Genomic DNA, 55745 nt, shown 5'->3' on the forward strand with positions numbered 1-55745 from the left:
CAGACACAAAGGCTTGTTGAAAGTATGACAGAAGAGGGTAAGGAAATTAATATACAAGAACTGCTTGATCAATTAAATCATCAAAATCAATTGAAGGTTTTAATAATAGATGAGAATGGGAAAGTCGTTTATAAAACAAAGGGAGCACCGGAAGAACAGATTAATCTTCATGAGACGATGCGTAATGTAATGGATTTTAAAATGGATCAAGTACGCTATGTAGAAGCACAAAATTTAATTCGAGATAGAGCTGAACAAAAGCGTAAGGAGTTTACCACCTTTTATCCAGTTACTGTTAATACGAAAAATATGTATGTCATTGCAAGTGGTATACCACAAGGAAATGTAAAGTATGTAGTGAACGGTAGTAGTCCACTCCCATCTTTACTAGGTTTTATTACTTTTCTACTTTCTTTCTTTTATATAACGAAAAGAAAGATGAATCAGATTGAAGCAATGGCAGAAGGAGTAAGAGAGTTTTCGAAAGGGAACTTACAATATAAAATCAAACAGGCAGGTCAAGATGAAATAGGTGTATTAACTTCAAATATTAATCAAATGGCAGAAAAGCTTTTGGCTAATATAGAAAAAGAAAAACAAATAGAGAAACAAAAAAGTGAATTGATTACAAATGTATCACATGATTTAAGAACACCACTTACTTCTATTATGGGGTATTTACGCTTACTAGGTGATGCGAAATATGAAAATAAAGAACAGCATGATGAGTATATAAAAATTGCTTTTTCAAAATCAGAGCAGTTGAAGATGTTAGTAGAGGATTTGTTTGAGTATACAAAACTAACAGATGAAAATATGGTGTTAGATTCGCAAGAAGTGTGTATGAATGAACTACTTGATCAGTTAATAGAAGAGCTAGTACCACAAGCAGAGGAACATAAGCTTTCATTTATGAAAAAATTTGAGGAAGATCGTATATATGCCGTTGTGGATTCTGAAAAAATGGTGCGTGTGTTTGAAAACCTCTTAATCAATGCAGTTAAATACAGTATAGATAAAGCAGAAATTCAAGTTTCGCTTCAAAGAAAAGAACAGTATATCAAAATTTCTATAGCGAATTGTAGTGAAAAATTTACAAAAACAGAATTGGAGAATTTGTTTGAGCGTTTTTATAAAAAAGATCAATCTAGAAGTAGAGCTGTAGAAGGTTCAGGCTTGGGGCTTGCAATTGCAAAAAGTATTGTTGAATTGCACAAAGGAGAAATTCGAGCGGAATATGAAAATGGGGTTATTCAATTTATTATCTTATTGCCAATTTAATTAGAAGGGTATTAGAAATATCGGTTACCTTCTAACTAGAGAAGAACGAGCGATAGTGTTGCTATTGATTTAGAGAGAGTCTTATTCCATCATTCAGGTGGATATTGATTAATAAAACAGAGAAGTGGAGAATCGAAAGTTATATGAAAAAATTAAGTGCGTTTATCGTATTGATTATAGTTGGAGTTACATTACTTGTAGTGAAAGGTGGACCGATTGTAGATCAACTCAATCCGTTTATTAAAGAAGGTATTTATTATGCTGTTGTCGACAGTGATGGGGAATATGAAACGAAAAGTAATGGTTTTGGTAGATGGAACTATAAATTTAAAGGGTATGATGAATCTGGTAAAGAACAAAAAATTATGATGACTTCTTCAAAACATTTACGAATAGGAGCATATTTAAAGATTGAATCAAAAGGGACTTATGGTATGAAATGGGAAGAAATACAAGGTGACGAAATACCCGCTAAGGCAAAAGAAAAAGTAACAATAAAACATAAGTAGTTATAGAAATTATAAGTTGCATTCAATGGATAAAGTAACGAGTAAGCTTCGAATATAGTGGCAGTATATGATAATTTCTAAATTTTTTATAAAGAAGATAAAGATTATCTGAACTTTAGCTAAACTGCATTTCTTCTGTATACAACTACTAGTATTCTATATTGTGTAGATAAAAAATGGTAAGGAGTAACAGGATAATTATGCAGGCTTCTAAGAGGAAAATATTGTTATTTCTTTCAATTATTCTTTTTGTTTTATTGATGATGTATGTATGTACGAATAATAGGCATGTACAAAATATTATTCACAATATAGAAGACATTTATAAAGTGTATAAAGAGAATCAATTATTGAAAGAAAAAATTGAGAACCAAGAACCGTTAAAGAGTAAAGTGCAAATATTAAGTGAGGAGAAAGAAAACCTTACTAAGCTTATCAACAAGACGAGAGAATTAAAGGAACAAGGAAAATATAATTTAATTCAAGCTACAGTAGTAAGGCGTGTAGCAGAAGATTGGTATGGAAAAATCACTCTTAATAGAGGGGTACAACATGGTGTAAAGGTTGATATGGTTGTTATTACAGTGGATGGTTTTATTGGAAGGGTAGAGAGTGTAGATCAATTTACATCTATTGTGAAATTAATTACGAAAGATGAACGAACAAATCGTTTAGCAATTACTTTCCAAAGCAATTCATCCATTTTAGGATTTGTTACAGGGTATGATAAGGAAAAACAAGCCCTTCGAATTGAAAATATTCCATTAGATCAAGCGAAAGAAATAAAAATAGGTGATAGTGTTATTACTTCTGAATTGAGCCAGAAAATACTACCTGGTTTTGAAGTAGCGGAGGTAATAGAACAAGAGCCGGATAAATATGGTCTTACACATATTATTTATGCAAAACCAAAGGCGAATTTATATGATTTAGAAGATGTCATTTTAGTAGAACCTAAAGGTTAGCAAAGTATAGATGAACATCATTTCTTTTTTTAGATAGAGTAAGATTAAGAGGGAAAATACAGTCTTTATTTCTTACTCAAAAATAGAATATAGAAATCAAAAGTCCCAAGCTATTAGCTTTGGGGCTTTTTCATATTCTTAAAGAAATGTTAAGAATATCCGCTGCTATTTATTAAGAAATGCTATCTATACTTAGAAATGGGTTAAGAAATACTCGGAAAATATGTAAGAAAAATAAAAATAGGAAAAAGAAGTACAGGAGGATATATATGACAAAATCAGTTGTAGAGGTAAAGAATGTACAAAAGGTATACGGTAAAAAAGGTGAGAGCCAATCGCATGCACTAAAGAATGTATCGTTCTCGATTCAAGAGGGTGAATTCGTTGGGATTATGGGACCATCTGGTTCAGGAAAAACAACATTATTGAATGTAATTTCTACATTAGATAAAGCGACAGGTGGAATTGTTGAAATTGCTGGAACAGATATTATGAAAATGAAGCAAGGGGAATTATCTGATTTTCGCTCAGAGAAACTAGGGTTTATCTTTCAAGATTTTAACTTACTTGAAAATTTATCAATCTATGAAAACATTGCATTACCGCTTTCTCTGCAAGGTGTGCATTCGAAAAGAATTGGATTAAAGGTGAAAAAGGTAGCAGAGATGTTAGGAATTTCAGAGATTCTTCAAAAATATCCGTCCGAAGTATCTGGTGGACAAAAACAACGTTCGGCGGCGGCCCGTGCACTTGTACATGAGCCAGCAATAATTTTAGGAGATGAGCCAACAGGAGCGCTTGATTCTAAAAATGCGAAAAGTTTATTAGAGGCGATGACCAACTTAAATGAAGAACAGGATGTTTCAATTATGATGGTTACACATGATCCGTTAAGCGCAAGTTATTGCCGACGTATTTTATTCATCCAAGATGGAGAGTTGTATAAAGAAATTTATCGTAGAGGTACTCGTGAAGAGTTGTATAAAGAAATTTTAGATGTGCTTGCAGATTTAGGCACACAAAAAGCATAAGAAAGAAGGTTCAGCATGTTATTCAAACTTTCCATGTCGGGACTAAAAAGTAAACGAAAAGACTATATGGTCTTATTAGTTGGGCTTATTATGTCTATTTCAATTTTTTATATGTTTCAAACGTTAGCGTTAAATAAAACGTTTATTGAAGGGAATTCTATGGATGGGATTTTTTCCGTCTTTCAAACGGGCTCATTTTTATTAGGTTTTATTACATTATTTTACATTTTATACGCCAATTCATTTTTATTATCACTTCGGCAAAAAGAATTTGGTATGTATATGGTATTAGGGGCAAAAAAGCATAAAATTACATTGCTCATGTTTATTGAAACAATTGTATTAGGAATAGTATCTCTTATAGTAGGTGTGATAGTCGGTATAATCTTGGCACAAGGTGTTGGACATTTACTGATGAAGGAGCTGGAATTTACTGGAGGTGGTTATCATGCATTTTATGTACCATCAATCCTTGTTACTTTCATCTTTTTCATTTCCTTATTTATGTTATCAGCAATTATGAATGGTATGAAACTAGTGCGTAATTCTCTATTACAACTTGTTCACTCCGATAGTCAAACAGAGCGTACGCCTACTAAAGGAAAACTAACAAGCATAGTAGCACTTTTATCGATTATTTTATTAGCAGTTGGCTATGTTTCGATGATTTGTATGAAGGAGCTAAAGGAATCAGGATTTATCATTGCAACAATTACAGTAACATTAGGAACTTATATGCTATTTGCATCATTCCTTCCCATTATTATTAACAAATTAAAAGCGAATAAAAATCGTAGTGAAAAAGGAATCAATGCGTTTACGTTTGCACAGTTAAGTTTTTCTATTAATAGTTTAACGAAAGTATTAGCGACAGTTGCTATGTTAGTGGCTCTCGGTGCGGGTGCAATCTCCAGTGGTATGGCGTTAAAAAATAATGTCACAAATATGGTGGAGAGTGTAGAATACTATGATGTCGAAATTAAAAATCCCACAGCAGAAGAAAAGAAAATATTAGATAGTATTACATTTAAAGAAAAGAATGAATATCGATACAAAGTAGATGAGCAGTTTATTTATCAATTGAAAGAAGATTTGGAAAGAAATCGTCCGCTAACACGTACTGGAAAGGACGAGAATAGTAGCCGATTCATTCCTGTTTCAAGGGAACTAGTTGTGGGATCCGTTTTAAGTCATAGCCAAGAAAAAAATGAAAATAATACTAATGTAATTCCAGAAGAGTGGGGAAATGTTTTACGGTCTCTTCAAAAGACATATATGAATCCTAGTCAAAAGATACAAATTGTAGATCAAAAGATGTATGACGGGATACAAGGTAAAGAAGAAATTATAATACTGGGGAAAACGGACAATTTTATAACGTATAAAGAAGAATGGGAAAAAATCGATGAATTAGAGCTAGCTAAATATAAAGATATGAAAGAAGTACATCTTTTGAGTAAATATATGCTGTATGAAGGATATTACAGTACTTACAGTGGAACAGTATTTATGGGTTTTTTCTTAGGCATAGCTTTCTTAGCGATGTTGGCAAGTTGTTTAATGTTTAAAATTCTTTCTGGTGCTTCAAAAGATATTACGCGTTATCAAATGCTTCGTAAAATTGGTGTGCGTTATGAGCTATTAACGAAATCAATTTATAAAGAGTTACTTTTCGTTTTCTTGTTCCCAGCGATCGTAGGTATAATGCACGTATTAGTCGGAATGAACATGTTCTCGTTCTTAATAGATAATCCATATTTCCGTATTTGGCTGCCGATTATTATTTTCTTAGTCATTTACGTGTTTTATTATTTCATTACAGTTCAATTGTATAAAAAAATTGTTCTTCCGAAAGAAGTGTAGCATATAAGCCTAGATATAAATCTAGTAAAAATTTATATTAGAGTGTTTTGAAAACATATAGAAATGATTGTAGCGAATTGATTTAATGAATATAGGGGGATAAAATATGACAGAAGATTTCCTGATATTTTACTTTTATTGTAAGAGAGGATACACTATGTTATTGATTTCTTAACATCATTTTGATAAGAATTATGACCGGGATGAAAGTAGTAGTTTTTGGGATAGTAGAGAGAAAAAGGTTTGTATATGTATTGTCCTAAGTGGAATGGGAGAATTAGAAAGGGGAATTCTGCTCCTTTTTATTCAAAATGTAATTTGTTTTTTAGTAAAGAATGATAGTTGGAATGAGTTTGAGATATTGAAAAAGCTTTGCGAGGATACGCAAAGCTTTTTGTATAGTTTATTTTCTTTCGATTCACATTGTAAATAAGGAGAAAGAGAATCCTCTATGTTTCAGTTTATAAAAGGTGAAGAAGAGAATTTATTATATCTTTTGTAATAAGCGTTCGCCGCTTTCCATATCGCTTTTGCATAACGGACATTTCGGTTCTGCTTCTAATGAAAAGTTTTTACGCATCCATCCACGGCAGTTTTCTTCTTGGCATTCCCATACAGCAATTGCTTCTGGTTCTTCTACAGGTTTATCATTTTTTCTCCAATACATGTGATCGCTCCCTTAAATTGAAAAGTTTTTCAGAAAAACAAAAAAGGTTGTTAACGATTTTGTTAACAACCTTCTTTGTAATTAGTTCATTATACTTTGTTTTTTGGAAAAATGCGAAGGTTAGTAATTGTTAAAGTATAGAGGAATAAGGATTATATAAGCTAAGGATTATAAATTATCGTTGAAAGCTTTGGTAATCATTCAATTTGACACGGTGTATGACGTCAACCTTCTCCTCATTTTTCTACCTTTTTCAATTTCTACTAATGTTTTTTTCGATAAACCAATAACTTCTGACATTTTTTCTTGTGATAAATCATTTTCAACACGGATAAGTGTTAATTTGGAATTAACGAGTTCAATAAATTCTTGTTTATTTATAATGCCACTCCTCTTTTATTATAGTGTAAATTTATCGAAACAATAGGGATGGTAAGGAAAAAGAAGCAACTATTAATGAAGTAGGTAAATTACCAAAAGGTTCGTACTGGAATATGCTTACAAAGGGAAAGTTTTTACATGATAAAATGCAAGTAATGATGGGTATGACTCCTGATGGACGAAGCAAAGTTAGGATTGTAAGTATGAATCCGATTCTTAATGAGAGAATTAGATTTGTTATTTTATGGTAAAATATAGAGGGAGGGGGGAGTAAGTTATGCTACTCATTGTTAGCCTTATTTTAATTGGAATCATGTGTAGTATGAGAATAGTATCTTTACATATGATAGAACGAGATAAGATAGAAGAGCGATACGTATATTGTCCAAAATGTGATGCGAAAATTAGAAGAGGGAATGCTGCTCCTTTTTGTTCGAAATGTAATTTAATATTTTAGTTCAAGTAAGTCCGCCGAATCACTTTGTATGGTGCTGGATTGTTCTTTTGAAGAAACCGTTGGGAAATTTCAGTGCTATTTCAAAAAAACGAACTGTATTACTTCTTTATACGAGCGATATATACCAAAGTTAAGAACAGACTATGAAAAAGGTATCTGGATTCACTGTGTGGATGATATTTCATTATTAAATCAGTGGGAGGAGAAATATCGAATTTTTCCTGAATATATGAATGTGTTTGTAGAATATGGGAGTGTAAAGGATTTCCCATATTTATCAGATAGAGAGAAAAAAGAATTAGCCCTTAAAATCGTTCATACTGAAATGTGATTGGGATATAGAGATGTTAGAAAAAGCATACAATAAGGTACTGGATTTGGATTATAAAAATGAATTTATTTATATAAAGAAGAGTAGTCCAAATAAAAAAATATGTATGTAGTATAATTTGGCAGCATGAAGTGATGTATGCTGATATGTACTTAGAAATAAGGGAGTATAGAACGAGACGACTAATCAAAAAGGAAAAGCTTATTAGAGAAGAAGATATGTATAAAATGTCTAATCATGTTAGTGACGTGGCTTGGAAATTAAACCATAAAGTAATGTTGATGAACGACAAAGAGAATATTATGTGGATGTTAACTTTTTTAGAGAAAAACGATCCAGATAATTTAGTTTGGAAGATTGAACGAATTGAGGAAAGTTGATAAAAAAGAGCTTGAAACAATTCAAGCCCTTTTTTTATTACTATTTATGTCCTAAAATATGTTCAACCTCATGCACACTTAATTTACTTGCCTTAGCAATCGTTTCAAGTGGCATACCAAGATCATACATGCTTTTAATCATTTGCATTCTTCCCTGTTGAACACCTTCTTTTCGACCTTGTTCAATGCCTTGTTCAAGCCCTTGTTCAAGCCCTTTTTCAATTCCTCTTTTTATTCCTTCTTGCTCTGCGTGAGCGAATTTTGCGGCTTCATCCATTAGAACCTTCTCTCTTGCGTCATAAGCTTGTCGGAAAGAAGAATCTTGACTCATACGTTCCCATTTATTTATCGCTTTTTGTAAAATAGGATCTTGGTTCATAGCAATATCCTCCAATAGTTTAGTTAAGTGCTCATCCTCATTTGCTGAAAGCAATAAAAGCCAACGAACAAATGGATCTTTCCACGGATTTACTTTTTCTTCATGCCATTGTTTTGTTAACTTTGGAATTTCTACAATGTGAATTTCTATGTCATCACTCAAGAGTTTTTGTTGCTGTGAATTCCATAATGTGCCCGTTGTATGAAATTCTTTGTGGTCTGAGAACATTATAAAGTTCAATAAATTAATGGTGATGGTTTTATGAAGCGAACTGTAAGGCATACCTTTTTGTAATTGAGATGTGTATAATTTTCCCCAATAATATAAACTACGTTTCATCATATCGTGATTATTATTGAGCTGTATTTCTACATTTACTTTTGTTCCTGTGTTTAATGTCGCTGAAATATCTAAAATAGATAACTTATCCTCTTCATATTCCCGATGTAAATGTGGATCTTCTAGTTGTAGAGAAGCAATGGGTGATTCTAAAGACTTTTGTAACATAGCGTTTAAAAATGCAATTAGAATATCTTCACTACCATTCGTACCAAACAATTGTTTAAATGCAAAATCAATGCGTAAATTAACTAACTGTTGGTTGAACAAAGTTTGTCCTCTCCCTTGTATTAAGCCGCTTCTTTCCTTCATTGTATCTAAAAAGAACTAGGGCATGCAAACAGGAAACTTTGCTATTTTTTAGCAATATTATTAGAATGTCGCAAACAAATATGTCTATGTTATACTCTAGTGAAATTGAATTCTTCCAATCAGTAGCGGCTGCTATAGAGAAGAAAGATCCAAGTATTATTGTGAATAAGGATTCTAATACGCACTGGAAAGATTGGGTGGAGTTTGATTGTGACTGAAAAGGATAGGAGAAAGAATAATAAATGAAAAGAAGAAGAAAATCCGGAGAAAAAGTACAAATGAATCGTTTTGCACTACCTTTATGCTACGGAAGTGAAGCACCATATTATTATTATTACGAGGTAGCGCCTCATGAAAGAGAGGAACGCTTCCATTTAACATCAGAACTTTGCGTAATGGACGATGAACATTACTTTATTAGAGGTTGTTTAGAGATTCCTATCATTGATTACCACGAAAATTTCATATGGACTGTGTGGGTATCACTTAGTAAAGAAAGTTATGATGAAGTATTAGAAAAGTGGGATGAGAGAGGCCGAGAAAATAGTGACCCTTATTTTGGTTGGTTATCTGTAGAAATACCAGTTTATCCAGAAACATTAAATTTAAAAACAAATATACATATAAGAGAAGTTGGAATGGCACCGTATGTTGGATTAGAACCAACCGAGCATCCTTTAGCGATTGAACAAAGAAATGGAATTACTTTAGAGAGAGTTAAAGAAATACAAGAAATGATTCAACGATATAACTAGATTAGAAGAGAAAAAACGAGTGCTAGCACTCGTTTTTTTATTACACAACCGCAGGATTATAAATCATCGTAAAGTGTCCTTGTAATAGTTCAATATGACAAGGTGTATGAAGCGAGCTTTCTCCATCTGTATCTACTTCTTTTTCTTCTTCTGTTTCAATATGAATGGATTTCGCTTTTACGTGGAAGATGTCATTTTCATTTGAGTCTTCAAATAGTTTCTTTCCGATATAGTCTTTAAACGCTTGAATGCCTGTTGATTTTACAACAAAAATATCAAGTGTTCCGTCGTCGCACTTTACGTTTGGAATAAAGGACGGGATACCGCCAAGATATTCACCGTTTCCAACCATAACAAGGACAGCTTCGTCTTCATATACTTGTCCATCGTACGTAATTTTTACTGGAAATGTTTCAGCATTCTTTACAGTTCGAATTGTGCTTAAGTAGTAACCAATTTTACCAAGCTTTGCTTTTTCTTCTGCATCGATATTGTTTGATACTTCAGAGACAAGTCCAATGCCCCAGAAGTTTAAGAAGTGTTGTCCATTTGCTTTTGCGACATCAACTGGTTTTACGTGTCCTTGTGTAATAAGTTTTGCTGCTTCTGCAATGTTTTGCGGAACACCAAGTGTGCGAGAGAAGTCATTGCAAGTTCCACCTGGAATAATTGCAAGTGTAGGTCTAGTTTCGAGAGGTGCTAAGCCATTTGTGCATTCAAATACTGTTCCATCACCACCAAAGACGATAATTAAATCTACTTTACTAGCAAACTCTTGGCAATATTTTGTTGCATCACCTTGCTTTTTCGTATGAAGGATATGTAAGTCAGGAAAAGCTGCCGCAAGAGGTGGTACAATTTTCGTTAAGTTCGTATGTAAATCGCCTTGCCCTGCTTTTGGATTTACGATGAGGAGTACTTTTTCAAATTTTGTCTTTGTCATTTTTATTCTCTCCCTTTGTCTTTTACGAATCGTGATAGAAAATAAACTTCCACCAGTAATTGATGGTGGAAGTTTATTCTATTATATTATTCCGTTACAACTGAAGCGATAAATGGTAAGTTACGATATTTTTCTGCGCAGTCGATACCGTAGCCAACGATAAATTCGTCTGGAATTTGGAAGCCAACATATTCAGCTTTTAAGTCCACTTTACGACGCTCAGGTTTATCAAGTAACGTACAGAATTTCAATGCTTTCGGTTTATGCATAAAGAAGTGATCTTTTAAGAAGTGAAGTGTTAAACCAGAATCGATAATATCTTCTACCACAATTACGTTTTTTCCAGTAATGTTTACATCGATATCTTTTAATAGTTTTACTTTTCCAGTTGTTTCTGTTTGATTTCCGTAGCTAGATGCAGAAATAAAGTCGATTGTTACATCGTTTTTAATGTGACGAATTAAATCGGCAGCGAATACGAAAGATCCTTTTAATACAGCGATTACTACGATTTCTTCTCCTTCAAAGTCACGTTCGATTTGAAGTGCTAGTTCTTTTACTTTTTCTTGTAATTGTTCTTCAGAAATTAAAGTATCTTTTATTTCAAGATTCATTGGAGTCCTCCTACAGTGTAAAACTTGTGAACATTTCGACTGTAAAGGAAAGAAAGGGAAAAGTCAAAGAAGATATAAGTTTTTTACAGAAATCCCCACAAAATAGTCAGATGATATGATATACTGATTATATAAAGAAAACGCTTCCAAAAGGGTGATTATGATGAGAAAGAAAGAGTATACAAGTGCAACATTTATAAAAGCATTGTTTTTAACAATTGTTCTTGGCAGTTTAGCTTACATAATTGATGTACCAGCGATTCGGATTTCACTAATTGGAATGACTTTAGTATTAGGCGCAATTTCCCACGGTATGATGTCACAGTTGCAAGAAGCTGGAGTCGATCATATGAAAGATCATATAGATGAGAACTGAGAAACCTTCACGTATAGAGAGTGAAGGTTTTTTGTTTCTTACAAAAATGTAAGGTAGTTGTAAGGCAAATCGATAGTTGCATAGTAGTGTTTTGGATAGACTATAGGTGTAAGGTAAAAGGCAAACATATTTTAGGTAAATTAAGTTTTAGGCACTCTATATGTGAAAAAGGAGTAGGAGGGCATGGAGAAACGTTGGACGACCTTTTCTTTTTTAGCAACTAGCAACACCGTAATGCTAGCTGGCGAAATGGATTTTTTGCACTTGTTTGATCGAGAAGACGATCATTCTTCTTCTAAATTTACAATGAAATGGAATAAATGGAGCGAAAGTTGTAGGTTTGAAGAAGAGGCCCCTAACGAAGAGCAAAAGATTATTTTGACAAACCCTATTAAAGCATGGGTTGTTCAACGTCGTAAGTGTAACGTCAAAAATCACTTAAAGAAAACTGAGCCGAGACAATTAGTTATCGCTCCGGCCCATTCTACTTCTAAATCACGCGAAAGTAACATGTAAATATTGAGACACACACCCGAAAAAACATCGTATATATTGCGATGTTTTTTTATTTTTCTACAATGAAATCTTTAAATGAAATATATTTCATCTGCATCTTATATTTATATCTCTTGTTTATTCTAGTGATACATCCGATGCGAAGTGATGTAAAACGTATAAAAGGAGAGAAATAAAATGAAAAAGAAACTATTACCAATTTGTGCAATGGCACTTTTAACAGTAGGATATTCTTCAGTAGCGAGTGCATCTACTGGAACATTAACAAAGGAAGAAGCAGCGCAATTGCAGCAAGATAAAGTTAAAAAAGAAGAAGCAATTAAGGAACAGCAAAAAAATGATATAGAGAAAAAGCAAGCGGCACAAGTACAAGAAAAAAGTGATATGGCTAAAAAAGAGGAAGCGATAAAAGCCACGCAAAAGAGTGAAGAAGAGAAAAAGATAGCAGCACAAGAACAGTTGAAAAATGATATGGCAAAAAAAGAAGCGGCACAAGTACAACAAAAAAATGGTGCGGTAAAAAAAGAAGTAGCAAAGCCAGTTGTACAAGGTGAAAAATTACCAAACACTGCATCAAATAATGTAGTGATGATGGGCCTAAGTGCATGTCTTGTAGCAATCGGTACACTATTTGGTTTGAATCGCCGCAATAAAGTTAAGGCGTAATTAAAATATTGTCCTATAAAGAATGGGATAATTTCATATATTAAAAATGGTAGGTTATTCCTACCATTTTTGGCATGGAGGGATGAAATATGAAGGTACTCAATTATATCGGAATTATATTGATGGCTATAGGACTATGTATGGGATCATATTATGCTGTGGAATGGTATAAAGGAAAAAGCTCTGCCGGGCAATTAACGAAAGAAGAAATAAAGAGTCTTAACAATATACAACATAATCAACTTTCATATGAAACACCCGTAACTTCTCAAGTGCCTTCTTCTCAAACAGAGCATAAAGAAGGAGAAAAGGTAGCGATGTTACATATACCGAAAATAAAGAAGAAGTTTTCGGTATATTGGGGAGCGGATGATGCAACGCTGAAAAAAGGGGTTGGCATGTTCGTTAGTGATGTAACGACAACGCCATCTGGAGGAGGCCATACTGTACTAAGTGGGCACCGGGATACTGTCTTTACAGATTTAGGAGAGTTAAAAGAAAAAGACACTCTTGTTTTAGAGTATGATAATAAAACGTACACATATGAAATTCAAAAGACGTGGGTTACCCATGCGGATGATCGCACTGTTATTATAAAAAAAGAAGAGCAGATATTAACACTGACGACTTGCTATCCATTTAATTATATAGGGGATGCGCCAGATAGATATATTATCGAGGCGAAGTTAACTGCTAGTTATTCAAAGTGAAATTATGATTTCTAAAAGCGGGAGGAGGATACATAAGTTATGGCAAAAAATATTTTAATTGTAGAAGATGAAGATATATTACGTGAAATATTAAAAGATTATTTTTTAAGTGAGCAATATGTAGTGTTTGAAGCAAGGGACGGGAAAGAGGCTTTAGTTGTATTTGAGGAAGAAGAGGTTGATTTAGTTATTTTAGATATTATGTTGCCAGAACTTGATGGGTGGTCTGTTTGCCGAAGGATCCGTAAAACATCCGAGGTTCCTATCATTATGCTGACGGCACGTGTAGATGAAGATGATACGTTACTTGGATTTGAACTTGGGGCGGATGACTATGTGACGAAGCCGTATAGTCCGCCAATTTTATTAGCAAGAGCGAAACGGTTGTTAGAAAGTAGAAAAGTGACAAAGCAACTTTTAGAGAATGAAGATGATACATTATCAATCCATGGTATCCATGTCCATTTTCCGTCGCGTACTGTTACTGTAGATAAAACAGATATTAATTTAACACATACAGAATTTGAAATATTAGCGTATTTTATGAAAAATCAAGGGATTGTTTTAACACGAGAGCAACTCATTTCAAGAATTTGGGGATATGAATTTGCAGGTGATGATCGAACGGTTAATAGCCATATTCGTAATTTGAGAAACAAATTGGGAGAGAAAGCAAAGTACATTACAACTGTAGTACGAACCGGTTATAAATTTGAGGGGAATGTATGAGAAAAGGGATTGTACTAAAATTATTTACTCTCACAACAGCATTATGTATGTTAATTTTAGCGACGATATTTATTGGACAAACGATATTTTTTAAACAATATTACGCGAATCGAAAAGTGGAAGATATTAAAGTGAATTTAAATTCCTTTGAGAAGAGTTATTTAAACTATGCAGGAAATACAGAAGAAATTAAGCGACTGGAGCAAGATTTTTTAAGAGAAAATAATACGTGGATTACGACATTAGACCAGAATGGGAATTTAAAACACGCGGATGATTTCTATTTTGAGGTAGCGATAGATCGTAGGCAACAAAAGAGTTTTGGACAACAAATATTCAAAATTCCTTTATACAATCTCATCAATATAGAGGAGATTGATAATAAATCATCAAATGCATTTTTAGGACAAGAAATTTATTTTTCTGGCGTGAAAAAAGATGATAGTTATATTCCATTCTCTTTCGCGTTAGGCAAGCAAAATTTAAGCGGATCTAATAAACCGTTAGAAAAAGCGTTTCAGGAGAAAATGAAATTAAATGAGGAGAAAAAAAGAGCAGCCGGGGAACAACTTGCTAAGGAAAAGAAGCCAGCTGTCCAGGAAGAACCTGCTCAAGAATTAGATGCTTACATAAGTGGGCGTGTTACGAACGTTCAGCTTCCTGATGTAACAGGTCCTATAAATCCAATTTATAAAAATAGCATCTTCTTAGATAACATAAAAGAATTTCAAACTAATTTATTATTAAAAGAGAGCAAGCACATACAATATGCAATACAAACAATGGACTATGAAAAAAATGATATTAAATATAAATTATTAATCAAACCAATAAAAGAAAAAGATGGATCGGTGACATATATTTATGCGATGGCTTCTTTACAGCCTGTAGATGAAGCTGTACAAATGGTGCAAGATTACTACATTTACATCATTGCATTTGTAGTCGTTCTCATTTTTCTAGCTTCGTTCTATTACTCTAAACAAATTGCAAAGCCGTTATTAAAAATAAATGATACGACAAAGAAAATAGCGCATTTAGATTTCACAGAACAAATACCGATTACTTCAAAAGATGAAATTGGTGATTTATCGAAAAATATTAATGTATTATCTAATAAGCTCCATTCGCATATTGGACAGCTAGAACAAGATATTGAAAAGGAAAGAAAGTTAGAAAATACGCGGAAAGAATTTATTTCTGGTGTTTCGCATGAATTAAAAACACCACTGAGTATTATGAAAAGCTGCATTTCTATTTTAAAAGATGGAGTAGCTGAGCATAAAAAAGAGTACTATTTTCAGGCAATGGAACGAGAAGTAGATAAAATGGATACGTTAATTTTGGATATGCTGGAGTTAGCTAAATTTGAATCAGGCACATATAAAATGAAAATGGATTCATTTTATATCGATACAGTAATGGAAGATATATGTGAACACCTTTCTGTGGACATAGAGAAAAAAGAACTTCATGTGCATAAAAATATATGTTCATTTGAAGTAGTCGCAAATCAAAGTCGGATTGAACAAGTAATCGTGAACTTCATTACGAATGCCATACGTTATACACCGAATAAAGAGGACATTATTATTTCTACAATAGATGAGAAGGATCGTATAAAAGTGTGTATTGAAAATAAAGGTACTCATATTGAAGAAGAGCAATTAGATAAAATTTGGGATCGTTTTTATCGTGTGGATGCAGCTCGTCAGCGTTCACAAGGTGGAACTGGGCTTGGTCTAGCTATTTCTAAAAATATTTTAGAACTGCACGATGCTGAATATGGGGCAGAAAATACAGAAGATGGTGTATTATTTTACTTCTATTTACCGAAAAAAGCGTAGACAATGTAATCTACGCTTTTTTAATTTATTTTCATATTATCTTTACCTAATCTTTATTTTTAAGCGATATAATCTGGTTAGAAAATGAGGTTATGTAAGGAGTCGATGAACCGTGCATAGCAAGTGGCTAAGTATAATGGTATTTATTTTCTTTTGTGCATTTATTGTATTTTTAATTGATATTACGATATGAAAAAAAGAGCGCTCATTAAGCGCTCTTTTTGTTTGAATTTATTTGATAAGCATTGATGCTCTTGAATAAGCGTGGTGAAGTAAGAAATAAAAATATAAGTAAAACGGTACATAGAATATAGGAACCAATCATTGTGCTACCGTTAAATATTAAAGAATATAGAACTGCTGATTGACCTTTCGGTGCATATTGTCCCCAGAAAATAATACCAGCGATAAAGTGACAGAAGTAGCGAGCAAAGCTACCAACAAATGTAGCGAGAATAATGTAACCAATAACTTTCTTTCCTTCGTTATTTAAAAGTGCTTTTTGAATTGGTCTATAGAATAAACCAGCAAATCCAATGAATGCGAAAGCAACGAAGTATTCAATGAGTACTTGAATTGGTGTGACGATAATGGCATCGCCTACGACAATTTGTAATAATCCCCAAATCAAGCCTCCTAAGAAAGCCATTTTGAAGCCCCAGCGATATGCGATAATAAAAATAGGAATCATAGCGAATGAGATGGAACCGCCTGTTGCTGATATTTTGATTGAAAGTGGTAAAATGTCGATGACCAAGGCGAAGGCTGCAAGAATGGCAGATTCGATCATCGCTTGTAAATTGGTGTTACGCATGTTGTCTCCCCCTAAATGCAAGTTGTACAAAAAAGAATAGATATCATAGGAGGATACGAAATACGTAAATAAAAAAGAGGTATGTATTTCGGACGTTTGCACAATCCCTGCGTTAGCATTAACTAACAGGTTCGAAGGGTCGGAACGAAGTGTTCCCTCTCAGCGGCATGGCTCCCCCTGTGATAACGAGATTCTTTATTTGCTATTGTTTATTGTAAGCGAAATGGATGAGAATGGCAAATGAATCAAGTATGACAATAATTGAAATATAATTGTATTGAAATGTTAATAAATATGAAGCGAAAAGATATAGTCCAAATGAAATAGAGTATGCTATAATTTTTTTGAAAATAATTATCATTCTCTTCTGAGGGGGAAGGTTATGAGCTTAGTAGATATTAAAATTGGCGAGAAAGTGTTAGTAAAAAGTATTCAGTCTTTAGATCAGTTATTAAAGCGTAGACTAGCTGCTTTCGGTCTTGCGGAAGGAAGCGAACTTCGCTTGAAACAGAAAGCGATGTTTAAAGGTCCTTGTACATTGGAGTGTCGTGGACAGTTAATTAGTATTCGTCATTGTGACGCGAAAATGATAAAGGTGGAATTAGCGTGAATAAGGTAGCTTTGCTAGGGAATCCGAATACAGGGAAGACATCATTATTTAATGCACTTACTGGTTCTTATGAATATGTAGGAAACTGGAGTGGTGTAACAGTAGAAAAAAAGGTTGGTAAATTAAAAGATAAGCAAGGAACATTAATTGATTTACCAGGAGTGTATGATTTAAATCCAGTTTCACGTGACGAAGGTGTCGTTACGAATTTTCTACTAACAGACGAATTTCATCATATGTTAAATATAGTGGATTCTTCGCAATTCGAGAGAAATATGCATTTAACGTTGCAATTGCTTGAATTTGGTAAGCCAGTTTCAATCGGCTTAAATATGGTTGATGTGGCGAAGCAAAGAGGAATTGTAATTGATGTAAAACGATTATCAGAGCTATTAGGTGTAACAGTCGTTCCTGTCGTTGCGAGAAGTGGAAAAGGCTGTGAAGAACTACTTGCTACTCTTAAAGAAAATGACAAAAGTGAGAAAAAGCCATTCATTATTTCATATGGTGTACCAATGGATGAAGGAATTGGAGAGGTAATTTCTCTTTTAGAGAAATCGAATTATAAGCATCCAAGATGGTTAGCTCTTCAATTTTTAAGCAATAACGAAGTAGTAGAAAAAGAAATGAAAGCATTACCAATTTATAAGGAACTTGTAGCCATTCGATCTCGCTTAGAAGGAAAACTTGATTGTACGTTAGAAGAGCACATTTACAAAACTCGTGAAGCGTATATTGAAAAGTTAAAAACAAATGTTATGCAGCATGAGAAAGAAGGAAAAATTCCTTTTTCGGAAAAAATTGATAGATTAATTACACATAAAATTTTAGGACTTCCAATCTTTTTAGCAGTTATGTTTTTTATTTTTCAGGTTACGTTTACGTGGATTGGTACACCTTTATCTGATATATTAGATGGATTTTTTGGCGGACAGCTTACGGATTGGGTAACGGTTGGACTCACAAGTATTGGTGCTTCTGACTTTATTCAAGCGCTCGTTACAGAAGGTATTATTGCTGGTGTTGGTGCGGTATTAGTATTCGTTCCACAAATCTTTGCACTATTCTTTTTCATTTCATTATTAGAAGACTCAGGATATATGGCGCGAATTGCAGTTGTTATGGATAGAATTATGGAGTTCTTCGGTTTAAACGGAAAAGCGTTCATTCCGATGATTATCGGTTTTGGATGTAACGTTCCAGGTATTATGGCAGCGAGAACGATTGAACAAGAAAAAGAACGTTTACTTACAGTTCTGGTAACGCCATTTATGTCTTGTTCAGCACGTTTACCTGTATATGCATTATTTGCGGGAGTATTCTTCCCTCATAGTCAGGCAACTGTTGTATTTTCTTTATATGTTGCAGGTATTGTTCTTGCATTATTAGTTACAAAAATTATGTCGCTTACTATTTTAAAAGCGGAAAAATCTATTTTCGTTATTGAACTACCGCCTTACCGTGTGCCACAAGCGAAAACATTATGGCTGAGCACATGGGAGAAAGGAAAAGGATTTGTTCGTAAAGCTGGTACATTCATCTTTGGTGGTTCGGTTGTCATTTGGTTATTAAACTATGCAGGTCCATCAGGATTTGGTGTTGATATGGGAGACAGTTACTTAGCGATGATTGGTGGATTTATCGCACCGCTATTCGCACCGCTCGGCTTTGGAACGTGGCAAGCTGCAGCATCCCTTTTAACAGGATTTTTAGCGAAAGAAGTTGTCGTTTCTACAATGGCAATTATTTATGCGGTGAAAGAAGATGTGCTTGGAAATGTAATGGGAGCACATTATACAGCATTATCAGCTTATGCATTTATGTTCTTTATTTTATTATATGTTCCATGTTTAGCGACGGTAGCTGTTATTAAACGTGAAACAGGATCAGCGAAATGGACGATTTTCTCAGTCGTTTATCCACTCGTTGTTGCTTATGTATTAACGCTCATTATATACCAAGTTGGATCTTTACTCGGATTCTAGAAGGAGATGTATTGTGATGATGGTCAATATTATAATTGGAGCTATCATTTTTGGTTATGCAGCATACACGTTAGTTAATTTTGTAAAGAGAAGTAAAAAAGGAAAATGCGCAGCATGTTCTTTAAATAAATCGTGTCAGTCGCAAACTTGTAGTCCGGATATGGAGCAAATCGCTCACAAATAGCAAAAAAGCTTTGCGAATTTCGCAAAGTTTTTTTGTTTTACTTCTTAATTTTTACAAGTTGTGATGATTCTACACCATTTTTTCCAGGGAATTCTTTACTAGGGTCTTTATCGAATTTTAATACCCCAACAGATTTTTCATCGCCTTTTACATTTACGTAAGTTGCATCATCAACAATCGCGAACATGTCGGCATATGCACGGCCACTTCCGATAATTGTATTGCCTTCGTATTTTAATTTTGCCCCATCAAGTGTAGCATTTTCTACTTTTTCTTTAGCAAATAATACACCTTGCTCTGCTGTTACAGCTGGTAATTTATCAAGTGGTTTCGTGTCGTCTTTTTCATTAACTTTGCTAAGTAACTCTTTCTTCACGAGTTCTTCACCAGTTTTCTTATCCATGACAAGAACTTTTTTACCCTCTAATGTTGTCATTTTCATTTTATAGAAGTCTTTTTCTTTCACTTCTTTTTTATTTTGATCTGTAATTTTCTGAACTTGCGCATCTGTTCCATATAGTACAAAGCCGTTCGCTTTCTCTCCTAATAAAGAACAACCTGATAATGCTCCGAATGAAATTGCTGCTGCTAATCCGATTCCTACTAATTTTTTCATGATGATTTCTCCTTTTATCTGTTTTATAGTAAATACATTTTTGTATTAGTTCTGAAATGATGAGAAGCTTGTTCGTTGCTTCTGGTATTAGTGTATAAGAAATATTGCAACGTAACTATCGAGTTAGCTTACAGTAACATTACAATAATGTAATTTAGTGAAAGTGCATAAAAATAAGTCAATTTTGAAGAGGGTTAATGAGAATATATTAGGAATACAATGTTTTATATAGAATGTCATATTATATTGGCTGTATTTTGGAAATAACATGTAAGGACATATTAGTTTTGTTATAATAAACACATAGGCTGTAAAAATGAATATTCTTTACTGTAAAGGGAGATTTTTCAGTTTTCCAAGTAGTGAATTTGAAATATGAGGTATATCATAGGAGGAATTTGGATGTCTGTATTTAAACGATTAAGAGATTTAACAATGTCGAATGTGTATTCAATAATTGAAAAAGCGGAAGATCCAGTTAAGATGACGGATCAATATTTACGCGATATGCAAGCGGATGTACAAGAAGCTGAGAAAAGTGTAGCAGCTCAAATTGCACTTGAGAAGAAATTCAAAATATTATTTGAAGAGCAAGAAGCACTTGTGAAAAAACGTGAAGAGCAAGCTCATATGGCTGTTCAAGCAAGCAATCTTGATCTTGCGCGTCGTGCTCTTGAAGAAAAACAAAATGCAGAGCAAAAGATGAATGAATATAAAGCAAGCTATGAGCAAAACAAAGCTGCTGCTGATAATCTTCGCCTGAAGTTAGAAGAAATGCGTAAGCAATTAACAGAGCTGAAAAATAAACGTGAAACACTTGTAGCACGTGTAAATGCGGCGAAAGCACAAAAGAATATTAATCAGGCGATGTCTGGTTTTGATTCAAACTCAGCAAAAGCTGGTTTAAGCCGTATGGAAGAGAAAGCTCTTCAATTGGAGGCTGAAGCAGAAGCAAGTGGCGAAGTTTATAAAAAAGAAAAGTCATTAGATGATGAATTCGCAAGCTTAAACAAAAATTCTGCTGTTGACGATGAATTAGCTCGTATTATGAAGCAGTATGAGAAATAATATAGAATAGACAAAGAAACCGACATGTCTGAAGAGAATTCATGTCGGTTTTCTATTACTTTTTAGAGGAGGTTTTGCAATGACATGGACAAATGTGTTAGCCATGCTTGTATGGACTGGAGCGAGTGCAGTACTTTTATTTGCAATTATGTGGGTTGATTCAATTTTTACTAAATACAATGATTTAAAAGAAATAAAGAATGGGAATACAGCTGTAACAACGCGTTTCGTTATGAAATTATTCGCGCAAGGGTACATTTTATCTCAATCGATAACGAAAGCAAATGACTTATGGCAAGCGCTACTTGCATCAGCAGTTTCTTTCGTTATTTTATTAGTGGTAGAAATGTTTATCGAATTTGTGTTAAAGAAAATGTCTGGTTTAGATTTAGAAGAAGGCACGAAAGAAGGCAGTGTTGCGCATGCGATGTTGGCCGGATCATTACATATCGTTGGTGCACTTATTTTAGGTGCTTGTTTATAAAGAGAGAAGGAGGGGTAAATCATGAGTTTATTTAAACGAATTAAAAATATAATAAAGAGCCCAGAGCCGCCGAAACCAGAGAAAAGTTTGTTAACGTTAGCTCCTGGCGATATGATTGAAGTTTCATTAGTCATGTACGAATTAACTGGGAAAACGAGTATGCATTCTCGTAAAGAAATTGTTTTAACACTGCAAGACGGGAAAGATATTCGTTATTTAAAAATTGAAGACCGTGAAAATACGTATTACAAATTATATACACCAATTGATGGTCGTTTAGATTCGATTGATGAAATTCCGACAACAATTGAAATGGATGATACGGAGTACCACATGGAAGAGCAATATAACGGACGTGTTGTTGTGATGGGGAAAACACCATTCTCTGCTTCAGAGGAACAGTACGTATGGGAATTCCAATCAGATAACCGAAAATTATTACGTATTGAATGGCAAAATGGTCGCACAATGATGTATGAGGGAGAAGCAATTATTCCTGCTGATGTACAAATTATAAGAGCAACGTAAGGGGGCGTAATCATGTCAAACCGATTGTTTACCATGATTAAATCGTTCGTAATCCCTATACTTGCTATCGTTCTATTACTTGTTGTTGCTGGATATGCCTTATCAGGTTGTCAAGGCGGACAGACAAAGTCGATTCAAGACCGTTATCCACTAGAATCTGTCGCAAAAGAAGGTAAACAAGAATCTTACGTGTATAGGGCCGCCAATCGGTCAGTTCCTGAAGTCGCAAAGGAACTCATTAATGAAAGAGAACCGAAGCAAGCATCTAAAGAAGACGAAAATCAAATGTTCCTCGTTTATTCTGATAAGATTTATAACCTGCAAAAGGATAAAGAGAAACCTTCTGATACGTTAATTGAAATAAGTAATAAAGAATTTGTCCGTCAAAATTACCAACCATCCTTCCTGCAAGGATATATTATGGGAAGTATATTAAACGATATATTCGGTTCACGAAAATCATCATACGGTGATTATCGCGGATATAATGACAGACAAAATCATAAACCGGTTATTCCAGAAAGACCACCGACGAAAGAAGAAAAGAAAACCCCGCCTCCAATTACGAAGGAAGGGAAAGGATCTATCATTAAGCGAGGCGATAATGTAGATTCGAAACCTTCCGTAGGAGATACAGGAAGTATTACGAAAAAAGGAAGTAGTACGCCTCCGCCTTCTACTGGAAGCAAAGGAAAAATTACAAAAACACCAGGTGGCTCGAGCGGATCAGATGTGAAGCCGAAATCATCTATTAAAACGCCGCCAAGGAATACATCTCCTCCGAAAACGAGGGTCGGTGGTTCAGGAAAAATTACGAAGAGAAGATAGTTATAGAGACCGAAAAGTGGAAGTTGCTTTTCGGTCTTTTTATTGTGGAAATTAATTCCTTGTAGCTAGTACAATTAATGTATAAGGAGGGATTAGTATGACTATGTATAAAAGATTTAGTGTAATTATGTTCCTCGTCTTATTTCTCAGTTTGTTTATTAGCACAACGATGGAATTCCACTTTGTAGTAGGTATTCTATGGATACTATGTACATGTACTCTTTTTCTATATGTTCCGCTTCGTTTTCAACAAGAAGTGCCCGCCTTTCAAAAATACGTAGCATGGATTAAGAGAGGAAGAAGATGGGGAGAGTAAAATTATATCAGCGATTATCGCAATATATCGACTTACCGACAAATACTTAATAATAAGAAGAGGGTGTGCCAAAATGTTGGCACACCCTCGTTTTTCATAATGATTAATGAATATCACGTTTCTTGAAATTACCGCCTTTTACTTCTGCTACGTCATAAACTGTAATAAAGGCATTTGGATCGATTTCATTAATAAGTTCTTTCATTTTACTTTCTTCTAAACGGTTAATTACACAAGAAATCTCTTTAAATTTCTCTCTTGAATAACCACCGTATACTTCGTTATATGTTGCACTTCGGCCTAAACGATCGCGAATTGTTTCTACCATTAATTCAGGCTCTTTCGTAATGATTTTAAATGCTTTCGAACCACTTAAACCAACTTCAACGATATGAATCACTTTCGAAGCGATAAAGTAAGCAATTGCCGAAAGGATAGCTCCTTGAAGGCCGAATACTGTTGATACGAAAATAAATACGAACATGTTTAAGAATAAAATAAGGTCACTCGTTCCAAATGGTAACTTACGAGAAAGCAATACAGCTAGCATATCGATTCCATCTAATGCCCCGCCGTTACGTAATGCTAGTCCCATACCAAAACCGATAATAATACCACCAACAACTGTAACTAATAATGTATCGCCTTCAATAATAGCTGGTATTCCGTGCATGACAACGGTACCTATTGCTAATGAAGCAATCCCGATAATGGAATAAATAGCAAAGCTTTTACCGATTTGCTTATATCCTAACCAAACGAAAGGAATGTTAATAACTGCGATTAGAGCTCCTAATGGCAATCCAAATAATCTTGAACTAACGATACTTAAACCAGTCACACCACCGTCTGATACGTTATTTGGAATTAATACCGCTTCTAATCCGTATGCTGTGATAAATGCCCCAATAATAATCATCAAAGCTTTTGAAGCGATTTTTAGCTTATTGGGCTTGTTTTTGATAATTTTCTCCATGTAATTTCCTCGTTTCAAACTAGTTTCTTATTTGTTACGTAATTCACACCTAAATTTAATTTTAACATTTTATTTGAAAAAATTCTCCTTTAATGGATGTATGCAGGGAATATTATCACCATATTATCTTTAAAATATTTTTGAAATAAGTATAAGAAATCCCATCCTTATGAAAGGATGGGAGAATGTTAAGAAACAATAAAACTAATTACTGTTAGGAATAAAGCGAAACCTAAAATAGTCCCGCACACTTTCATATGGCGCTTACGTCCCATAACGACAATTGCGACATATTCGCGAATCATTGCGTTAGGCCAGTAATAAAATGCTGTTTTTGATCCAATTCCTTGGCTATTAAGTCCAGCTTGTCTTGCATATATACCAGCGCGGAAAAGATGGAAGTTGTTTGTTGTAAAAATACTTCTATACTTACCTTCAGGTTTTAAAGAATCCATAATTTCTTTAGAGAACGACATATTTTGATATGTGTTTACAGAGCGATTTTCTTGCACTGTATGTTCAATCGGAATTCCTTTTTCAACAGCATATTTTTGCATTGCTTCTGCTTCAGGAAGGCCTTCATCCGGACCTTGTCCGCCAGAGAAAATGATTGTTGGTGGTATATTTACAGCGGCTTGTTTCCAATAAAAGTCGATTGCTTTATTAATGCGACTTGCCAGTAAAGGCGGTACTTTATCATTAATTAAGCCACTACCAAGAACGATGATGAAATCTTGATTACGCCTTGGTCTGTTGAATTGATATAAAAAATACGCGCTTAAGAAGTTAGATAAATGCACAAAGAAATACATAGTTATAAGAGATATAGCAGCAAAAATGAATTGAAAATGCTCTGAGAATAAACTCGCTGGACTTATGATGATGAATAGTATAGACAATAAAATCCCTAAAGCAGCAATTAAAGTTAAAGAGTTTGTGAAGCGTCTTCCTTCACGTTGCATTAAAATTTTTGCATTAAGAAATAGTCCAAACATTAAAGCGACTATAGCAAAAGGTATCATTACAATTAGCGCTAACATGGGAATAATAACGATAAAATGTAAAGAGTTACTACCAGACTCATATGAGGCTATAGCGCAAAATAATAGAAATGAACAGAAAAAGGCATTAAATAAAAAGCCATTTATTATTTTTCGTGGGTCTTTTAAGTAAGAGATAAGAAAAATAATAAACAATATAAGAGGAATGATTCCAAAAGACATAAATATAGTACACCTCAATTTGTATAAGAATTTGACATATCTTTTATATTACATGATTTTATAATTGAAAATGAAAGAAAAAGGATTTTGAATTTTCTCAATAAAATATATGAATACATATGTTAAAATGTATGTAAGGCGATATATTAAAAGTAAAATGGTTGAAAAGGCACTCTATGGAGTGTCTTTTCTTTTTTTCATGTAATTATGCATATTATATTTATTTTCAAGTGAAGAGGATTAAAATATAAGTGGTAGGCAGACTATATAAAGCAGAATTTCTTACAAACATTTCCCTCTACTTTTTGTATCTAACAATCGTATAACAATAAATAATTCTGTTTTATAGCGTCTGTTTATGAAAGGTGTCCTCTTTGAAGGCACCTTTTTGTTGTTTCATGTAGATACTTTTCACTGTTAATATAGTGGAAAGTATCTATACTAAACATTAGCAATCTTCCGTATAAATATTATCAATTCACTATATATTCCAGTGGTGTTAACCTACATATGAAAGGCTTTCTTTTTCAAAATATTACCCCTAATAAATTTTTGAAGAAGTCAACTGTCTCCAAAATTGCCATTCATGCTTAGCAAAAAAGAATCCAGCAGGATTCTTTTTTGTGTTCGACACGATATGACAAATTGTATTCTAATAACTTATTATTATGTTAAATGGTTATTAAGGGGAGTAAAAGGGGATCTTAGAATGAATTTAAAGAAAATATTTTTAACAGGCGCGATTGTCGTAACAACTCCCTTTACATCTATTGGAACGGCACAAGCAAGTATTATTTTCAAAGATGTTCCAACAGGGCATTGGTCTTATAAAGCAATTTTAGATTTAACAAGTAAAAATATTGTTAGTGGGTACGGAAATGGAATTTCTGGGTTTGGTGATGATGTGACTCGTGAGCAATATGTACAGTTCTTATATAATGCGACATTACCATATGAGGAAAGACCAGGAGCAAATCAAGAGCCAAAGCGCTTTGCTAATTGTAAAGAAGCAAACGATGCTGGATTTTATGATATTACAAGAGATAGTCCGTACTATGGTAAGCATTTAGATCGTGATGGCGATGGAATTGCTTGTGAGAGAGAGAAGAGCGGTAAATAAAAAAGCACTCACCCTGAGTGCTTTTTCTTATGGAAACATGCTATTTTTTTAGGCAATTCTCATAAACTAAAAGTAAGGAAATGAAAGTAGGTGACAAAATGCCGTCAGTTGTGGAAGGTGTTATTATTGAAAACTGTAACGGAACGATTAATTTAGGAGATAAATATAACGTGCAGCCGATTGAAAAAACGAAAGCTTATAATGGATCAGGATCATCGAATACAGGAAAAAAAGTACAAACATTTAGTGGTATTAGTACAGCAGATGTAAGGGATAGCGATGTGAACGATCAAGGAATACAGTTTACTTTATAGATAAATATGTAAAATTGCATAAAATGATGAACTTGCCCTGTGCTACAATCTAGCTGTGAGCTGTTAATGATTCTTCTGTATTATAGTTGTTAGATTGGAAATATAACATCTTATCGAAAATCATACGTAAAAAAGACACTTCAACGAAGTGTCTTTTTTATTTTAGTGATACCCTTTAGCAGAGTCTTTATGAATTTTATTTTTAAAGATACTGTAGCTCCAAAGTTGATATCCAATAACAATTGGTACCATAACCATTGCAACGAAGAACATAATTTTTAAGTTTAATTGACTACCAGCTGCGTTATATAGCGTTGTACTATAAGCATCGTTAATACGAGATGGTAACATTCTTGGGAACATACCTGCAAATCCAGTTGTCATAAACATTGCGATTGTTAAGCAAACGAATGTGAATGCGAGACCTATTTTATGTTTGTACACCATAATAAGTGCGAGTACACTCATTAACATGGCAAGTACCGGAAGAATGAATAGTACCGGATATTCTGTGAAGTTTTGGAATAAATTTGTACGATTTGCAGTTGCTACATAGAAAATAGCTAAAATGATAGCAGCTGCCATTGAAAATGGTCTTGCGATTTTATAAGCGCGATCAGATACTTCACCAGTCGTTTTAATCATAACCCAAAGGGCGCCAGATACGACGAATATAGCAGTGAAGAACAGGCCACCTAAAATACCATAATGATTTAGTAAGCTGAGTAAATTTCCTTCATAGCCATTTTTTCCGATTTGTAGTCCGTAATAAAGGTTAGCGAATGTAACACCGAATAAGAAGGCGATTAGGAAACTACCAATTGTAAATGCCCATTTACAAGTTTTTTGCCAAATTGGTGAATCGTCTTTATGCATAAATTCAAGTCCAGCAGCACGAGCAAACAGTGCGAGTAATACTAAAAATAGTGGTGTATATAAATAACTAAACATATTTGCATATGTGACTGGGAAAGCAGCAAATGTTGCGCCACCAGCTGTAATTAACCATACTTCATTACCACCCCAGAATGGGCCGATTGCTTCTTGTAATTGATTTCGTTCTTGTCGGTCTTTCGCAACGAAAGGAAAAATCATTCCGTTACCAAGTGCATACCCATCAAGAATGAAGTAAACTGTCCAAATCACGCCCCATAAACCAAACCAGACGATTGCAAGCATATCATGAGACATGTGCTGCACCTCCCTCAGTAGCAGGTTCTTCTAATGCTGCTGGTCCTTTTTTCGCGAACTTTAGCATTAAGTATACATCTGCAATTAAAAGTAATGTGTAGAACAAGATTAAACTAATTAATGAGAACCAAATTTGTGGAACAGATATAGGTGATACAGATTCTGCTGTACGCATTAGTTTATAAACTGTCCATGGTTGACGACCTACTTCGGCAACAATCCAACCAGCGTTAATTGCGATATATGGTAGTAAGACAGACCATATTGTAATTTTTAAATAACGTTTTGAGTTTTCTAGTTTTCCTTTTCGATTTAAGTAGAAACCGTACCAAGTTAATGCCATAAAGAACATACCAAGTGCAACCATTAAGCGGAAGCTATAGTACACGAGGTTAACATTTGGACGTTCATCTTTCGGGATATCTTTTAAACCAACAATTTCGCCATCAAATGAGTTTGTATAGAAGAAACTTCCTAGTTTCGGAATAGTAAGGAATTCAAAGTTCTTTTCGTTCTTTACATCAGGAATTTGAACAATCGAAAAGCCTTGTCCTTTTCCAGTTTCCCAAACAGCTTCCATCGCAGCACCTTTTGCTGGTTGATACTTAGCTGCTGATACACCAGACTGATGCCCCATAAACGGTGTAACAGTTGCAGCGAATAAACCTAACATTAAGCCAAACTTAAATGATTTTTTGAAGAACTCCACTTCATTTTTACGTAATAAATGATAAGCACTAATTGCCATAACGAAGAAAGCACCAACGATATAACAACCAATTACAGTATGGAAGAACATGTTCCAAGCATATGGATTTGTCACAAGTGCCCAGAAATCATTTAGTTCAGCGCGGCCGTTACGTACGACGTAGCCAACAGGGTTTTGCATAAAACCGTTTGCTGTAATAATCCAAAGGGCGGAAATATTTGTTCCAAGTGCAACCATCCACATACAGAAGGCACGGAACTTTGGTGAAATTTTGTCTTTACCGAATAACCATATTCCCATGAAAGTAGATTCTAAGAAGAAGGCAACGAGTGCTTCGATTGCGAGAGGTGATCCAAAAATATCTCCCATATATTTGGAGTACTCAGACCAGTTTGTTCCAAATTGGAACTCCATCGTAATCCCGGTTATAATCCCCATTACGAAGTTAATTGTAAATAATTTACCCCAGAAATTTGCCATTTTGCGGTATGTTGGATTCAATGTGCGGGCGTATTGAGTTTCCATACATGCCACTAAAATAACAAGTCCGATTGTCAAAGGTACAAATAAAAAGTGATAAAAAATAGTAATTGCAAATTGAAAACGACTCAGTAACAGAACGTCGGACATAATGAATATTCACTCCTTTTTTACATTATCTACAATCAGTTTATAGTGAAAATACGTTTTAAATAGAGGGGACTTGTTACAAAGGTGTGTGTATATTTTGAAAGAATTATGTCGGTTATCTGAAAATATCTTATTTTTACTATAAAGCAATATCCTTTTTGAGTTTTTTAAATTTTGGTACACTATATAAGTAATGTAAATGAGAGAAAAGAGGGTTCTTTACTATGAAGTCATTAGAAGAGATTTTACAATACAATGAAAAATTCGTTGAAGAAAAAAAATACGAAGAGTACGAAACAGGTAAATTTCCAAACAAAAAGATGGTAATTATCTCTTGTATGGATACTCGTCTTGTTGAATTATTACCGAAAGCGATGAATATGCGTAACGGTGATGTGAAAATTATTAAAGTAGCAGGCGCTGTTATTTCACATCCGTTTGGAAGTATTATGCGTAGTATTTTAGTTGCTGTATATGAACTTGGTGCTGATGAAGTTTGTGTAGTTGGTCACCACGATTGTGGTATGGCAAAAATTCAAGCAAGCAGTACAATTGAGAAGATGAAAGAGCGCGGTATAACAGAAGAGAAATTAGATACACTTCGTTATTCTGGAATCGATTTAGAAAGATTCCTACAAGGATTCTCTAGTGTAGAAGAAAGTGTAGAACATAGCGTATCAATACTTCGCAACCATCCATTACTTCCTGAAGAAGTACCTGTTCACGGTCTTGTTATAGATCCTGACACAGGAAAATTAGATTTAGTTGTGAATGGTTACGACAATTAAGAATTTACTTTGTCATCTTTTTTATCTGGGACAGGATCAAATCCTCCCGGGTGGAAAGGGTGACATTTTAATATACGCTTACAAGTAAGCCAAAAGCCTTTGAGGGCACCATGTTTTTGAAACGCCTCTAATCCGTAATGAGAACAAGTTGGATAAAAGCGGCAAGTTGGCGGTGTCATTGGAGAAATGAATTTTTGATAAAAGTGTATAATCCCAATAAAAATCTGTTTCATAACGGTCTCCTTTTCAGCATATTCTTAAAGTATTATAGCACGACTGTACATAATACTTTACTAATGTGCATTTCCGTTATATCATATTGGATATGACGGAATTAAATTAAAAGCGGGAGAGATGTTGTATGCCATCAGTAGAAAGCTTTGAATTAGATCATACGATTGTAAAGGCACCTTATGTAAGACATTGCGGAGTTCACAATGTAGGTAGTGACGGTATTGTAAATAAATTTGATATTCGTTTTTGCCAACCAAATAAACAAGCAATGAAACCAGATGTTATTCATACGTTAGAACATTTATTAGCATTTAATTTACGTAAATATATTGATCGTTATCCGCATTTTGATATTATCGATATTTCACCAATGGGCTGCCAAACAGGATACTATCTTGTAGTAAGCGGAACACCGACAGTTCGAGAAATCATTGATTTATTAGAATTAACATTAAAAGATGCGGTTCAAATTACAGAAATTCCAGCTGCAAATGAAACACAATGTGGTCAAGCGAAGCTTCACGATTTAGAAGGAGCACAACGCTTAATGAACTTCTGGTTAAGCCAAGATAAAGATGAACTTGAGAAAGTATTTGGATAAAGTGAAACTTTAATCAATGGTTGATGGGGGAGTGGCCCTATCAACCATTGATTATTAGTTGAACCAATCGGACCTTTACAGGCAGTTAAACTCCTACCTAACCTCTTCGTTTTTACATAATTTGGAGATAGGAGTCTTACTGCCTGTTAAGGCGGGATAAGAAGGGAAAACTGCCTGTGAAAGGGCAGTTTTTTTTTGTAGCACGATAATAAATAAAATTATATCGACGATTTTTCGAATATATCGAACGCAACTTGAATTATATCAACGATTTTTTTAATATATCGACGTTTCGACACTGGATATCGACTTGCCGACAAAAACTGACAATATTATGAATCAAATAAAAAGAAGAGGTCGTTTAACATATGTGTTGGACGACCTCTTTTTTATGAAAGTATACTAGACACCCCAACATATAAAACAAAGGCAGAACCGAGAAAATAAACAAATGCCTTAGCTTTTTCTTGTTTCTTCATTTCATCAATTCCAAACAGGATAAACATAATACTTAAAAGAATAAACACGTAAGGTAAAAGAATAGTGAAGTTTGCAAATAGGCTAAATAGTGCAAGAGAAAGAGCGATAGTGGCGATTATAATTCGAATGTTTTTTAACATGTAATCCTCCTTTAAAAGAACATTATAAATGGAATAACAAAAACAATCGTAAAAAGACTTAAGCCGATGCTAATAGTTCCAATTTGTTTTTGCTGTTTTTGAATCGTCTCAATTCCTACTAAAATGCCATATAAACTAAAGAGGAACAAAATGATAGGTGAAAAGATTTGAAAGTTCATTGTAAAGGTGCTGTATAAGCATAAGATTAAAGTAATAAAAACGATGATGAGTTGTATTTGTCTAATATGCATTTTAGCCCTCCTTAGTAGAAAGAGAAGTTACCGAGAGAAAATAATAACAATAGCAACGATTAAAGTGAATACGCCAGAAAAGAAGGAGAGTGTACTATGTACTTTCTTTTGTTTCTGTTTTTCTTCTGCGCTCATGATGAAGGTCATAACAGATAAGGCGATGAGCATATAAGGCATTGTTACAAGTGCGTTTGTAAATATTACGGATAGAGCGAGAACGATGACGATAAGAGCGGATAATATGCGAAAGGTTTTTAGCATATTATTTCCCCCTTTTTTAAATAAACGACTTACCGAAATATTTCTGAGAAGCCAAGTAATAAAGCACCAGCTCCGGCCATGAAAGCAAGCATGCTGCTAGATTGTTTCTGTTTTTTTATTTCCTCTAAACCTATAGTGAAAGCCATAGCCCCTAAGAAAATGAACATGTAAGGCATAATGTCTCTGTTACCGCTAATAAAACTATAGGTTGCTATAGATAAAGTGATAAGTGCAAAAGTAATTCGAACGCCTTTTAACATAAAAGCCCTCCTTCTAGTTTATGTAGGTAATGATGATAACAATCTAAATGAAAGCACCTGCAACAATACAAATAAATCTAGTTCCTGAATCCTTTTTCCTTATTTGCTCAATGGTAATAAGAAGTAGTAAAACTCCTAATAGAAATTGTGAAAGTAGTAGAAAGTTATGTTGACCTGCCAGTAAACGAATGCTGGATATGATGTGGGCTAAAATAAGTAGTATATGAAGCGTATTATGAATTCTTCTTGCTGTTTTTTGTATAAGGGTTATCTTCTGGTTTATCAACGGAATGTTTATATGCATAGCCTTTATTAATCGTCATGACGGAGAGTACTAGTATGACTAGGACGATTATAATACCGATAATTAATATTTTGAACATAGAATCCCTCCTTTTCTTTATTTTACATAATTTTGTAATTGATGAAAACAATAGAAATTAAAAGGATGAAAGAAGGGTGTTACATGGAGACGAAAAAAACATATTATATATCAATAGGAAACGGTCAAATTTCACAAGTGAAGACAGCGGATACGTATAATTTTGAGATTTCCGCAAGTGATGAGGAAATTACGGAGTTAAGAGAGTACTTTGATCAAGCATATGTAGAGGATTTAGGTTCATTTGTACGTTCTCACGTTCCATTTGTTGAGTATCATCACGATTCGAATAATGACCGATATGATGAACAACTACAAAAAGCATATAAAATGATTTACGATTTAGGTAATCATGAGACGAAAGAATTAGTCGCGCAAATGGGAATAATCAATGGATTGTAATTGGATAATATTATGCAGAAAAGCGAGAATATGCTACAATTTGTGGTAGGAAAAACTTGTAACCATCAATAGGGGAGTAATGGCATGTACAAATTTAAAGATTATTACCACAACACTGTACAATTATCGTTTGAACGTTATCCATTTTCTCCTGAGCCAAAGCATGTTTGGGTTGTATGCCGGTACGGGGATCAATGGTTATTAACGCATCATTTACGTCGCGGTCTTGAATTTCCAGGTGGTAAAGTAGAATTAGGGGAAACACCGGAAGAAGCGGCAGTTCGAGAGGTTCATGAAGAAACTGGCGGCATAGTTTCTGATTTAACTTACTTAGGACAATATAAAGTATCTGGAAAAGACAAAATAATCATTAAAAACATTTATTTTGCAACAATTAGTGCGGTAGAGCAGCATACGCATTACGAAGAAACGAAAGGGTCTGTTTTATTAACAGACATTCCTGATAATATTAAAACTGATAGAAAATTTAGCTTTATAATGCGCGACGATGTATTGGCGCGTACGATGAAACATATAGAAGAAATCGGCTGTTTTACGAAGTAAAGTGGCTGGTTTCTTTTTTTTTGTAAGAATGAATGTAAATATATCCTTACAGTATTTTGGATATATTATACAATTTTTGTAAAGATATATTTACATTTTAGGAGGGGAAAGATGGATAAAAGAAAAGAAACGACTGTTACTGTTTCGATGGTTAAATTAAATATCTATGCATTTCTTATAATATTCGCTTTGGCGTTTGGAATTGGTTATTTGCATATATTTCTTTCAGGCGGGGTTCAATTTGAATTTACATTGCCCGTTATGTTTCTTTTGATTATTGGAATGATTGTTTTCGTTTGTATTCATGAGGCAATACATTTAATTGGATTTCGTTATATCGGAGGTGTTCCGTGGAGTGAACTAACATGGGGCGTCAATTGGAAATTAGGTGTAGCATACGCTCATTCTAAAAAAGAAATTACAGTAAAGCAAATGAAGAAAGTGTTAATGTTACCGTTTTTACCGACTGGAATTTTGCCAATTGTATTGGGATTAGTTATGAATCTGGAGCCACTCTCATTTTTAGGAATTTTACTAACAGCGAGTTGTATCGGTGACATTGCCTTATATCAAAAAGTTTCAAAGTTTCCAGATGATGCGCTAGTTAAGGATCATCCGAGTAAACCGCAGTTTACAGTATATGAATCATAAAGGAAGAGGAGGCGCTAGAGTAGCGACCTCCTCTTTTTGTTGTCACTTTTTGTCGGTAAGTCAATATATTGCAAAAATCGCTGATATAATTTATTAACTATTATTTTGTTTTCATCTCTACCTCTAAAAACGAAAGCACCTCCAACAAATCGTTCACCGTGCGTGAATGTTCAAAGTCACCCCAAAACGAATCTCTCTTCCAAACACCAAGAATTCCTACTCGTTCAGAACCAAGCACATCGTTTTCTGGATGATCTCCAACGTAAAGACACTCTGCGGCCTTAACGTCTAGCTTTTGCAAAGCTCGTTCGAAAATTTCAGGATGTGGTTTTTTTATTCCCTCCGCTTCGGAAACGAGAATTGTATTTGTATACGTATGTATGTTTAGTGCGCGGAGATTGCTCATTTGAAAGTCAGTAAAGCCATTTGTAATAATGCCAATTTTAATATTTTGTTGTGTTAAACGTTGAAGTAATTCATGCATGTTTTGGAAAGGAATACAATGATGTTGAAAATTTGTAATGTAGTCGTGCAGCAGTTGCTCTGGTGTTAAAGTGGTAATGTTGTATTCAGAAAGGAGAGTAGCATATACTTTATCTTTCCACGTATATCCATTATTATCGAGTTCAAGAAACCGAGAACAATACTCTAATTTTTCTATGCTCATTAAATGAGAGGCAAAGCGATTATATTGATCATAAATAAATTGTTCTAGAGATTGGCACCGATCTAAAAGTGTTCCATCTAAGTCGAAGAAGACTGCTCGAATCATGGGGAACCTCCTTACAATTTTTATAATTAATTATCGCATATTCGTTAAAAAATGATTATGATATTTTTGTAGAATGGAACGACGGAGGTTTATATGAAGAGACTGTATGGCAAGTTAGTAGGGTTTATCGTCGCAATTGGTTTACTAGCAGGATGCGATAGTTCTATGAAGAGTGTGAAGGAAAAAGAAGTTTGTAAAACAGAAGAAGAATGCGTGGAAATAGGAGATAATAAACTTCAAAAAGTATATGAAAAAATAGATGGATTATCTGAGCTTGAAGCAGTAGAAGATTATGATATAGAAGAGCATGAAAATGAGGATATGAAAGAGGCAGAGCAGAAAAAAGAGGATGACGAAAATTATTTCTTTTTAGCCTCTTATTATATTGATGGTGATGAAATTGTAGATCCTTATTTTGAAAAAATAGAACGGAAACGTTTAAATAAAGTATTCGCTGAAGATAAAGAAGCGAAAGAAGAGGTGCTACAACAGCGTCAAGATAGAGGTTATCATGAAGACTTATGGGATATGTACCGTACGCTCATTCCAGCTAAATATCGAGGGAATATAACAGAATTTGATTTAATAACGGACGGTTATGACGGTGTTGTTGCCCACGTTATGCCTAGTATGGAGAATCCGAAAGATTGGATCCTAAGCTTAGATACGCTTGATTCTGCAGTAAATATCGATGAAGTGATGAAAACATTAATTCATGAGACGGCTCACGTGTTGACGCTCGGGCATAAGCAAATACCAGTAGATGAAAAGTATGTAAAGGATGTAAAGGATTTTGAAGAAGATAAAGATATTTCAACGTACCGAAATAACTGTGAAACTCTTTTCTTACAAGAGGGATGTGCGAAGGAAAAATCTTATATTAATCAATTTTATAACTCTTTCTGGAAGGACATTGAGCAGGAGTGGACAGAAAAGAAAGTGGAAGAAAGTGAAGAAACTCAAATTGAATTTTTTAAAGAAAAGCATGAGGATTTTGTATCACAGTATGGAACGACAAATGTAGCGGAAGATATTGCAGATACGTTTACAGCATTTATTTTGCAAGATTCAAAAAAGGTGAAAGGGGAATCGGAGTTAAAGTATAAAAAAATTGCGTTCTTCTATCAGTTCCCTGAGCTTGTAAAAATGAGAGCGGAAGTGTTGTCGGGATTAGATGATATCTCAAAAACGATCGAACAACAAAGCGGACAATAATGAGAGGTATATATTTTAGCCAATAAAACGTAAAGAATTTTAGTTCTTTGCGTTTTTTTATGTTGATAAAATTGAAAATTCTGTCTTTTTTAAAAAAAGAAGAAGGAACTGAAGCTTTAAAAGAGAATTAGTATAAAAATGTCACAAATTAGACACAATTATAATGCGCATATTGTAGGGACTATAAGTTTACTCTCAAGGAGGTAATGAAACGTATGAAAACGATTCTTGCGGTTGCTGGTCTCATTTGGGTAATGTCTCACGGTTTTCCGATTTTTGAAGGAGAGCAAATTCGTAGTGCATTAAATAAAAAGTATGATGATTATCATGTAATAGATCGAAAAGAAAATGTCGTTACAGTACGTGTGAAAGATTGTTTCCATACAGTTACGGTTGCAGATGGAAACGTTACAAATGAAACAAAGATGTGTGATAAAAGGTAAAGAAAGAAGCTGACTATAGTTTATCGCCCTAAGTCAGCTTCTTTTTCGTTTTCCAATTAGAAGTTTTTCAAATGCCTCAACAAACACATACATAAGTGTTGCGAGGACGCAGGTGAGTAGTACGCTCAGTAAGACGAGCGTGAAATTAAATACTTGGAATCCGTAGCTAATTAAGTAGCCAAGACCTTGTTTAGAGACGAGAAGTTCACCGAATATAACACCGACCCATGATAAACCAACGTTCACTTTTAACGTGGAAATAATTGCTGGGAAGGATGCAGGGAGAACGACTTGCTTATAACATTGCCACTTATTGGCGCCAAATGTGTCCATCACTTTTATATAGTTAGAATCGACTTCTTGAAATGCGCTGTAAATAACGAGAATGGTAATGATGATGGAAATGATTACTCCCATTGCAATCGACGAAGAAATATTTGGACCGAAGATTACAATGATAATAGGTCCAAGTGCCACTTTTGGCATGGCGTTTAGGACGACGAGATAGGGGTCGAGCACGCGAGCGAGAAGTGGCATCCACCAAAGAAAAGTAGCGATAATAGCGCCGAGCACTGTTCCAAGAATGAAGCCTACTCCTGTTTCAAGTAATGTCGTCCATATGTGAACCAAAAGCGAACCGTCAATCCATTTACTAAGGAAGAGATCCCAAATGCTTGAAGGAGAGCTAAAGAGTAAAGGATCAATCCACTCTTTTTTGCTAGCTATTTCCCATAGTGAAAAGAAAAGAATGAGCAGTAAAAGCTGCAGTGAGCGTGCTAACCATGCGCGCTTGCGTTCTTTTTTCTGAAACTGTTCATGTAGTTGCTTTATATTATCCAAGTCGCTCCAGCTCCTTCCATATATCTTGGAAGAGGGATGGGAAGTCGTGGTGATGGCGTGATTCTAACGGTGATAAGAAACGAATGCTTTCAGGGACGATAAATGTTTTTGCAATTTTTCCAGGGTTTGCTTGCAGTAAATAAATACGATCACTCATCGCAATGGCTTCTTCAATATCATGTGTTACGAGTAGTGACGTTTTCTTATATTTGCGTAGTAAGTTGAAAACGAGATCTTCTAGTTTCAACTTCGTTTGATAATCGAGAGCTGAAAAAGGTTCATCTAGCAATAAAATTTTCGGATCGGTCGCTAACGTTCGAACGAGAGCGGCACGTTGACGCATACCACCGGACAGTTCACGAGGGTATTGCTCTTCTACATCATGTAGACCGACTTGCTTTAAAAGGTGTAAAGTATGTTCTTTCGTCTGTTCATTGTAAATTTTTCGGGTGTGAAGTCCAAGCATAATATTTTCTTCAATTGTTTTCCAAGGAAACAAGTAATCTTGCTGCAACATATACCCCATAGATGAAGTTTTCGTTGTAATAGGCTCACCATCTAAAAAGACGATGCCCTCAATAGGATCAAGTAACCCGGCAATAATGGAGAGGAGTGTCGTTTTGCCGCAACCACTTGGACCGAGTATAGAAATAAATTCGCCTTCTTCCACTTGTAAACTCATATCTTCGAGAATCAGTTTGGCATTCTCTTTTGCGAAAAAGCAGTGAGAAACGTTACGTATTTGTAAAAAACTCATACACTTCGCCTCTATTTCTTAATAACGCTTTCGGCAATTTTTGTATTGACGAGCGCTTCATGTGGAACTTCTTTTTGTAATTCGCCAGCTTCTTTCATAATCGTTTGGAGCTGTTTCCATTCTTCAGCATCTAATAGCGGATTTGTCGCGTAAGAATGTTGCTTTTTATACCGTTCAATTACTTTTACTGTAATGTCTTTTGAAGTGTCTTTAAATAATGGAGACACAGCATCAGCAATCTCTTCTGGACTATGTGTATCAACCCATTGTTGCGCTTTATAGAGCGCACGTGTGAATTTTTCAGCAGCAGCCTTATCTTTCTTTAAGAAACTTTCTTTTGCCATAAACGTTGTATAAGGAACAGTGCCAGATTCAGCTCCGAAAGATGCGACGATATAACCTTTTCCTTCTTTTTCAAGTATACTTGCAGTCGGTTCAAAGAGCTGTACAAATTCTCCTGTACCAGATGCGAAGGCATTTGCAATATTAGCAAACTCGATATTTTGAATTAAGTTCGTATCTTTGTGAGGATCAATGCCATTTTTCTTTAAAACGTATTCTCCAACCATTTGCGGCATGCCGCCTTTACGTTGTCCTAAAAACGTAACACCTTTTACGTCATTCCAATTAAAAGAGTCTAACTTTTTACGCGAAACTAAAAATGTTCCATCTGTTTGTGTAAGTTGTGCGAAGTTAATGACGGGGTCTTTTGCTCCTTGTTGATGAACGTAAATAGACGTTTCAGAACCGACGAGAGCAATATCAATTCCGCCAGATAATAGGGCGGTCATCGTTTTGTCTCCGCCAGCTGTTGTTTGGAGGTCAATATTTAATCCTTCATCTTTAAAAAATCCTTTTTCAATCCCGACATATAACGGGGCGTAGAAGAGAGAATGGGTAACTTCGCCGATGCGAATGTTTTGAGTTTGTTCTTTCGTACCTTCTTTTTTACTACTGCAAGCAGCAAATGTGAAAACAGCTAGTAACATGATGCAAAAAACAGCTATAAATTTTTTCACTATATGACACCTCCTAGAAGTCACTCTACAAGCATGATATGTAGGTAAGTGCCCATATGTGAGTGTAGATAGCAGGAATTTTTTTGGTGATAAAGAAGTACAAATATAAGGGGTGATAAAATGGAGTACGAATATGATGATAGCGTACATTTACATCTTGATTATTTCGGAACAGAATGTGATATGGAATCGATTGCTTATAAGCGGAAGAATGAAGACGTGTGGGATGTGTATTTTAATTTTGGAGCATATGGTCTTCAGAAAGATGAGATTGAGACAGGTAGATTTATGGACGAATATGCTGGTCATTACGTTTTTTCTGTACATGCTCGTGATCTTAGCTGGGAATTTGGAAGTGCTCAATTTGAAGAGTGGGTTTTGAGAAATCAAATAGTAGAAAAATCGCTGCAAAAATAGGGAGGAATTTTGTGGTCGATTTTCTCATTTTCTTGTTCATTTTCGTAGTCGGATTTTTTATTATGCAAGTACTCGTTTATCGATTTGCAAAGAAAAACATTCAAAAATATACAAAAAGAAAATGGATTCATATGTGGCTAGAGATGAATATGAAAAAGGGCCCGAGATTAGATCTTTTTGATTTTGTAGTTATCGTACTTGTATGTATTATATGGAAAGTATGGATGTATTCTCTTATATAATACATATGCTCATGTCTGTTAGACTGAAGGAGAACCTGTCAGTGTTGGTAGGTTCTTTTTTTATGGTAATAATTTTGTGAAGCATAGTTCATTTATGCTGTTAGAATATAGAGCGAAGAAGTTTTATCCCGTTCAATCTTGAATGGTTCGGACTTATTAAAGTTTCACTGTATTTTTAAGGGGAAATTAAGGATACATGTGTATAATACAAACACATAGGGAGACTAACTGTATACAAATATGTTATTTTGTATATGACAATATGTTTGTTGATGCGAGACGAAGGGGTAAAGGAAAGAGGGAATAAATTGCGTTTTGATTTTTTAACACGACAACGAAGAAGAGATGAATTTTATCTTAGTTTTTCTCCTCAAGAGCCGAGGAAGAATCTATTAATTTCTATCATTCTTAGTGGAATGTGGGCGATTTGTTTAGAAACGCTGTTTTTTGTTATGTTAAGATCTTTCGAATTCGAGAGAACTAAAGAATTTTTTAATGGGAAAATACAGCTAAGTATACTTATTATTGTTTTGTGGGGTGTACTACTATACATTATTCATTTAAATAAAGGCATCGGTCATAAACTTAGGCCGGCTATTAGAGCTTACGCCTTACTATTTTTAATTGCCCATACAATGAATTGGATGTATATCATGATGCAGGAGAATATGAGCCTTGTATTAGTTAATAACTGGATTTACCAGCGATACGGACAGTATATACTAAGCCTATTATTTATTTATATGATATATGTTTTTGTGTATAGTTTGCTTGGACGAATCTTTTTGAGTGTCACGATAACAAGTTTGGTGTTAATTATCTTTGGTATTGTGAACCATTTTAAACTTATTTTTAGAGGAGATCCATTCTATCCGTCTGATTTCATACAGATTACTCAAATGCAGTCCGTTATACCAATGGTTATGGACTATTTTAGTTGGTGGACTATATTTTTGGGAATATTCGGGATTACTCTGCTTGTATATTTAGTTATGTATATACGAAAGCATATTCCAGTGATAAAACCTAATATAATTACGAGAATTATTTTAATATGTGGTTCTACGTTTATGGTGTATGCATATAGTAATTATCCTAATACATTTATGAGTAATGTATTGCAAAAATACGGGGTAACCTTCGTGGCTTGGAATCAAAATATAAACTATATTGATAATGGTTTTGTTTTAGGATTTGTCAGTAACTTAGACACAACTGTCATTGAGAAGCCAGAAGAATATTCAAAAGAAACTATGCAACAAATTTCAAATAATATAAAGAAACAATATGGAAGCAATGTAGGGAAAAAAGAAAAGAGCGAGAAGCCAAATATTATATTTTTCATGAGTGAAGCTTTTTGGGATCCAACAAAGCTAACGAATCTTTCATTTAGCGAAGATCCGGTGCCGAATTTACATCACTATATTGAGAATTTTCCGGGTGGACAAACAGTAGCTCCTGTATTCGGGGGAAATACAGCGAATACAGAATTTGAAGCGTTAACGAGCTATTCAATGAGCTTTTTAAAGCAAGGTTCTATACCATATCAACAAGCGGTGACAGGACAAAGAGAAATTCCGTCTATCGCAAGTGAATTGAAAAAACATGGATATTATACGAATGCAATTCATGCTTATGGAAGGTCATTTTATAAGCGGGATGATGTATATAATGTTTTAGGAATTGATAATTTCAATGCAGAAGATACAATGCAAAACGTAGAGGTAGATGGAGATTATATTAGCGATGTATCTATTAGTAAAGAAATAATAGAGGAATTGAATAAGAGACAGCAACCTACGTTTATTCATGCAGTTACGATGCAAAATCATTTCCCATTCAATCCAGGACGATTTGAAGAAAAGCAAATAGAAATTAGCGGATTAACAGAAGAGGGATCGAAAGCAGAATTAGAAACATATACTGAGGGTGTACGTCGTTCTGATGAGGCTCTAAAATATTTAGTAGAACAAATTCAAGAGCTAGAAAGGCCTACTATATTGGTTTTCTTTGGAGATCACTTACCGATATTAGGGGTAAATAAAGCTATCTATGAAGAAGCTGGATATATAGAAAATGAAGAAACTCTAAATGAAAGATTAGCTATGTCAGAAACGCCATTGTTAATGTATGCAAATTTCGATTTGCCAAATGACAATTTAGGTTTAGTAAGTCCAATTTATTTTTCTAATCTTGTTTTTGATTATGCAGGGATAAATAAATCACCGTTTTATCAATTTTTATCAGAAATGCATAAAGAAATACCAGTCCTTAAAGAGGAGTTAAAGGTTAATAAAGATGGAGAAGAGATAACAGATTTAACAAAGAAACAAAAAGAAATGTTAGAGCAATATAAAATGATCCAATATGATTTACTTGCTGGAAAGCAGTATAGTAAAGATATACTTTTTAAATAAAACAAACAAAAAGAACTTGTATAACAATACAAGTTCTTTTTTTATAGTATTTAACGGGGTAACCAGACAAGCTGGGTTTAGGGAGTATTACCTGTATATTTAGTATAAATGAAAATGTAATCGTTTTATTGATTGATTTGTGAGAAATATGTGAATTTTAATCTTTTCAAAAACTGCGTTCCTATCGAAACGATTTGGTATAGATTTTTATGAATGCAAAAACTTTATAAGTTCTTCATTTAATTCATCCGCTTGATCGATTGGCGAGCCGTGACCGCTATTTGTAAGAGGATGTAACTGGGAATTTTTAATCTGCTTTTGTGTGAGTTCAGCGCTTTTGTAAGGGATCAGTTGATCGTGAACACCGTGGAATATTTTTGTTGGGACGTTAATTTTACTTAAATCTTTCGTTACATCTTCATTTGCGGCTGCTTGCAATATTTTGATGAGAGCGTAGGAAGCAGACTGCATACCGAGATAAGAAAACCATTCTAACGTAGCAGATCCTAAGTTTCTATTAAAAAATGATAAAGATACATCATTTAAAAATTTTGGCATATTGGCATACATTTGATTAATGAGGGTATCTGCTTGTTCTTTTGGGACGCCATAGGGCGATTCTTGATTTTTAACGAAAGAGGGGGAAACAGCATCGATTAATACAAGTTTAGAAATACGACGGCCATTGTAGCGGGACATGTACCGAATAGAAAGAGCGCCACCTATTGAAAAACCGACTAATGTAGCACTTTCTACTTGAAGTGCTTCTAGAACAATGGCGATATCGTCTGCTAAACGATCGTAAGTGTAACCAGTCCACGGTTTATCAGATTGCCCGTTTCCGCGTATATCCATAGCGATGCAGCGGAAACCATGCTGTGGTAACACATTGAGCTGATATTGGTACATTTGATGATTTAAAGGCCAGCCATGAACGAAAAACACGGTTTTACTACCGGGTCCAGGATTAACGTCTTGCACAAAAATATGCACATCTTTCTCGACGGTAACAAACATAAATTATCCCCCTAACCTATTCATATGCTCTATCCCAAAAGCGTTGTTTCGTCATGGCTTTAATGAATTCATTTGCAAGTTGCGTAGGATTTTGTTCTATTAGGACGCCAGGCTTCCCTTCAATATTTAAAGATTGAATAACGGTAGATCCATTTTGAAAGGCACCAATTGGCTTAAAGTGATTATATGATTCTACGACAAATGAACTCGCTTTATTAAGAAACTGTTCATCAAGGTTTCCTCCAATAAGAAGTAGCCCGTCATAAAGAAGTGAAGATCCCATTAAGAAAGTGTCATTCACGTCCCAACGTACATTTTGCGTTCCTTGCACAATACCTAATCGCTCGGAAACAATTACTGGCTGCAACCCAACTTGTTTGAATTGATTTACTATATATTGCGCGTTTTGTCCGTCATATCCATTTGCAACAATGACACCTACTCGTAATGTATTAGGACTAAATGTCGTATTTGCCATACTGAGTGCTGGCGATGATTTCGTAACGCCCGATTCTTGAATATTTGGGACTTTTGCGCCGATTGCTTCAGCGACTAACGTAGCTAATTCAGTACTAATATGCCCAATCATAGTTACGACTTGTTGGCGGACCGATTTACTTTTTACTTTTCCTAATTCAAAGGAGAAGGCTTGCATAATATGAACCTTTTCGACGTTACTCATACTATTCCAAAATAAACGTGCTTGAGAGAAATGATCTTTGAAACTAGCGGCTGTTTCTCTCGTTTTATGTCCTGATACAGTAGAAGGATATGTAACGAACCCACCCTTTGTACCGGGGACAGTGTAAGGAGTGTTATTTGCTAAGGAATTATTATGGTAAGCAATTTTTCCTTTGTCGATTATATATTTAGATGCACCATCTCTTTGATTGTTGTGAAATGGGCATATCGGACGGTTAATCGGTAATTCTTGATAATTTGTACCGACGCGTGCTAATTGAGTGTCTGTATAAGAAAAGAGCCTACCTTGTAAGAGCGGATCATTTGTAAAATCAATACCACGGACGATACTTCCCGGATGAAGCGCGACTTGTTCCGTTTCAGCGAATACATTCTCGACGTTGCGATTTAATGTCATTTTCCCGATGATTTTAACGGGGAAATCTTCTTCAGGCCAAATTTTCGTCGCATCTAATATATCGAAATCGTATTTAAATTCATCCTGTTCTTCTAAAATTTGAATGCCAAGTTCGTACTCAGGATAGTTTCCAGCATTAATATTTTCCCATAAATCACGGCGATGGTAATCTGGATCAGCACCACCTAATTTTTGCGCTTCATCCCAAATTAATGAGTGAATGCCGAGCTTCGGCTTCCAGTGAAATTTTACGAATCGTGACTTTCCATTTTTATTCACTAAGCGAAATGTATGAACGCCAAACCCTTGCATCATTCGAAAACTTCTTGGAATGGCACGATCAGACATAATCCACATCATCATCGCAGCCGATTCTTGGTTATTGGCGATGAAGTCCCAAAATGTATCATGTGCTGTTTGTCCCTGTGGAATCTCATTATGCGGTTCAGGTTTAAGGGCGTGAATAAGATCAGGGAATTTAATGCCATCTTGAATGAAAAAAATAGGAATATTGTTTCCGACTAAATCAAAATTTCCTTCTTCTGTATAAAATTTAACGGCGAATCCTCGTACATCTCGATTTGTTTCATTCGCACCTTTTGATCCAGCCACTTCAGAGAAGCGAACGAAAAGGGGTGTTTTTTTTGAAGGGTCTTGTAAAAAGTGGGCCATTGTTAGCTCTTCTAAAGATTCATATAGCTCGAAAACACCATGCGCACCGTATCCACGTGCGTGAACGACTCTTTCAGGAATTCGTTCACGGTCAAAATGAGCAAGCTTTTCTCGCATTAGGAAATCTTCTAGAAGGGTAGGACCACGATCACCAGCGGTTAAAGTATTTTCATCATTTGAAATGGTAACACCTGTATTTGTCGTCATTTTCTTTCCTTCATTCTCACGCGTGAAGGATTTAAGTTGTTCTGTTTTTTTATTTTTTTTGCCGTCCACATAAAACACCTCCCATAATATACGTATTATTGTTTATAGCTTTTATGCTTATATAGCCTGAAGATACTTTGCTTTATTGGGATGATTTTCCTCAAATGTTCGATTTATCTTTGTTTGTCTATGAAAATCATTTATTATAATAAATGGTATTCTTCGAGATATTATTTTGAAGGGGTGTTGAAGTGAAAGGAAGTTTTCTATCATATAAAGAAGAAGAAAGGAATGCAAAAATTTTTTTATGGGTGCTATATGTCATTGTTGTTTCATACCAAATTTTCTATGCAATCGTATTAGAAAATAAATCATTAACGGATAGGGGACATAGCATACTATGGCAAGTTATTTGCGGAACTGCAATACTCAGTGTGAATGTATATTTAATAAAAAAAGAGAAAGCGAACCTTGTTAAATATGCATGTGTATTTGCATACATAGGAATAGAAATCGTTAATATACTTTCGTATATGCTTTATAATGAGGCGGCATTTGATGGAGTAAATATAATAGAAATTATTTTCATCTTCTTTGTACCTATATTTTTAAATAAAAAATATTTTGTGTTTGTACTTTCGACAATTGTAGGGAAATATGTTATTTATTTATTCGTATTAAAGGAAGTAAAAGGATTTATGTTCCTCATTATGTATACACTCGTATTAATAGCGGCATACATCATTTTAAATCGATTTATACAATACCTTTCAGCGGTAAAGGAAAGTATTAAGATTGCTAGTGAATCACAAAAATTAGCAGTAATCGGAAAAATGGCAGCGACAGTGGGACATGAAATTAAAAATCCACTTGCTTCATTAAAAGGGTTTACGCAATTACAACGAGAGAAGCATGGGGAGGATCCTATTTACGAACAGATGATTTTTGAAATAGAAAATATGAATAATATGATAAGCGAATTGATGGAAGTTGCTACATGTAAACTCCCTATTTATAAGAAATATAATATAGGTGAAATTGCATTACAAGCAGTAAAAATTGTTCGCGAAAAAATGAATGAATCTAGCGTCCAGTTTATTTCTAATGTGGAAGAAAAGACGATAGAAGTTGAATGTGATGAGCGGAAAATAAGAGGAGTCTTTCTATATGTCATAAAAAATGCTCTGGAGGCAATGGAGCAAGGTGGCACATTAGAGTTACGGTTAGAAAACAAAGGACAAGATTATGTAATGCTAAGTGTAATTGATAATGGTTACGGTATTAAGAAAGAAAATTTAGCTCGTGTTACAGAAGCCTTTTATACAACGAAACAAGATAAAATTGGCCTGGGACTTACGGTAGCGAATCGGCTTGTTACCGAGCAGCATCTTGGTGAATTACATATTTCAAGTGAAAGAGATATTGGAACTAGAATAGACATCATTCTCCCAAAAAAGCGTGGAAATAGTGAAATCCAAGAAGGAGAAAAGCTAGGAGTTACGATATGAATAAAGACGATATATTTAAACATGAAGAAATGAAGGCATTGAAAATATTTTTAAGTTTATTTTTCATTATATTTTTTGTGTACGATCTTGCCTACGAATTTATTGTACCTTTAATAGGGGGCGGGCAAGAAGGAGTAGGAAAATTTGAAGATGGTTTAGGTTTATGGCTGTATTTTCTGATGGTGATTTTGTTTTGTATTGGAGTATACTTCATGAAATGGAAGAATCTATTTGCAGTGAAATATATTATTCTAATTGGATATAACCTATTAGATTTTATCCATAATTTTATGATTTACTATGGTAGTGATGCTGAGTTTGATGGTGGGAATATAGTAGAAGGATTTTTTATTTTATTTGCCCCACTCTTTGTAAACAAAAGATATTTTTTGTTAGTTCCGAGCATACTTGTTGGAAAATATGCTCTTATAGGAATCTTTATTCACTCGTCACTCGTTTTAATCCCGATGGCATTATATAGCGTATTTACTATCATATGTTGGATTATGTTTTTAAGGTTTCAATCTTACGTTCGTACGCTTGAGATGATGGATAAAGAAATACAACAAACAGAAAAGCTAGCAACTGTTGGGAAAATGGCTACAGTTATTGGTTACAAAATTAGAAGACCTCTAGCTAATTTAGATAAATTTGTTAATAAGCAAGCAAATAAATATCCTGAGGATAAAATATATAGTGATATTATGAAACAAGAAGTAGAGCGAATTCATACAATCGCTACAGAACTTAGTGGATTTGAGAAATCTAAATCACTAGAATCAGAAGTTCATAATATAGAAGAAATTATCGCTTATGTTATTCGAGTTATGGGAAAGCCTGCTTTAAAGCAAGGAGTGCACATACAAGGTATTTATAGTAAAGACATACCATCGATTACATGCGATGAAAAACGATTAAAGCAAGTATTTTTTAATTTAATTAAAAATGCGATTGAAGCAATGTCAGTTGGCGGAACGATTACGATTAAAGTGACTGTAGAAGATGCAATCATTGTTCAAGTTAAGGATGAAGGTTGCGGTATTCCAAAAGACAAAATTCCGAAGCTAAATGAAGCTTTTTACACAACAAAAGAAACGGGAACAGGTTTAGGTTTAGTAGTTACAGAAAAAATTATTAAAGACCACAACGGTAAAATGAGTTTTGAAAGTGAAGTTGGGATTGGAACGACTGTGAAGGTTATATTGCCGATATCATGAAAAACTATTTTTAAAAGGGAGATTACTTATTTGAGAGTGATCTCCTTTTTGTTAAATAAACGACTTTTAAGAGGGAACTATATATCAGTGATTAGAAAAATAGAATATACAGCACTGGCAGTAATTCCAGGGTTAATATAAAGGGATATAGCATCTCCTCTCGAAACTGAGTTTCCAGTTGTAATGCTAGTCCAAGTTACAGTAGCGGGACCTACTGCTGGATTAGGATTAAACACTTGAATTTGTCCTGCTCCAGTATCCGTCGGTTTAATGGAAAATATTATAGTTCCGGTGATTTTGTCAGTAATAGTTAAGGTAATAGTAGATAGGATGTAACTAGAAGTGGGGGCAGTGAGGTTTGTCGGGACATTCCTGCAAATATCAATCGTATAAACAGCAGCAGGTAAGTTATTTACATTTATAGACGCAGCAAACCCAACTATGCTACCGGTCCCAGCAGTGACATATGGAATAACGTTGGAGTCAATGCCAGGAGAACCCGCTATACGTTGAAAACCAGCATTTGTTCCTTGAAAAACAATACTTTTTGCTGATGCACTGCCGGCAATTCCAGTAGGCCCGGTACTACCAGTAGATCCAGTGTTCCCAGTGGGTCCGGTGATGCCGGTAGATCCAGTGTTCCCAGTAGGTCCGGTGATGCCGGAAGGTCCAGTGTTCCCCGTGGGTCCGGTGATGCCGGAAGGTCCAGTGTTCCCAGTGGGTCCAGTATTACCTGTAGGTCCAGTGATGCCGGAAGGTCCAGTGCTACCCGTGGGTCCGGTGATGCCGGTAGATCCAGTGTTCCCAGTAGGTCCGGTGATGCCGGAAGGTCCAGTGTTCCCAGTGGGTCCGGTGATGCCGGAAGGTCCAGTGTTCCCAGTGGGTCCAGTATTACCTGTAGGTCCAGTGATGCCGGAAGGTCCAGTGCTACCCGTAGGTCCGGTGATGCCGGTAGATCCAGTGTTCCCAGTAGGTCCGGTGATGCCGGTAGATCCAGTGTTCCCAGTAGGTCCGGTGATGCCGGAAGGTCCAGTGTTCCCAGTGGGTCCGGTGATGCCGGAAGGTCCAGTGTTCCCAGTGGATCCAGTACTACCAGAAGGTCCGGTGTTCCCAGTGGGTCCAGTATTACCCGTAGGTCCAGTGATGCCGGAAGGTCCAGTGCTACCCGTAGGTCCGGTATTGCCGGTAGATCCAGTGTTCCCAGTAGGTCCACTTTCTACTAATACGATATAATCCGGAGATATATTCGGAAACCCTTGAGGTGCATCTTTTTTTACAACATAGCCGCTGCTCGTATAAGTGACAACTTGTCCTTTTTTATAGGTGGGAGCGGCTGCTAGACTAAAGGCGGTAGTACTTTGGAAACCAGCTCCGGAAGGCCCGGCAGAACCAGTAGGTCCAATACTTCCAGTGGGTCCGGTGTTCCCGGAAGGTCCAGTAATGCCGGTAGGCCCAGTAGGTCCGGTGCTACCAGTGGGCCCAGTGTTTCCGGTAGAGCCACTATTGCGTCTGCCGTCGCAACTAAAACAATTACGTGGGTACATGTATGTTCTCCTTTCTATATTTTGAAAAACTAGTTTTAAAAATAGAACCACTATATACATAGTATGAATTTTATATTTTTGTGTGTTCGATTGTATTGTATGTCTAGATTTCAAAAATAGGGGAGAAATGTGCTAGATTTAACGATGAGTGACATGCTTGTTTTTCCTGCTTAAAAGAAATCCAGCCAATAGAAGGAGAATAGGGAAGTATATGTTGTAATACCATTCCGCTAGAAATAAAAAAGCTACCGAGTAGCCTTAAGAAGATGGGGTATCGCAGTAATTTGAACATAAGTGATACAACCTCCTTTATGACATATATTGTATATTAGTCTTAATTTTCTGTATACAATGTTTTAGAAAAATAGTGGTACAATATATGAATGATACGAGAAAGGATGAGCATTAACATATGTACGTTACTGTAACAGAAGCCGCATATAAAAAGATTATGGATATGATTCCGGATGAAACGAAATATATAAAGTTATTTTACGATAATGAGGGTTGTGGTTGTGTCATGAGCGGAATTATCGATTTAGTAGCTGTAGCAGAAAAAGATGAGCGCGATGTGGATATCGAATCTAGCGTAATGAATTTTATCGCAGATCGCACAAAGCTTGTATTTATGGATGATAAGTTAACAGTTGATTGGCATGAAGTTGGAGGAACTTTTCAGCTGAAGAGCCCAAGCCAATTTTATAATCCAAATATGAAGTTACACGTTCGAGTATAAGAAAGAAAAGGTGGTTCCAAAATATTTTTGGACCATCTTTTTTTATTGTCTAAGTCGCTGATATAATTTCATGTACTAAACAAAGAAAACCTCTCCATACAATACAAAGATTTTTTCACATAATGAAATGTACATGTGATTGAATTTTCTGTATAATTTTATTTGCGGAGGGGATACGCATGAGAAAATGGGGGATGGAGTTATTAATTTTAAGTGTCGTTATTATTTGGGGGATTAATTTTACGATTGCTAAATATGGACTTTTAGAATTTACAGCAATTGAGTTTACTGCACTTCGGATGATATCGGCGGCACCGCTTATGTTACTCCTTACATTTTTTATTGAAAAGTCGGTTTATATGGAACGAAAGGATATACCTAGATTAATCATCGTTAGTGTTGTAGGTATTGTACTGTATCAAACATTATTTATGGAAACTGTCAAATATACGTCCGCTACAAATGCCTCTTTACTCATTTCTATTTCACCTATTTTTACAACTGTATTTGCTATTTTTTTGAAACAAGAAAAGTTTTCTTCTAGAAAGGTCATCGGCTCTATCATTGCTTTTGGTGGGGCAGCATTAGTTTTAATAGCAGGGCATTCGCTGGCTAGTTCTTTTTATGGTAACGGAATTGGACTTATTACATCAATATGCTGGGGGCTTTATCCTGTTTTAGCAGGTCCATTAATTAAAAAATATTCAGCACTACGTGTTACCGCATGGTCAGCATTAGTTGGCGCGATTCCGCTTTTATTGTTAAGTGGACCACATGTATTTATAATGCCATTTCACATTACACATGGAATGACACTATTCGCTTTACTATATTCCATTTTCTTTGTAACAGTATTTGGTTTAGTGATGTGGTATGTTGGTATTCAAAAAATTGGCGCATCACATACGATGGTATATATGTATATAACACCACTTGTAGCTGTTTTATTTGCAGCTGTATGGGCAAATGAATATGTATCATTTCAACAAATAATCGGGGGAATTATTATTTTCTTCGGTCTATGGTTTGTGAAATCAGAGAAAGTAAAAATTCATTCTACTGCGAGGGAACCTATATCAAAATAGGAAAACAGATCATCTATGATCTGCTTTCCTATTTTTTTATTTTTGGTAAGAAGACGAGAAATAAGATAGCAGTAATAAGTGGAATTAAGTTTAAAAATGGAATACGGAAGAGTGTGATAAGAATAATACCTGGAAGAAGAACACCGAGGACAGCGTAGAAAATACTATGATTTTTCGTGTACCAATACAATGAAAGTCCAATAAGTGCAGGGATAATGAGGTGAATGAGAGCCATTAAAAAATAAATCATTAGACGCCCCCTTTATTTGTGTACTTATTACATCATATCCGTATGTTCAGAAATTGATATCACATTTTTCATAAATGGACGAAAAATGTTTGGAAAAACGTCACAAATTATGAGAATATGATGTTTGAAATCTTGTATAATATTATTTCCTGAAAACATTTAAACAACATAAACACACTGTTTATGTTGTTTTTAATTTGAGTGAAATGAATTTTAAGTAGTATGAACTCGAAAGAAATGAGTTATACAGCTTTTGTTGGATAGATAAAAATTACTGAAGAGGAGAACAGCATGATTAGTATGTCATTAAGATCGTTTAAAATTCAATCGTATTATTTACTAGGTTTTCTTTTACTAGGCTGGATGTTAACACCGTTTTCAGCTCATTTTCTAGGTGCTGGAATTGGACTTATCGTAAGTATGTATTGTGTTTGGCTTTTAGGGAGACGAATTGAGAAGCTTGGAGATAGTATCGTAAAGAAAACGAAAGCACCGACGCTCGGTATGTTTAATCGTTTTGCAGCTGCCATTTTGGGCGCTGTTATTATGTACGAAATTGAGCACCACATGGTTATGTGGGCATTTGCAGTAGGGATTCTGGGTGGTTATTTCTTAATCGTTGTGAATTTAGGCTACTATAGTATGAAAGATGAGGAAGAATTAACAAAGAGCTAAAAAGATGAAAAGCCTCTTTTTAGATGGAATAGAGGGACCGGCGAGGGGTAGTTACAATAGGAAGCATAATTTTGCATAAAATACAGGTTTCTGCTTCCTATAAGCTAACATGAAATCACGTATTAGTATGACTCTTATGTTTTTTAAAAAAGGTGGATATAATACAACAAATTATTCCGGTAATTAGAATAATATATTTTATCGTTTCACTTGTATGCTCAAATAAATTAACATTAAGCATCACAAGTCCCCAAAACATTTGGATCGCTCCGTAACTGAATAAAATTTTTCCTGTACGAGAAAAATTTTTCATAGACCTCATCCTTTCCTGCATATGTAAATTGTATCATAAAAAAATAATAATGAATGAATATAAAATGAATTTTCTGTAATTTCATGAACTAAGTCACAGATGAAGAGAGAAGGTATAGAAAGAAGCTTACGTAAAAAACGTAAGCTTCTTTTTTATGTAAGTGTGTATAACCGTTAAGCCGCATTGGGTTTTGTCGGTGAGTACGCGAAACTTTACGGTTACACGACACTTATTCATATGAGTAAAAGGGTTATTCCAACAGAAAGTTTGTACTTAAGCGATTGGACCGCCTAAGTTAATAATATCTTCAGAAACGCTGTCGAACTTTTTGAAGTTCTCTTTGAATTCGCTTGCAAGTTCGATTGCTTTCTCTTTATAAGCAGCTTTATCAGCCCAAGTTTGTTCAGGCATTAACACTTCGTCAGGTACACCTGGTACGTGAAGTGGAACTTCAAGACCGAAGATGTCATGTTTAGCTGTTTCAGTTTTCGCAAGTTCGCCGCTTAATGCTGCTTGAATCATTGCACGAGTGTAACCTAAGTTCATACGTTTACCAATGCCGTATTCGCCACCAGTCCAGCCAGTGTTTACTAAGAATACTTTCGCATCGTGTTTCTCAATTTTTTCACCAAGCATTTCAGCATAGCGAGATGCATCAAGTGGTAAGAATGGTGAACCGAAGCAAGTTGAGAATGTTGCTTGCGGAGATGTAACGCCGCGCTCTGTTCCTGCTAGTTTACTAGTGTAACCACTTAAGAAATGATACATAGCTTGTTCTTTTGATAACTTACTGATTGGAGGCAATACGCCAGATGCATCAGCAGTTAAGAAAATGATTGTATTTGGGTGTCCAGCAACACTTGGCAGTACGATATTGTCGATCGCATGCATAGGGTATGCAGCACGAGTATTTTCTGTTAAAGTAGTATCGTTATAGTCTGCGATACGCGTTTGGTTATTAATGATAACGTTTTCTAAAACAGATCCAAATTTGATTGCATCGAAAATTTGTGGTTCTTTCTCGTGAGAAAGGTTTACACATTTTGCGTAGCAACCGCCTTCAATATTGAATACACCGTTATCAGACCAACCATGCTCATCATCACCGATTAATTTACGGTGTGGATCAGCAGATAATGTTGTTTTACCTGTTCCAGATAAACCGAAGAATAGTGCTACGTCGCCTTCTTCACCTACGTTTGCAGAGCAATGCATAGAAAGAATATCTTGTTCAGGTAGTAAGAAGTTCATAATAGAGAAGATTGATTTTTTCATTTCTCCAGCGTATTCTGTACCACCAATTAGTACGATACGTTTTTCGAATGAAACCATAATGAATGCTTCAGAGTTTGTACCGTCAACAGCTGGATCAGCTTTGAAATTCGGTGCAGAAACAATTGTGAACTCTGATTCATGAGTTGTTAATTCTTCTTCAGTTGGACGAATAAATAATTGATGTACAAATAAATTGTGCCATGCATATTCGTTAATAACTTGAATTGGTAGGCGGTAATTGCGGTCAGCGCCTGCAAATCCATTGAAGACGAATAACTCTTCTTTTTCTTTTAAGTATTCTAAAACTTTAGTATATAATTTATTAAAATGTTCTTCAGAGATCGGCTGATTCACTGCTCCCCAAGCAATTTTGTCAGCAACCGATGCTTCTTTCACAATAAATTTATCTTTAGGAGAACGTCCTGTATATTTTCCTGTTGAAGCAGAAACGGCACCAGTAGAAGTTAATTTCCCTTCATTTCGCATTAATACTTTTTCCACTAATTGCGGAACACTTAGTTGAATCTGTGCATTGCTTCCGTTCAATAATTCGTGTAAACCAATTTGGACATTCACAGTACTCATATTTATATACCATCCTTTTCATTTAATGAAATATTTCTCGTAATCCCCAACAAGAGTATAACACAATTATATAAATAATGTATACTATTTATTTCTTTTTGTTTGTGTGAATGTATTATTTCCTTATTAATATTTCATTCCAGGCGTATTGAGAAAAACTTTCAGGAAAATGTGAATATTAATTGACAAATGAATATCATTTCTTTAGTATAGGTTGGGACGGATACTCTCTTATCCCGAGCTGGCGGAGGGACAGGCCCGATGAAGCCCAGCAACCTCATTTGTAGTGGTAAATACAGGTGAATAGGTGCTAAAACCTGTGCGAGGCTAACGGTCTCGAACGATAAGAGCAAAGGGCAAAAAGCAGTATGCAAGTAGCAAATTAAACCTTTCCTCTATGTAAAGTAGGAAAGGTTTTTCTGTATGCTTGTGTGGGAGAATAAATGTATGTCGCAGTTTGTGGCAAATTAAGGATGAGTTCCGTACAATATATACAATTACTGTAGGGAGGTTTACCACATGACAAAAAAACGTCATCTGTTCACATCTGAGTCTGTAACTGAAGGACATCCAGATAAAATTTGTGACCAAATTTCTGATTCAATTTTAGATGCGATCTTATCAAAGGACGCAAATGCACGTGTAGCTTGTGAAACAACTGTAACAACTGGTTTAGTATTGGTAGCGGGGGAAATTACGACTTCTACTTACGTAGATATTCCAAAAATCGTTCGTGAAACAATTCAAGGCATTGGTTACACACGCGCAAAATACGGATT

The 55745-nt window shown here is 34.9% G+C and carries 68 protein-coding genes, 2 pseudogenes and 2 riboswitches (2 of these 72 running past the window's edge); of the genes and pseudogenes, 41 read left to right on the top strand and 29 right to left on the bottom strand.

Going from position 1 to position 55745, the window contains the following annotated elements:
- From QEP67_RS03185 to QEP67_RS03205, 5 genes are all read left to right on the top strand, one after another.
- On the top strand, positions 1–1281 hold the 3' portion of the coding sequence (locus QEP67_RS03185; RefSeq protein ID WP_048565817.1) for a HAMP domain-containing sensor histidine kinase. Its footprint begins 228 nt before the window's first position; 1281 of the gene's 1509 nt are visible here — the last part of the coding sequence; its start codon lies beyond the left edge, outside the window; the stop codon is at positions 1279–1281.
- A gap of 143 nt (positions 1282–1424) precedes the next feature.
- Positions 1425–1790 carry a YxeA family protein gene (locus QEP67_RS03190; protein ID WP_002107524.1) on the top strand — a complete coding sequence of 122 codons (366 nt, stop codon included), beginning with the start codon at positions 1425–1427 and terminating at the stop codon, positions 1788–1790.
- 200 nt (positions 1791–1990) lie between these two features.
- Positions 1991–2755 carry a rod shape-determining protein MreC gene (mreC, locus tag QEP67_RS03195; protein ID WP_353706518.1) on the top strand — a complete coding sequence of 255 codons (765 nt, stop codon included), beginning with the start codon at positions 1991–1993 and terminating at the stop codon, positions 2753–2755.
- Positions 2756–3024: 269 nt separating this feature from the next.
- Positions 3025–3786, top strand: coding sequence for an ABC transporter ATP-binding protein (locus tag QEP67_RS03200; protein WP_048565816.1), 762 nt, complete (start codon positions 3025–3027; stop codon positions 3784–3786).
- Between the two features lie 15 nt (positions 3787–3801).
- The gene (locus QEP67_RS03205; RefSeq protein ID WP_048565815.1) at positions 3802–5649 is read left to right on the top strand and encodes an ABC transporter permease; all 1848 of its coding nucleotides are present in this window, start codon (positions 3802–3804) and stop codon (positions 5647–5649) included.
- A gap of 487 nt (positions 5650–6136) precedes the next feature.
- Here QEP67_RS03205 and QEP67_RS03210 read toward each other — a convergent pair whose 3' ends face one another.
- Both QEP67_RS03210 and QEP67_RS03215 read right to left on the bottom strand, forming a co-directional pair.
- Positions 6137–6316, bottom strand: a complete 180-nt coding sequence (locus tag QEP67_RS03210; RefSeq protein WP_000289926.1) for a cold-inducible protein YdjO-related protein — start codon at positions 6314–6316, stop codon at positions 6137–6139.
- 240 nt (positions 6317–6556) lie between these two features.
- Positions 6557–6697, bottom strand: a pseudogene (locus tag QEP67_RS03215) (helix-turn-helix domain-containing protein); the annotation flags it as partial.
- A 277-nt stretch (positions 6698–6974) separates the two neighbouring features.
- Between QEP67_RS03215 and QEP67_RS03220 the strand changes: the two are divergent.
- Positions 6975–7154 (top strand): hypothetical protein, encoded by a 180-nt coding sequence (locus QEP67_RS03220; RefSeq protein WP_000924670.1) that lies wholly within the window; start codon positions 6975–6977, stop codon positions 7152–7154.
- Positions 7155–7236: 82 nt separating this feature from the next.
- Positions 7237–7865: pseudogene (locus QEP67_RS03225) on the top strand (hypothetical protein); the annotation flags it as partial.
- 40 nt (positions 7866–7905) lie between these two features.
- Here the strand turns inward: QEP67_RS03225 and QEP67_RS03230 are convergent.
- Positions 7906–8853, bottom strand: coding sequence for an Rpn family recombination-promoting nuclease/putative transposase (locus QEP67_RS03230; RefSeq protein WP_000483130.1), 948 nt, complete (start codon positions 8851–8853; stop codon positions 7906–7908).
- 107 nt (positions 8854–8960) lie between these two features.
- Between QEP67_RS03230 and QEP67_RS03235 the strand changes: the two genes are divergently transcribed.
- Entirely contained in the window at positions 8961–9113 is a 153-nt protein-coding gene (locus tag QEP67_RS03235; RefSeq protein ID WP_000084205.1) for a hypothetical protein, read from the top strand.
- A gap of 24 nt (positions 9114–9137) precedes the next feature.
- The gene (locus QEP67_RS03240) at positions 9138–9650 is read left to right on the top strand and encodes a DUF2199 domain-containing protein (protein ID WP_000830222.1); all 513 of its coding nucleotides are present in this window, start codon (positions 9138–9140) and stop codon (positions 9648–9650) included.
- Positions 9651–9690: 40 nt separating this feature from the next.
- Here the strand turns inward: QEP67_RS03240 and QEP67_RS03245 are convergent, their stop codons facing one another.
- Together QEP67_RS03245 and hpt are read right to left on the bottom strand one after the other, a co-directional pair.
- Positions 9691–10593, bottom strand: a complete 903-nt coding sequence (locus QEP67_RS03245) for a YegS/Rv2252/BmrU family lipid kinase (protein ID WP_000167911.1) — start codon at positions 10591–10593, stop codon at positions 9691–9693.
- 86 nt (positions 10594–10679) lie between these two features.
- Entirely contained in the window at positions 10680–11207 is a 528-nt protein-coding gene (gene hpt, locus QEP67_RS03250; RefSeq protein ID WP_001047287.1) for a hypoxanthine phosphoribosyltransferase, read from the bottom strand.
- Positions 11208–11367: 160 nt separating this feature from the next.
- Between hpt and QEP67_RS03255 the strand changes: the two genes are divergently transcribed.
- The 6 genes from QEP67_RS03255 to QEP67_RS03280 all read left to right on the top strand — a co-directional run bounded on the left by QEP67_RS03255 (position 11368) and on the right by QEP67_RS03280 (position 16051).
- On the top strand, positions 11368–11583 hold the full coding sequence (locus tag QEP67_RS03255) for a hypothetical protein (protein ID WP_002096247.1): 216 nt from the start codon (positions 11368–11370) through the stop codon (positions 11581–11583).
- 183 nt (positions 11584–11766) lie between these two features.
- On the top strand, positions 11767–12099 hold the full coding sequence (locus QEP67_RS03260) for a hypothetical protein (protein ID WP_000415592.1): 333 nt from the start codon (positions 11767–11769) through the stop codon (positions 12097–12099).
- Between the two features lie 177 nt (positions 12100–12276).
- Positions 12277–12765 (top strand): LPXTG cell wall anchor domain-containing protein, encoded by a 489-nt coding sequence (locus tag QEP67_RS03265; protein WP_000728030.1) that lies wholly within the window; start codon positions 12277–12279, stop codon positions 12763–12765.
- 89 nt (positions 12766–12854) lie between these two features.
- Complete coding sequence (locus tag QEP67_RS03270) at positions 12855–13475, top strand: class D sortase (RefSeq protein WP_000866448.1); 621 nt, start codon at positions 12855–12857, stop codon at positions 13473–13475.
- 39 nt (positions 13476–13514) lie between these two features.
- Positions 13515–14204, top strand: a complete 690-nt coding sequence (locus QEP67_RS03275; protein WP_001097099.1) for a response regulator transcription factor — start codon at positions 13515–13517, stop codon at positions 14202–14204.
- A complete protein-coding gene (locus QEP67_RS03280; RefSeq protein WP_001225367.1) occupies positions 14201–16051 on the top strand; it encodes a HAMP domain-containing sensor histidine kinase in 1851 nt (616 codons plus the stop codon). Before QEP67_RS03275 ends, QEP67_RS03280 begins: the two co-directional genes overlap by 4 nt.
- Before the next feature lie 208 nt (positions 16052–16259).
- Here the strand turns inward: QEP67_RS03280 and thiT are convergent, their stop codons facing one another.
- Positions 16260–16865, bottom strand: a complete 606-nt coding sequence (gene thiT / locus QEP67_RS03285) for an energy-coupled thiamine transporter ThiT (protein ID WP_001246569.1) — start codon at positions 16863–16865, stop codon at positions 16260–16262.
- An 86-nt stretch (positions 16866–16951) separates the two neighbouring features.
- A riboswitch (TPP riboswitch) is annotated at positions 16952–17053 on the bottom strand.
- A 194-nt stretch (positions 17054–17247) separates the two neighbouring features.
- Between thiT and QEP67_RS03290 the strand changes: the two genes are divergently transcribed.
- The 3 genes from QEP67_RS03290 to QEP67_RS03300 are packed head-to-tail and all read left to right on the top strand — an operon-like array spanning position 17248 to position 19644.
- Entirely contained in the window at positions 17248–17475 is a 228-nt protein-coding gene (locus tag QEP67_RS03290) for a FeoA family protein (protein WP_000060512.1), read from the top strand.
- Positions 17472–19460 (top strand): ferrous iron transport protein B, encoded by a 1989-nt coding sequence (gene feoB, locus QEP67_RS03295; protein ID WP_353706519.1) that lies wholly within the window; start codon positions 17472–17474, stop codon positions 19458–19460. The genes QEP67_RS03290 and feoB overlap by 4 nt, the downstream gene beginning before the upstream one ends.
- Before the next feature lie 16 nt (positions 19461–19476).
- On the top strand, positions 19477–19644 hold the full coding sequence (locus QEP67_RS03300) for a FeoB-associated Cys-rich membrane protein (protein ID WP_000989597.1): 168 nt from the start codon (positions 19477–19479) through the stop codon (positions 19642–19644).
- Between the two features lie 37 nt (positions 19645–19681).
- On the opposite strand, the gene QEP67_RS03305 is transcribed toward QEP67_RS03300, so the two are convergent.
- Positions 19682–20260, bottom strand: coding sequence for a lipoprotein BA_5634 family protein (locus QEP67_RS03305; protein ID WP_000737476.1), 579 nt, complete (start codon positions 20258–20260; stop codon positions 19682–19684).
- A gap of 402 nt (positions 20261–20662) precedes the next feature.
- Here QEP67_RS03305 and QEP67_RS03310 point away from each other — a divergent pair, with 402 nt between their 5' ends.
- The 5 genes from QEP67_RS03310 to QEP67_RS03330 all read left to right on the top strand — a co-directional run bounded on the left by QEP67_RS03310 (position 20663) and on the right by QEP67_RS03330 (position 23484).
- Positions 20663–21328, top strand: a complete 666-nt coding sequence (locus QEP67_RS03310; protein WP_000110279.1) for a PspA/IM30 family protein — start codon at positions 20663–20665, stop codon at positions 21326–21328.
- 79 nt (positions 21329–21407) lie between these two features.
- Positions 21408–21812: a DUF350 domain-containing protein gene (locus QEP67_RS03315; protein ID WP_000220323.1), complete on the top strand. Its 405-nt coding sequence runs from the start codon at positions 21408–21410 to the stop codon at positions 21810–21812.
- Between the two features lie 21 nt (positions 21813–21833).
- Positions 21834–22340: a DUF4178 domain-containing protein gene (locus tag QEP67_RS03320; RefSeq protein WP_000051738.1), complete on the top strand. Its 507-nt coding sequence runs from the start codon at positions 21834–21836 to the stop codon at positions 22338–22340.
- A 12-nt stretch (positions 22341–22352) separates the two neighbouring features.
- Complete coding sequence (locus QEP67_RS03325) at positions 22353–23168, top strand: DUF4247 domain-containing protein (protein ID WP_000071201.1); 816 nt, start codon at positions 22353–22355, stop codon at positions 23166–23168.
- A gap of 97 nt (positions 23169–23265) precedes the next feature.
- The gene (locus tag QEP67_RS03330) at positions 23266–23484 is read left to right on the top strand and encodes a hypothetical protein (protein WP_000180094.1); all 219 of its coding nucleotides are present in this window, start codon (positions 23266–23268) and stop codon (positions 23482–23484) included.
- 103 nt (positions 23485–23587) lie between these two features.
- On the opposite strand, the gene QEP67_RS03335 is transcribed toward QEP67_RS03330, so the two are convergent.
- Together QEP67_RS03335 and QEP67_RS03340 are read right to left on the bottom strand one after the other, a co-directional pair.
- Positions 23588–24460 carry a YitT family protein gene (locus tag QEP67_RS03335; RefSeq protein ID WP_000411241.1) on the bottom strand — a complete coding sequence of 291 codons (873 nt, stop codon included), beginning with the start codon at positions 24458–24460 and terminating at the stop codon, positions 23588–23590.
- 188 nt (positions 24461–24648) lie between these two features.
- Positions 24649–25683, bottom strand: coding sequence for a YdcF family protein (locus QEP67_RS03340; protein WP_353706520.1), 1035 nt, complete (start codon positions 25681–25683; stop codon positions 24649–24651).
- Between the two features lie 709 nt (positions 25684–26392).
- Here QEP67_RS03340 and QEP67_RS03345 point away from each other — a divergent pair.
- Both QEP67_RS03345 and QEP67_RS03350 read left to right on the top strand, forming a co-directional pair.
- Complete coding sequence (locus QEP67_RS03345) at positions 26393–26803, top strand: excalibur calcium-binding domain-containing protein (protein WP_001049555.1); 411 nt, start codon at positions 26393–26395, stop codon at positions 26801–26803.
- Between the two features lie 80 nt (positions 26804–26883).
- Positions 26884–27117 carry a spore germination protein gene (locus QEP67_RS03350; protein WP_033658693.1) on the top strand — a complete coding sequence of 78 codons (234 nt, stop codon included), beginning with the start codon at positions 26884–26886 and terminating at the stop codon, positions 27115–27117.
- A gap of 162 nt (positions 27118–27279) precedes the next feature.
- Here the strand turns inward: QEP67_RS03350 and cydB are convergent, their stop codons facing one another.
- Entirely contained in the window at positions 27280–28308 is a 1029-nt protein-coding gene (gene cydB, locus QEP67_RS03355; protein ID WP_000017672.1) for a cytochrome d ubiquinol oxidase subunit II, read from the bottom strand.
- Positions 28298–29647 carry a cytochrome ubiquinol oxidase subunit I gene (gene cydA, locus QEP67_RS03360; RefSeq protein ID WP_046956116.1) on the bottom strand — a complete coding sequence of 450 codons (1350 nt, stop codon included), beginning with the start codon at positions 29645–29647 and terminating at the stop codon, positions 28298–28300. The genes cydB and cydA overlap by 11 nt, the downstream gene beginning before the upstream one ends.
- Before the next feature lie 224 nt (positions 29648–29871).
- Here cydA and QEP67_RS03365 point away from each other — a divergent pair, with 224 nt between their 5' ends.
- Positions 29872–30435, top strand: a complete 564-nt coding sequence (locus tag QEP67_RS03365) for a carbonic anhydrase (protein ID WP_000838167.1) — start codon at positions 29872–29874, stop codon at positions 30433–30435.
- Here QEP67_RS03365 and yidD read toward each other — a convergent pair.
- Complete coding sequence (gene yidD, locus QEP67_RS03370; RefSeq protein ID WP_000809327.1) at positions 30432–30668, bottom strand: membrane protein insertion efficiency factor YidD; 237 nt, start codon at positions 30666–30668, stop codon at positions 30432–30434. The genes QEP67_RS03365 and yidD overlap by 4 nt on opposite strands.
- A gap of 128 nt (positions 30669–30796) precedes the next feature.
- Between yidD and luxS the strand changes: the two genes are divergently transcribed.
- The gene (gene luxS, locus QEP67_RS03375; protein WP_001141371.1) at positions 30797–31270 is read left to right on the top strand and encodes an S-ribosylhomocysteine lyase LuxS; all 474 of its coding nucleotides are present in this window, start codon (positions 30797–30799) and stop codon (positions 31268–31270) included.
- A gap of 389 nt (positions 31271–31659) precedes the next feature.
- Here luxS and QEP67_RS03380 read toward each other — a convergent pair whose 3' ends face one another.
- Genes QEP67_RS03380 through ytzI form a run of 6 tightly spaced genes read right to left on the bottom strand, consistent with a single transcriptional unit; the run spans position 31660 to position 33045 of the window.
- The gene (locus QEP67_RS03380; RefSeq protein WP_000916679.1) at positions 31660–31890 is read right to left on the bottom strand and encodes a YczI family protein; all 231 of its coding nucleotides are present in this window, start codon (positions 31888–31890) and stop codon (positions 31660–31662) included.
- Positions 31891–31901: 11 nt separating this feature from the next.
- Positions 31902–32141: a hypothetical protein gene (locus QEP67_RS03385; protein WP_000548108.1), complete on the bottom strand. Its 240-nt coding sequence runs from the start codon at positions 32139–32141 to the stop codon at positions 31902–31904.
- A 27-nt stretch (positions 32142–32168) separates the two neighbouring features.
- A complete protein-coding gene (locus tag QEP67_RS03390) occupies positions 32169–32402 on the bottom strand; it encodes a DUF3953 domain-containing protein (RefSeq protein ID WP_000920678.1) in 234 nt (77 codons plus the stop codon).
- A gap of 29 nt (positions 32403–32431) precedes the next feature.
- Positions 32432–32662, bottom strand: coding sequence for a YczI family protein (locus tag QEP67_RS03395; protein WP_000912049.1), 231 nt, complete (start codon positions 32660–32662; stop codon positions 32432–32434).
- Positions 32663–32705: 43 nt separating this feature from the next.
- Positions 32706–32903 (bottom strand): DUF3953 domain-containing protein, encoded by a 198-nt coding sequence (locus QEP67_RS03400; RefSeq protein WP_050552255.1) that lies wholly within the window; start codon positions 32901–32903, stop codon positions 32706–32708.
- Entirely contained in the window at positions 32896–33045 is a 150-nt protein-coding gene (gene ytzI, locus QEP67_RS03405) for a YtzI protein (protein ID WP_000472802.1), read from the bottom strand. The genes QEP67_RS03400 and ytzI overlap by 8 nt, the downstream gene beginning before the upstream one ends.
- Before the next feature lie 83 nt (positions 33046–33128).
- On the opposite strand from ytzI, the gene QEP67_RS03410 reads away from it, so the two are divergent.
- From QEP67_RS03410 to QEP67_RS03420, 3 genes are all read left to right on the top strand, one after another.
- A complete protein-coding gene (locus tag QEP67_RS03410; RefSeq protein ID WP_000448410.1) occupies positions 33129–33446 on the top strand; it encodes a hypothetical protein in 318 nt (105 codons plus the stop codon).
- Positions 33447–33530: 84 nt separating this feature from the next.
- On the top strand, positions 33531–34010 hold the full coding sequence (mutTA, locus tag QEP67_RS03415) for an antimutator 8-oxo-(dGTP/GTP)ase (protein WP_000276389.1): 480 nt from the start codon (positions 33531–33533) through the stop codon (positions 34008–34010).
- 111 nt (positions 34011–34121) lie between these two features.
- Positions 34122–34661 (top strand): DUF3267 domain-containing protein, encoded by a 540-nt coding sequence (locus QEP67_RS03420; protein WP_000361296.1) that lies wholly within the window; start codon positions 34122–34124, stop codon positions 34659–34661.
- Positions 34662–34761: 100 nt separating this feature from the next.
- Here the strand turns inward: QEP67_RS03420 and QEP67_RS03425 are convergent, their stop codons facing one another.
- A complete protein-coding gene (locus QEP67_RS03425) occupies positions 34762–35433 on the bottom strand; it encodes an HAD family hydrolase (RefSeq protein ID WP_000617299.1) in 672 nt (223 codons plus the stop codon).
- A gap of 93 nt (positions 35434–35526) precedes the next feature.
- On the opposite strand from QEP67_RS03425, the gene QEP67_RS03430 reads away from it, so the two are divergent.
- Together QEP67_RS03430 and QEP67_RS03435 are read left to right on the top strand one after the other, a co-directional pair.
- Positions 35527–36648 carry a hypothetical protein gene (locus QEP67_RS03430; RefSeq protein WP_048565811.1) on the top strand — a complete coding sequence of 374 codons (1122 nt, stop codon included), beginning with the start codon at positions 35527–35529 and terminating at the stop codon, positions 36646–36648.
- Positions 36649–36863: 215 nt separating this feature from the next.
- Positions 36864–37091 carry a hypothetical protein gene (locus QEP67_RS03435; RefSeq protein ID WP_000849118.1) on the top strand — a complete coding sequence of 76 codons (228 nt, stop codon included), beginning with the start codon at positions 36864–36866 and terminating at the stop codon, positions 37089–37091.
- A 33-nt stretch (positions 37092–37124) separates the two neighbouring features.
- On the opposite strand, the gene QEP67_RS03440 is transcribed toward QEP67_RS03435, so the two are convergent.
- The 3 genes from QEP67_RS03440 to QEP67_RS03450 are packed head-to-tail and all read right to left on the bottom strand — an operon-like array spanning position 37125 to position 39707.
- Entirely contained in the window at positions 37125–37931 is an 807-nt protein-coding gene (locus QEP67_RS03440; RefSeq protein ID WP_000368763.1) for an ABC transporter permease, read from the bottom strand.
- On the bottom strand, positions 37924–38688 hold the full coding sequence (locus QEP67_RS03445; protein ID WP_000009053.1) for an ABC transporter ATP-binding protein: 765 nt from the start codon (positions 38686–38688) through the stop codon (positions 37924–37926). Before QEP67_RS03445 ends, QEP67_RS03440 begins: the two co-directional genes overlap by 8 nt.
- A gap of 11 nt (positions 38689–38699) precedes the next feature.
- Positions 38700–39707: an ABC transporter substrate-binding protein gene (locus QEP67_RS03450; protein WP_000713416.1), complete on the bottom strand. Its 1008-nt coding sequence runs from the start codon at positions 39705–39707 to the stop codon at positions 38700–38702.
- Positions 39708–39827: 120 nt separating this feature from the next.
- Here QEP67_RS03450 and QEP67_RS03455 point away from each other — a divergent pair, with 120 nt between their 5' ends.
- The 3 genes from QEP67_RS03455 (at position 39828) to QEP67_RS03465 (ending at position 42783) form a co-directional block, all read left to right on the top strand.
- Complete coding sequence (locus tag QEP67_RS03455) at positions 39828–40124, top strand: DUF3986 family protein (protein WP_000455571.1); 297 nt, start codon at positions 39828–39830, stop codon at positions 40122–40124.
- Between the two features lie 11 nt (positions 40125–40135).
- Positions 40136–40366, top strand: coding sequence for a hypothetical protein (locus QEP67_RS03460; RefSeq protein ID WP_000227436.1), 231 nt, complete (start codon positions 40136–40138; stop codon positions 40364–40366).
- Positions 40367–40638: 272 nt separating this feature from the next.
- The gene (locus QEP67_RS03465; protein ID WP_048565832.1) at positions 40639–42783 is read left to right on the top strand and encodes an LTA synthase family protein; all 2145 of its coding nucleotides are present in this window, start codon (positions 40639–40641) and stop codon (positions 42781–42783) included.
- Between the two features lie 207 nt (positions 42784–42990).
- On the opposite strand, the gene QEP67_RS03470 is transcribed toward QEP67_RS03465, so the two are convergent.
- Complete coding sequence (locus QEP67_RS03470; RefSeq protein ID WP_000498292.1) at positions 42991–43800, bottom strand: alpha/beta hydrolase; 810 nt, start codon at positions 43798–43800, stop codon at positions 42991–42993.
- A gap of 16 nt (positions 43801–43816) precedes the next feature.
- Positions 43817–45847, bottom strand: coding sequence for a catalase (locus QEP67_RS03475; protein ID WP_000348757.1), 2031 nt, complete (start codon positions 45845–45847; stop codon positions 43817–43819).
- 182 nt (positions 45848–46029) lie between these two features.
- On the opposite strand from QEP67_RS03475, the gene QEP67_RS03480 reads away from it, so the two are divergent.
- Together QEP67_RS03480 and QEP67_RS03485 are read left to right on the top strand one after the other, a co-directional pair.
- The gene (locus QEP67_RS03480; protein WP_048565809.1) at positions 46030–47286 is read left to right on the top strand and encodes an ATP-binding protein; all 1257 of its coding nucleotides are present in this window, start codon (positions 46030–46032) and stop codon (positions 47284–47286) included.
- Positions 47283–48503 carry an ATP-binding protein gene (locus tag QEP67_RS03485; RefSeq protein ID WP_001030578.1) on the top strand — a complete coding sequence of 407 codons (1221 nt, stop codon included), beginning with the start codon at positions 47283–47285 and terminating at the stop codon, positions 48501–48503. The genes QEP67_RS03480 and QEP67_RS03485 overlap by 4 nt, the downstream gene beginning before the upstream one ends.
- A gap of 77 nt (positions 48504–48580) precedes the next feature.
- Here QEP67_RS03485 and QEP67_RS03490 read toward each other — a convergent pair whose 3' ends face one another.
- Together QEP67_RS03490 and QEP67_RS03495 are read right to left on the bottom strand one after the other, a co-directional pair.
- Positions 48581–49648: a collagen-like protein gene (locus QEP67_RS03490; protein WP_280528159.1), complete on the bottom strand. Its 1068-nt coding sequence runs from the start codon at positions 49646–49648 to the stop codon at positions 48581–48583.
- A 502-nt stretch (positions 49649–50150) separates the two neighbouring features.
- Positions 50151–50339 carry a hypothetical protein gene (locus QEP67_RS03495; protein WP_002107540.1) on the bottom strand — a complete coding sequence of 63 codons (189 nt, stop codon included), beginning with the start codon at positions 50337–50339 and terminating at the stop codon, positions 50151–50153.
- A 120-nt stretch (positions 50340–50459) separates the two neighbouring features.
- Here QEP67_RS03495 and QEP67_RS03500 point away from each other — a divergent pair, with 120 nt between their 5' ends.
- Both QEP67_RS03500 and QEP67_RS03505 read left to right on the top strand, forming a co-directional pair.
- Positions 50460–50783 carry an iron-sulfur cluster biosynthesis family protein gene (locus tag QEP67_RS03500; protein ID WP_000289558.1) on the top strand — a complete coding sequence of 108 codons (324 nt, stop codon included), beginning with the start codon at positions 50460–50462 and terminating at the stop codon, positions 50781–50783.
- Between the two features lie 179 nt (positions 50784–50962).
- Positions 50963–51868: an EamA family transporter gene (locus QEP67_RS03505; RefSeq protein ID WP_001233582.1), complete on the top strand. Its 906-nt coding sequence runs from the start codon at positions 50963–50965 to the stop codon at positions 51866–51868.
- Positions 51869–51896: 28 nt separating this feature from the next.
- Here the strand turns inward: QEP67_RS03505 and QEP67_RS03510 are convergent, their stop codons facing one another.
- Positions 51897–52118: a hypothetical protein gene (locus QEP67_RS03510; protein WP_000639043.1), complete on the bottom strand. Its 222-nt coding sequence runs from the start codon at positions 52116–52118 to the stop codon at positions 51897–51899.
- A gap of 291 nt (positions 52119–52409) precedes the next feature.
- Between QEP67_RS03510 and QEP67_RS03515 the strand changes: the two genes are divergently transcribed.
- Complete coding sequence (locus QEP67_RS03515; RefSeq protein WP_000624934.1) at positions 52410–52793, top strand: ATP synthase subunit I; 384 nt, start codon at positions 52410–52412, stop codon at positions 52791–52793.
- A 115-nt stretch (positions 52794–52908) separates the two neighbouring features.
- Here the strand turns inward: QEP67_RS03515 and QEP67_RS03520 are convergent, their stop codons facing one another.
- On the bottom strand, positions 52909–53106 hold the full coding sequence (locus QEP67_RS03520) for a hypothetical protein (RefSeq protein WP_000788114.1): 198 nt from the start codon (positions 53104–53106) through the stop codon (positions 52909–52911).
- Between the two features lie 273 nt (positions 53107–53379).
- Positions 53380–54966, bottom strand: a complete 1587-nt coding sequence (gene pckA / locus QEP67_RS03525) for a phosphoenolpyruvate carboxykinase (ATP) (RefSeq protein WP_000108819.1) — start codon at positions 54964–54966, stop codon at positions 53380–53382.
- A 228-nt stretch (positions 54967–55194) separates the two neighbouring features.
- A riboswitch (SAM riboswitch) is annotated at positions 55195–55316 on the top strand.
- A 169-nt stretch (positions 55317–55485) separates the two neighbouring features.
- Between pckA and metK the strand changes: the two genes are divergently transcribed.
- Positions 55486–55745, top strand: the beginning of a protein-coding gene (gene metK, locus QEP67_RS03530; protein WP_000163113.1) for a methionine adenosyltransferase. It continues 940 nt past the right edge of the window; only the first 260 of its 1200 coding nucleotides appear in the window; it begins with the start codon at positions 55486–55488; the stop codon falls past the right edge of the window.

This window comes from Bacillus cereus group sp. MS39, from assembly GCF_040448665.1.
Classification (GTDB): Bacteria; Bacillota; Bacilli; order Bacillales; family Bacillaceae_G; genus Bacillus_A; species Bacillus_A wiedmannii.

Coding starts and splice junctions, on each gene's coding strand:
- QEP67_RS03420 (WP_000361296.1), top strand. CDS start 34,122: ATGGATAAAAGAAAAGAAACGACTGTTACTGTTTCGATGGTTAAATTA.
- QEP67_RS03435 (WP_000849118.1), top strand. CDS start 36,864: ATGAAAACGATTCTTGCGGTTGCTGGTCTCATTTGGGTAATGTCTCAC.
- QEP67_RS03390 (WP_000920678.1), bottom strand. CDS start 32,402: ATGCTAAAAACCTTTCGCATATTATCCGCTCTTATCGTCATCGTTCTC.
- QEP67_RS03325 (WP_000071201.1), top strand. CDS start 22,353: ATGTCAAACCGATTGTTTACCATGATTAAATCGTTCGTAATCCCTATA.
- QEP67_RS03305 (WP_000737476.1), bottom strand. CDS start 20,260: ATGAAAAAATTAGTAGGAATCGGATTAGCAGCAGCAATTTCATTCGGA.
- pckA (WP_000108819.1), bottom strand. CDS start 54,966: ATGAGTACTGTGAATGTCCAAATTGGTTTACACGAATTATTGAACGGA.
- QEP67_RS03340 (WP_353706520.1), bottom strand. CDS start 25,683: ATGTCTTTTGGAATCATTCCTCTTATATTGTTTATTATTTTTCTTATC.
- QEP67_RS03245 (WP_000167911.1), bottom strand. CDS start 10,593: ATGACAAAGACAAAATTTGAAAAAGTACTCCTCATCGTAAATCCAAAA.
- QEP67_RS03470 (WP_000498292.1), bottom strand. CDS start 43,800: ATGTTTGTTACCGTCGAGAAAGATGTGCATATTTTTGTGCAAGACGTT.
- QEP67_RS03510 (WP_000639043.1), bottom strand. CDS start 52,118: ATGATTTATTTTTTAATGGCTCTCATTCACCTCATTATCCCTGCACTT.
- QEP67_RS03260 (WP_000415592.1), top strand. CDS start 11,767: ATGGAGAAACGTTGGACGACCTTTTCTTTTTTAGCAACTAGCAACACC.
- QEP67_RS03385 (WP_000548108.1), bottom strand. CDS start 32,141: ATGCATATTAGACAAATACAACTCATCATCGTTTTTATTACTTTAATC.
- QEP67_RS03395 (WP_000912049.1), bottom strand. CDS start 32,662: ATGTTAAAAGGCGTTCGAATTACTTTTGCACTTATCACTTTATCTATA.
- QEP67_RS03270 (WP_000866448.1), top strand. CDS start 12,855: ATGAAGGTACTCAATTATATCGGAATTATATTGATGGCTATAGGACTA.
- QEP67_RS03520 (WP_000788114.1), bottom strand. CDS start 53,106: ATGAAAAATTTTTCTCGTACAGGAAAAATTTTATTCAGTTACGGAGCG.
- QEP67_RS03410 (WP_000448410.1), top strand. CDS start 33,129: ATGGAGACGAAAAAAACATATTATATATCAATAGGAAACGGTCAAATT.
- QEP67_RS03205 (WP_048565815.1), top strand. CDS start 3,802: ATGTTATTCAAACTTTCCATGTCGGGACTAAAAAGTAAACGAAAAGAC.
- QEP67_RS03495 (WP_002107540.1), bottom strand. CDS start 50,339: ATGTTCAAATTACTGCGATACCCCATCTTCTTAAGGCTACTCGGTAGC.
- QEP67_RS03430 (WP_048565811.1), top strand. CDS start 35,527: ATGAAGAGACTGTATGGCAAGTTAGTAGGGTTTATCGTCGCAATTGGT.
- QEP67_RS03320 (WP_000051738.1), top strand. CDS start 21,834: ATGAGTTTATTTAAACGAATTAAAAATATAATAAAGAGCCCAGAGCCG.
- ytzI (WP_000472802.1), bottom strand. CDS start 33,045: ATGTTCAAAATATTAATTATCGGTATTATAATCGTCCTAGTCATACTA.
- QEP67_RS03235 (WP_000084205.1), top strand. CDS start 8,961: ATGTCGCAAACAAATATGTCTATGTTATACTCTAGTGAAATTGAATTC.
- QEP67_RS03280 (WP_001225367.1), top strand. CDS start 14,201: ATGAGAAAAGGGATTGTACTAAAATTATTTACTCTCACAACAGCATTA.
- QEP67_RS03335 (WP_000411241.1), bottom strand. CDS start 24,460: ATGGAGAAAATTATCAAAAACAAGCCCAATAAGCTAAAAATCGCTTCA.
- mreC (WP_353706518.1), top strand. CDS start 1,991: ATGCAGGCTTCTAAGAGGAAAATATTGTTATTTCTTTCAATTATTCTT.
- QEP67_RS03200 (WP_048565816.1), top strand. CDS start 3,025: ATGACAAAATCAGTTGTAGAGGTAAAGAATGTACAAAAGGTATACGGT.
- QEP67_RS03425 (WP_000617299.1), bottom strand. CDS start 35,433: ATGATTCGAGCAGTCTTCTTCGACTTAGATGGAACACTTTTAGATCGG.
- mutTA (WP_000276389.1), top strand. CDS start 33,531: ATGTACAAATTTAAAGATTATTACCACAACACTGTACAATTATCGTTT.
- QEP67_RS03255 (WP_002096247.1), top strand. CDS start 11,368: ATGATGAGAAAGAAAGAGTATACAAGTGCAACATTTATAAAAGCATTG.
- QEP67_RS03290 (WP_000060512.1), top strand. CDS start 17,248: ATGAGCTTAGTAGATATTAAAATTGGCGAGAAAGTGTTAGTAAAAAGT.
- QEP67_RS03345 (WP_001049555.1), top strand. CDS start 26,393: ATGAATTTAAAGAAAATATTTTTAACAGGCGCGATTGTCGTAACAACT.
- QEP67_RS03315 (WP_000220323.1), top strand. CDS start 21,408: ATGACATGGACAAATGTGTTAGCCATGCTTGTATGGACTGGAGCGAGT.
- QEP67_RS03485 (WP_001030578.1), top strand. CDS start 47,283: ATGAATAAAGACGATATATTTAAACATGAAGAAATGAAGGCATTGAAA.
- QEP67_RS03330 (WP_000180094.1), top strand. CDS start 23,266: ATGACTATGTATAAAAGATTTAGTGTAATTATGTTCCTCGTCTTATTT.
- QEP67_RS03515 (WP_000624934.1), top strand. CDS start 52,410: ATGATTAGTATGTCATTAAGATCGTTTAAAATTCAATCGTATTATTTA.
- cydB (WP_000017672.1), bottom strand. CDS start 28,308: ATGTCTCATGATATGCTTGCAATCGTCTGGTTTGGTTTATGGGGCGTG.
- QEP67_RS03365 (WP_000838167.1), top strand. CDS start 29,872: ATGAAGTCATTAGAAGAGATTTTACAATACAATGAAAAATTCGTTGAA.
- hpt (WP_001047287.1), bottom strand. CDS start 11,207: ATGAATCTTGAAATAAAAGATACTTTAATTTCTGAAGAACAATTACAA.
- QEP67_RS03465 (WP_048565832.1), top strand. CDS start 40,639: ATGCGAGACGAAGGGGTAAAGGAAAGAGGGAATAAATTGCGTTTTGAT.
- QEP67_RS03220 (WP_000924670.1), top strand. CDS start 6,975: ATGCTACTCATTGTTAGCCTTATTTTAATTGGAATCATGTGTAGTATG.
- QEP67_RS03300 (WP_000989597.1), top strand. CDS start 19,477: ATGATGGTCAATATTATAATTGGAGCTATCATTTTTGGTTATGCAGCA.
- QEP67_RS03505 (WP_001233582.1), top strand. CDS start 50,963: ATGAGAAAATGGGGGATGGAGTTATTAATTTTAAGTGTCGTTATTATT.
- luxS (WP_001141371.1), top strand. CDS start 30,797: ATGCCATCAGTAGAAAGCTTTGAATTAGATCATACGATTGTAAAGGCA.
- QEP67_RS03455 (WP_000455571.1), top strand. CDS start 39,828: ATGGAGTACGAATATGATGATAGCGTACATTTACATCTTGATTATTTC.
- QEP67_RS03380 (WP_000916679.1), bottom strand. CDS start 31,890: ATGTTAAAAAACATTCGAATTATAATCGCCACTATCGCTCTTTCTCTT.
- QEP67_RS03275 (WP_001097099.1), top strand. CDS start 13,515: ATGGCAAAAAATATTTTAATTGTAGAAGATGAAGATATATTACGTGAA.
- QEP67_RS03240 (WP_000830222.1), top strand. CDS start 9,138: ATGAAAAGAAGAAGAAAATCCGGAGAAAAAGTACAAATGAATCGTTTT.
- QEP67_RS03350 (WP_033658693.1), top strand. CDS start 26,884: ATGAAAGTAGGTGACAAAATGCCGTCAGTTGTGGAAGGTGTTATTATT.
- QEP67_RS03500 (WP_000289558.1), top strand. CDS start 50,460: ATGTACGTTACTGTAACAGAAGCCGCATATAAAAAGATTATGGATATG.
- QEP67_RS03445 (WP_000009053.1), bottom strand. CDS start 38,688: ATGAGTTTTTTACAAATACGTAACGTTTCTCACTGCTTTTTCGCAAAA.
- QEP67_RS03265 (WP_000728030.1), top strand. CDS start 12,277: ATGAAAAAGAAACTATTACCAATTTGTGCAATGGCACTTTTAACAGTA.
- cydA (WP_046956116.1), bottom strand. CDS start 29,647: ATGTCCGACGTTCTGTTACTGAGTCGTTTTCAATTTGCAATTACTATT.
- QEP67_RS03310 (WP_000110279.1), top strand. CDS start 20,663: ATGTCTGTATTTAAACGATTAAGAGATTTAACAATGTCGAATGTGTAT.
- QEP67_RS03190 (WP_002107524.1), top strand. CDS start 1,425: ATGAAAAAATTAAGTGCGTTTATCGTATTGATTATAGTTGGAGTTACA.
- QEP67_RS03210 (WP_000289926.1), bottom strand. CDS start 6,316: ATGTATTGGAGAAAAAATGATAAACCTGTAGAAGAACCAGAAGCAATT.
- yidD (WP_000809327.1), bottom strand. CDS start 30,668: ATGAAACAGATTTTTATTGGGATTATACACTTTTATCAAAAATTCATT.
- thiT (WP_001246569.1), bottom strand. CDS start 16,865: ATGCGTAACACCAATTTACAAGCGATGATCGAATCTGCCATTCTTGCA.